Here is a 57671-nt window from a genome sequence, read left to right on the forward strand (position 1 = left end):
CAACGACATGATACAGGTTGGTATCGCGCAGAACGGCATTGGTGGCTTGGGTCAGGCCTGCACGGTCCCCGGTGGTCAGTGCGGCGATCATCGCACCAGGTTGGCCGGGAATGGTTTGCACGATCGCGCGGGCCAGATAGCTGCGCAGATGCGCCGCCCATTGGCCACCGCTGCGATGGGCCACCAACATCACCGGAACGCGGGCATAGCCAACTGCGCCCAATCGTTCAAAATAGGCGTATCGGCGAAAATCAAAAGCGCGCGGCGCTGCCGGCACCGGAGGGGGCATCAAATGCGCCGTTACCATCACACGTTGCCCCGGAACCAATGTCAGATGTGTCGGCTCGGTGTGCAAAGAAATCCGCACGCTATGCGGGCTGCGATCATTGCCAAGATCACCGATATGCAGCTGATCAAGCGTGACGCGCAACCGATCACTGCTGGAGCGATCCAGCTTTACCACACGCCCCTCTACCGGGCCATAATAACGATAGGTCAGGATCGGCGCGCTTAGGCGCTGTGCACGCCATTCGGTCAGCAAGACCCCGGTTGCGATTAACGCCAGCATCAGCGCGGGAAACCACCATTGCGGCGCGGCCTTCCATCGTATGATCACAGCGACCACAATGGCCGTGCATGCCACGCTCAGATCGCGCCATTGCGCGGCATGATCCATGCCAAACCATGCGGTGATACCGATGCCAAGCCCAACCGGCACCCATAATATTGCGTCGGACAGCGCGGCGAAACTGGCGCCCAGCGGGTCACCGATCAGGCCACGCCAGATGGGCCGGGCACGGGTTGGCGCGACAAAGACGTCATTTTCCTCATGCTGGCCGCTGACCATATGCACCCATCCCGGTTGCAGGACTTGTTCTTATCTGCGCAGATCCCTATTCATTCGCGCAACACTGTGACCCGGGAACCGTGACGCCAACATGGTTTCCAAATGATTAATTTGCGCATGCCCTGCCGCAGAAAGGCCACCCCATGAGCGACACTCAGATCGTTACCCGTTTTGCCCCTTCGCCCACCGGTTATCTTCACATCGGCGGGGCGCGCACGGCGCTGTTCAACTGGCTGTTTGCACGCGGCAATGGTGGGAAATTTTTACTGCGTATCGAAGATACTGACCGTGAACGGTCGACCGAGGCTGCGACAGCTGCGATTTTGAAAGGGCTAGACTGGCTGGGGCTGGATTTTGACGGTGAACCTGTCAGCCAATTTGCAGGGGCCGCCCGGCACCGCGAAGTGGCCGAAGAGATGTTGGAACGCGGTGCGGCGTATAAATGCTTTGCCACGCAGGACGAGATTCAGGCCTTCCGCGATGCAGCCAAGGCCGAGGGAAAATCAACCCTATATCGCAGCCCCTGGCGCGATGCCGATCCCAGCACCCATCCTGACGCGCCCTATGTGATCCGCGTCAAAGCCCCGCTGGAGGGCAAAACCGTGATTGAAGACGCGGTGCAAGGCAATGTCACCATCCGCAATGATCAGCTGGATGACATGATTTGTTTACGCTCCGATGGCACACCTACCTATATGCTGGCGGTTGTAGTGGATGACCATGATATGGGCGTTACGCATGTTATTCGGGGGGATGATCACCTGACCAATGCTGCGCGTCAGACGCTGGTATATTCTGCGATGGGCTGGGATATTCCTGTATTTGCACATATTCCGCTGATCCACGGCCCCGACGGGAAAAAACTGTCCAAACGTCACGGCGCGGTAGGGTTAGAAGAGTATCAGGCGATGGGCTATCCGGCGTCGGGGATGCGTAACTACCTGACTCGTCTGGGCTGGAGCCATGGTGACGATGAATTTTTCAGCGACGCACAGGCGAAAGAGTGGTTCAATTTGGCGGGAATCGGAAAATCCCCGGCACGACTCGATTTCAAGAAGCTTGCGAACATCTGTGGCCAACATATTTCTGTGACGCACGATGCTGCACTGCTTACACAAATTGAGGGATTTCTGGACGCCTCTGACCAGCCTACGCTGACGGACGCACAGAAAGCAGGCTTGGCGGCAGCGATGTATTGCGTAAAGGATCGTGCGAAGACCTTCGGAGAACTTATTGAAAAGGCACACTTCGTTATGGTTTCTCGGCCTATCGTTCCAGATGAGAAATCTGCGAAGTCGCTTGACCCGGTATACCGTGGTATTCTGAAAACATTGACGCCGCAGTTGCAAAATGCTAGCTGGACGCGAGACGAATTGGAGGCCATCGTAGCAAAAGTTGCCGCTGAGCATGACATGGGACTTGGCAAATTGGCCGGCCCGTTGCGCGCAGCGCTCGCCGGACGCTCTGTTAGCCCCAGCGTATTCGATATGATGCTTGTGCTTGGTCAAGATGAGACCGTAGCACGGTTACAAGATCAGGTGGCCTGAGGCCGGGCCACCTTTCCGGAATTAGTCCGGACACTAACGACCGGCTTGGCCCGGCCGGCATAAGGAAAGGGAACCCTATGGCTGAAAGAACAGCAACGCTGACTCTCGACGGCAAGACCTACGATCTACCGGTGCTTTCACCAAGCGCCGGGCCAGATGTGCTCGATATCCGCAAGCTATATGCGCAAGCAGATGTGTTCACCTATGACCCGGGGTTCACCTCCACCGCGTCCTGTGACAGTGCGATTACCTATATCGACGGTGGCAAGGGCGAATTGCTGTATCGCGGTTACCCCATCGACCAACTGGCCGATGAATCGCATTACTTGGAAGTTTGCTATTTGTTGATGAATGGCGAATTGCCAAACCGTCAGCAAATGGAAGACTTTGAATATCGTATCACGCGCCACACAATGGTGCATGAGCAGATGCTGAACTTCTTCCGCGGCTTCCGTCGTGACAGCCACCCGATGGCAACGATGGTGGGCGTTGTGGGCGGTCTGTCGGCGTTCTATCACGACAGCCTTGACATCAACGATCCATGGCAGCGTGAAGTCGCATCAATGCGCTTGATCGCGAAATTGCCGACGATTGCAGCGATGGCCTATAAATATTCGGTCGGCCAGCCGTTTGTCTATCCGCGCAATGACCTGGATTACGCGTCGAACTTCTTGCATATGTGCTTCGCCGTTCCGGCAGAGCCCTACCATGTGGAACCCGCGCTTGCGAAAGCGATGGACCGGATCTTTACGTTGCATGCCGATCACGAGCAAAACGCTTCGACATCGACTGTGCGTTTGGCGGGCTCGTCCGGGGCGAACCCATTCGCCTGTATCGCAGCCGGCATTGCCTGCCTGTGGGGCCCTGCGCATGGTGGTGCGAACCAAGCCTGCCTAGAAATGTTGCGTGAGATCGGCTCCGTGGATAAGATCCCGGAATATGTGGCACGCGCCAAGGACAAGAACGATCCGTTCCGTCTGATGGGCTTTGGCCACCGGGTCTACAAGAACTTTGACCCGCGCGCGAAGGTGATGAAGGAATCTGCCGACGAGGTTCTGGATCTGCTGGGCGTACAGGACAACCCATTGTTGCAGGTTGCCAAAGAGCTGGAAAGAATCGCGCTGGAAGATCCTTACTTCGTTGAGAAGAAGCTGTATCCGAATGTCGATTTCTATTCGGGCATCATCTTGGAAGCGATGGGCTTCCCGACCTCGATGTTTACGCCGATCTTTGCGCTGTCGCGCACCGTTGGGTGGATTTCGCAGTGGATGGAGATGATCGGAGATCCGCAAGGCAAAATCGGTCGTCCGCGTCAGCTGTATACCGGTTCGACCGCGCGTGATTATGTGCATGTCGATCAACGCTAAGATATAGCGTGACAGAATGTCGAATGGGCCGGACGCAGTTCCGGCCTTTTTCATGTGGGCAAGCTGGCAGGGGCCCTGCCCCCTTTGGGCTTTGCCCAAATTCCCCCGGGATATTTTTGGCAAGCTGAACCAGGTTCTGAGCGAGGCCGATAACAGCGCCAGCGGTGCATAGCGGCGCGTGCTTTGGCAGGCTATCTTTGGGAATGGATTTGCAAAGTTGGAAGCGGTGTCTGTGGGTGCTTGTCAGGCGATGATTGCTCTGCCAAACAGATGGCCATGAAACAGATTGATACGCACACCCCCTTGGCGCTTGTGACTGGCGCATCGCGTGGCCTTGGCGCCGCTATGGCTGAGGCGCTTGCGGCACAGGGCTGGCATGTTTTGGCGGTCGCGCGCACGGTTGGCGCGTTGGAAGAATTGGACGATCGGATCAAACAACACGGCGGCCAGGCCACATTGGCACCGTTGAACGTGACTGATCCGGCGCAGATGCAACATCTGGGCCAGTCGATTGCGTCACGTTGGGGCGGTGTTGGTCTATGGGTTCACACCGCAATCCATTCAGCGCCGCTGGCGCCTGCCGCGCATATTGCGCAAAAGGATATGGAGAGTTCCATCACCACCAATATGACCACGACGGCAATGATGATTCCGATGATGGAAGCACTGTTAAAGGCGCGCGGTGGTCGGGCGGTGTTTTTTGATGATCCGCGGGCGGGGCAAAAATTCTTTGGCAGCTATGGTGCCACGAAAGCCGGGCAGATGGCCTTGGTACGTTCCTGGGCGGCGGAAACCGCGAAGACCGGGCCAGAGGTGATTGTGGCCCAGCCTGAGCCGATGCCGACGGCACTGCGCGCAAGGTTTTTCCCGGGCGAGGATCGTGCCCCGCTATCTGATATCCGCACACAGGCCGCGCAGATCATTGAGGCGCATCGCTTATACCCATAAGCTAGGCACCAGTGCGAGACGATGTCATCCGTTGGGTTAAACCTATTGTAGGCGTCGCATACCTGCGTGAAAACCAATGAATTCAGGCCAAAAGCCCCGTTTCGGAGCTTTCTTTGGTTTACGTCGAAAAAAACTTCGGTGATAAAGGGAGGGTATTGGACAATGCCGATGTGCCCGTCGAAATTTTGAATATAGACGCAATAATTTTGCCGCAAAACAAGCAATAACAAGAGGTTAGCCAGCAAAATGCGCATTCTCATCACAAATGACGACGGGATCAACGCACCAGGGCTTGAGGTGCTTTTGCATATTGCGCAATCGCTGGCTGGGCCTGAGGGGGAAGTTTGGACCGTCGCGCCGGCGTTTGAACAATCGGGGGTGGGCCATTGTATCAGCTATGCACGCCCCTTTATGATCGCCAAGTTGGGTCCAAACCGCTATGCGGCGGAAGGTAGTCCGGCGGATTGCGTTTTGGCGGGCTTGTATGAGGTGTTGCAAGATACGCGGCCGGATCTGATATTATCTGGTGTCAACAGCGGGAATAATTCTGCAGAAAATGCATTATATTCTGGCACCTTAGGTGGCGCAATGGAAGCTGCACTGCAAGGGATCCCGGCCATCGGGTTAAGCCAGTTCAAAGGACCAAAGACCGCTGCCTTGGATGATCCTTTTGAGGCAGCGCGCGTGCACGGCCCTGATCTGGTTCGCAAGTTGTGGGAAAACGGGATTTGGGATGATGGCGCCTATCGGGTGTTTTATTCGATCAACTTTCCGCCGGTCGGCGCCGCCGATGTCAAAGGCACGAAAGTGGCCGCGCAAGGCTATCGCAGTGACAGTTTCTTTTCCGTCAGCCCCGCCAAAGCGCCAAATGGTCGCACCTTCCTTTGGGTGAAGGGCGGGCCGCAGCATACCCCTACACAGCCGGGCACAGATGCTGCGCTGAACCTTGAAGGTTATATTTCTGTGACGCCGATGCGGGCGGATTTAACGGCTTATGATGTTTTGGCCGATCTGGAGGCACGTCTGGCATGACCATGACCCCCGGCCCGGACGATCCCAGTGGCAGTGAAGCCGAGCGCAAGATGCGGTTCTTATTCCAGCTCCGCTCTAAGGGTGTGACGGATGACCGCGTTTTGCATGCGATGGAACGTATTGATCGCGGGCCGTTCGTGAAAGGGATTTTCGCCGCACGGGCCTATGACGATATGCCGCTGCCTATTGCCTGTGGGCAGACCATCTCTCAGCCGTCCATCGTCGCGATGATGACACAGGCCCTGGAGATCGGGCCGCGGGATACCGTGTTGGAGGTCGGCACAGGCTCTGGTTATCAGGCGGCGATTCTGGCAGTTTTGGCGCGGCGGGTCTACACGGTGGATCGCCATCGGCGCCTTGTCCGGGAGGCAGAGACGTTGTTTTCTCATTTGGATCTGCCCAATATCGTGGCATTGACAGGCGACGGATCATTTGGTCTGCCGGAACAGGCCCCGTTTGATAGAATTATCGTGACCGCCGCTGCCGAAGACCCCCCCGGCCCGCTATTGTCGCAGTTGAAACCGGGCGGTATCATGGTGTTGCCGGTCGGTCAGTCTGACACGGTGCAAAGCCTGATCCGCGTCCGGCGGCTGGAGACAGGGTTTGATTATGAAGAATTGCGCCCGGTGCGGTTCGTGCCGCTGGTCGAAGGACTGGCGACGGATTGACCGAATGCCCCAAATGTGGCGATGATGGTCACGCGACCTGATCCCGGCCCAACAGGTCCCCAAACGGACCGAGACGATGACAAGGACGATGAGCCGATGACCCCCCTTTCCCAGAACCGCAGCAGATTGCGCCCGATGCTGATTGCCGGAACGGCGTTGATCGCCCTGACGGCCTGTGATCCCAACGGAAATTTTGACCCCGACCTGCGTAAATTTGGCAAAAGCGGGTTTGACACGTCAGATGCGGCGCTGCAAGCCACTGCCAACCGCCCCAGTGCGGATGGGCGCGGCATCATTTCCTATCCGAATTATCAGGTTGTGGTGGCCCGCCGCGGCGACACCGCCGTCACTGTCGCGCAGCGCATCGGCATGGATAGCGGAGAGCTTGCGCGTTTTAACGCCGTGGAGCCAAACGCAGTGCTGAACGCGGGCGCTGTTCTGGCGTTGCCGGGTCGGGTTGCCGAACCTGCCGGGGCGTCAGGCAATGGATCAACCATAGACATTACCACACTGGCCTCGAATGCGCTGGATCGGGCGGATGCCACATCCCCGGGGGTGCAAACCGCGCCATTGGCGCCACAAGCCACCCGTCCCGCAGCCCCGGTTGCGGGTGCACCGACTGGGCCAGAGCCTGTGCGCCACAAAGTGGCGCGGGGGGAAACAGCCTATTCCATCGCCCGGTATTACAATGTCTCAGTGCGGTCTGTGGCGGAATGGAACGGCCTGCCGTCAGATATGAGCGTGCGAGAAGGCCAGTTCCTGATGATCCCAACTGCAGCCGGCGGGACACCCGCCGCCGCGCCAGCCTCCACCGGAACAGTGCCCGGTCAGGGCAGCCCGACGCCCACGCCGCCTTCTGCCGCGATGCCATTGCCGACCGAAACGACCTTGCCTGCCTCAGCGCCTGTCGATACCAGCCCGGCACCGGATCTTAGCAAATCGCGCAGCAAAGCGTCGGATACTACGCAGCTGCAAATGCCGGTAAATGGGGCGATCATCCGCCCCTATGTGAAGAAGAAAAACGACGGGATCGACATTGCCGCCGCGCCGGGCACAGCCGTGAAGGCCGCGGATGCGGGGACGGTGGCCGCGATCACCAAAGACACCGAACAGGTTCCGATCCTTGTGTTGCGCCATGACAATGGCCTTTTGACCGTCTATGCCAATATTGATGCGATCACCGTATCCAAAGGGGCCAGTGTCAGCCGTGGCCAAACCATCGCCAAAGTGCGCGCGGGTGATCCCGGCTATGTGCATTTTGAGGTCCGGCAAGGCTATGACAGCGTCGATCCGATGCCCTATCTGGAATAATCACCCCGCCACGGGCGGTGCCTTCTGACGGTGCCGTCCCTGATGTAGTTCTGTGCAATGATGCCGATGTTCATCATGAATTTCGGCCCATTGTCATTTCTGACCTCTATTTATCTAATGCCATCTGAAGAGTAGTCGCAGTTACGACGCGCTTGGCAGAAACGATTTTGACGGAGGCAGGAACAATGAGCAGTGCACAGAAAACGGCGCTTGTCACAGGTGGGTCCCGGGGGATCGGGGCCGCGATCAGCACGCGCTTGGCCGCTGATGGGTTTTCGGTCGTGGTCAATTATGCCGGCAACGCCCAAGCGGCCCAGAGCTTGGTCGACACGATCACCCAAAATGGCGGACAGGCCATCGCGGTGCAGGCCGATGTGGCGGATCCTGTGCAGGTCGCAGCCCTGTTTGAACAGGCACAGACAGCATTTGGCGTACCCAATGTTGTGGTGAACTCTGCCGGGGTCTTAAAGATGCAACCCGTGGCCGAAGTCGATGACGCCACATTCGATCAAATGGTGGCGGTGAATTTTAAAGGCACATTCAACACCCTACGCGAAGCCGCGCGGCAGATGCCAGATGGGGGGCGGATCATCAATCTGTCAACCTCGGTTGTGGGGGCTAAGCTGGAACGCTATGCGATTTACACAGCAACAAAAGCGGCGGTAGAATCCATGAGCGCGATCTTGGCGAAAGAGCTGCGCGGACGCAATATCACCGTGAACTCTGTTGCGCCCGGGCCAACAGGCACTGATCTGTTCTATGAGGGGAAATCGGATGAGTTTGTCGCCCAGCTTGCAAAAATGAACCCGCTGGAACGGATTGCCACACCTGAAGATATCGCCGGTGTTGTGTCCTTCTTGGCCGGGCCTGATGGCGGTTGGATCAATGCGCAAACGCTGCGTGCCAATGGCGGTATGGTTTGAAGACGGCCGCTTAACGCTCTAGCACAAGTTTGCCGCGGGTCAATTCGACCCGCGCAAACCGGGTCAGATAGTCCATCCCCAAAAGGGATCCGTTCATCTGCCCGCCATTGACCGTCGCGCGGACCTGCGTGTCATGGATCGGACCCAGATCCAATGTCTGCAACCGGATAGGCGCTGTGCGCACGGTGCCATTGGCCGTATTGGCCCGCCCCACATAGGCCAGCGCATCTGGATCAATTCCGGCACGGCGCGCGTCATCCTGACTTAGGACAATATTTGTGGCACCAGTATCTACGACAAATCGAATTGGCACGCCATTGACCCGTGCCGACAGGTAGAAATGCCCATCTGGGCCAAGGGGAGCCTCAATTCGGCCATCGCCCATCACCGCCTGCTGCGGCAAAAGCGACCCTTTGATATCATCCCATAATCCGGCAGCCGCAATCACGCCCATGAAAATCAAGCCCCAGATCGCCAGTTGCTGCAGCCGTTTTCCCAAGTTGCGAAAATCGAACAACAGCGCGCCGCCAATCGCCAGCAGCAATAGCACCAGATAAACCAAAGACCCGAATGTATCGCCCGACATGACCGCTCCCTATGACCGGGTTGATATGGGCAGCCCTGGCCGCAATGTCTAGCCCATCAAGCCAGAACCGCGCAGCCCATCCAACATGAATTGAATCGCCAATGCTGCCAGCAACATGCCCAACAAACGGGTCACAACCATGATGCCTGTCCGTCCTAGCAGCCGCTCAGTCGCGATGCCCAGAACGAACATACCCGCCACGCAGCCCAGAACCGCCACCATCACCAGATGGACCAGCGCAACATGCACCGCCCCACCATCATGGGCACCTGCCAGCAAGATCATAGAGGCCATCGCGCCCGGCCCCGCAATCAATGGTGTGGCCAACGGAAACACCGACGGATCGTCATGATCAGGATCGGAGATATGGTCCTCTCCCTGTCCCTCGCGGCGTTTGGTGCGCCGTTCAAACAGCATATCCAACGCAGTCAGAAACAGCATAACCCCACCCGCGATGCGAAACGCGGGCATGGAAATACCGATCCCCGACAAAAGCGCATCGCCAAACAACCCGAACAGCGTTAGCAACGCCCCGCCCACAACGATCGCCCGCGCGCCAATACGAACCCTTGCGCGGTTGCTCATTCCCTGCGTCATTGCCACGAACAAGGGGGCAAGGCCAATTGGATCAATCACCACAAACAATGTCACGAATGCAGTGATATATTCAGCAGGCAGCATCGGGTTTTCTCCTTGATCAATTTTTAGGCTGACACAGGCGCGCTTACTTTGCCAGCCTTGAACAGCGCCTATACGGCCCAAGACTGCGCCGTATAACGCGCTTACAGGCCAGGATGAACCGGGCAAAAGTACCGTGGAGGCCGCAATAGGCGCACAACCAAGACGTGAATGACCGCCTGTTTGGTCAAAAAACCGTGCCAGAGCGGCGATTGGGGCTTTGATTGCCGTCGTGAAATCCATAAATGTGTGTGTAACAAAGATTGCCCCGAGTACCGGGGTGCCCCCTTGGGAGACGAAAGATGCTTAATAATATCGGCCTTCCCGGCCTTCTTCTGATTGCAGTCGTCGTGCTGGTTCTGTTTGGCCGCGGCAAAATCTCCTCTTTGATGGGCGAAGTTGGCAAAGGTATCACCGCGTTCAAAAAGGGCGTGAAAGATAGCACGGAAGAAGTCGAAAACAGTGCCGATGACACGCGTTCGATCCCGGCTGAAGAGAAGAAAGACAAGGTCTGATCTGCGGATCTGTCTTGGCGGGGCCGATGTCCCGCATGCGGCCCGCTTTGGGATTACACCGTGATCTAAAACCGGGCCAAATACGTCTGCCGTCTCAAGAGGCTATGAATGTTTGATATTGGCTGGAGCGAGCTCCTGGTGATTGGCGTGGTTGCGCTGATTGTGGTGGGGCCCAAGGATCTGCCGGGCATGTTCCGCGCATTGGGACGGTTGACCGGCAAGGCGAAATCGATGGCGCGCGAATTCTCACGCGCGATGGAAGATGCCGCAGATCAGACCGGATTGGCCGAAACAGCCAAGGATCTGAAATCTGTGACCTCGAAGAAATCTTTGGGGCTGGACGCGTTGGAACGCGCCACCAATAAGTTTGAAAATTGGACACCAGAGATCGCAAAACCCGCCAGCGCCACCAAGGTTACGGCCCCTGCCCCGGTTGCACAGCCTGACCCCGATGCGCCCGCCCCAGCGACCACAACCAGCCCCGCACCGGCGGAGCCGTCGATCATGCCGCCGCCTTCCCCGCCCTCGGTACCAAGCCCATCTTTGGTGAACGCCGCGATGCCTTCATCCGAAGAGATGCCCACCGCGGGTGCCTCTGCCGAGGCAAAGCAGGCCATCAAACAGGCCAAAAAGACCGATAAACCCGCCAAGGGTAAGAAAGCGCTAACAAAGAAAGCCGCGAAGAAAACCGGCCCGAAAGGTGATCTATGAGCCACGAGGATGATGTGGACGATTCCGCAGCCCCGCTGATTGAACATCTGGCCGAGCTGCGCACACGGATCCTGTATTCGCTAGCCGCTTTTATCGTTGCGATGGTTTTGTGCTATGCGGTATGGAACCCGATCTTCAATTTTTTGACCCATCCGATCTGCGGCGCTTTGGCAGAGCGCGGGCAAAATTGCGGCTTGTATCTGATCAAACTGCAAGAAGGCTTTTTCGTCGCGATCAATATCTCTTTCTTAGGCGGGTTCGCATTGTCCTTTCCGGTGATCGCCTATCAAATGTGGCGGTTTGTGGCACCGGGGCTGTATCGGTCGGAGAAAAGCGCGTTTTTACCGTTCCTTGTCGCATCCCCTGTCATGTTCTTTTTGGGCGCGGCCTTCGCATATTACATCATTTTGCCGCTGGCGTTCCAATTCTTCCTGGGCTTTCAGCAAGGTGGGTTAGACGCTGAGACGGCAACCAATGAAATGGCTGCGATTGGCTTCCAAGGCTCGGTTCAGGAATATCTATCGCTGACGATCAAATTCGTTATGGCCTTTGGGATTTGTTTCCAACTGCCTGTGCTATTGTCGTTGATGGGTAAGGCCGGGCTGGTATCGGCTGCCGGGCTGGCCAATATGCGTAAATACGCCGTTGTTGCGATCTTGGTTGTGGCAGCGGTGGCCACGCCACCCGATGTGATTTCTCAGGCCATTTTGTTCGTTGTGGTCTATGGGCTGTATGAGGTCTCAATTTTTCTCGTCCGCCGGATCGAGAAAAACCGCGAGGCGCGCATGCGCGCCGATGGCACATGGGTCGATCTGGACGACGATGACGACGAGGCTGCCTCATGAGCGACGCATTGGAGCGGATTGCACAGGCGTTGGAGCGTCTGGCCCCGGCGCCGTTGCCTGCGCCCGATTTTTCAGGGGCGACCGCCTTTGCCTGGCGTACCGGGCCTGATCGTTTGGATCCGATTATGACGGTCGCGCATGTAGATCTGACGCTATTACTCGGGATCGACAGATCGCGCGACACGCTGATGGCCAATACGTTGCAATTTGCCAAAGGGGCTGCGGCCAATAACGCCTTGTTATGGGGCGCGCGCGGAATGGGGAAATCCAGCCTGGTGAAGGCGGCCCATGCTGCGGCCGTGCAGCAGGGATTGCCCTTGAAATTGATCGAGCTGTCACGCGATGATCTGCCCTCTGTTGGGCGTTTATTGAACCATCTGCGCGCCGCATCAAATATCCGCTTTGTGCTGTTTTGCGATGATCTGAGCTTCGATCACGATGATGCGCATTATAAATCGCTTAAAGCCGTGTTGGATGGTGGAATCGAAGGCCGGCCGGCGAATGTCATTTTATATGCCACATCGAACCGGCGTCATCTGATGCCGCGCGACATGATCGAAAATGAACAGTCCACCGCGATTTCTCCGGGTGAGGCGGTCGAAGAGAAAGTCTCTTTATCAGATCGCTTTGGCCTATGGCTTGGCTTTCATCCATGTTCACAAGATGACTATCTGGCAATGGTCCACGGTTATTGTGACGCCTATGGCTTGGACATCGACACTGCACAGCTGCGTGCCGAAGCGATCGAATGGCAGGCGACACGTGGATCGCGTTCTGGTCGCGTGGCATGGCAATTTTTCGTTGATCTTGCGAGCCGGCGCGGCCTTTCGCTGTAAACTGCACGAACGTGTTCTGTTGTTCGCCTGTTGAACATGGGGCGCCAAAGGAGGGGCTGTGCCCCGACCGCAGCCGCAGGGGCTCGATGCCCCTGAGGCTGCGATCCCCCCGGATATTTATAAGCAAGATGAAAGCTGCGGCCATTTCATCTTAAACTTGCGAATTTTGCATTTTGAATCGGGCGCAAAGGCTTTGCCTTCTGTAGTTGGGCGCGTAAATAGAAGGCCTAATGGAGGGCGCGTAATGGCCGATGATGCACTGGTGATTTTTACCCCGTCGGGCAAGCGTGGACGCGTTCCTGTTGGGACTTCGGTTCTGGCAGCCGCGCGCAAGCTCGGTGTCGATTTGGATTCGGTCTGTGGTGGACGCGGGATTTGTTCTAAATGTCAGATCGCACCCAGCTATGGAGAGTTTTCCAAACATGGGGTGCATGTCAGCCCGGATGCATTGACTGACCTAAATGCCGTTGAAGAACGCTATGATCGGGTCCGTGGTTTGAAGCCGGGGCGGCGTTTGGGATGTCAGGCCTGTGTACAAGGTGATGTGATTGTTGATGTGCCGCCGGAAAGCCAAGTGCATAAGCAGGTGATCCGCAAATCCGCCTCGGAGCGGGTGATGGTGATGGATCCTGCGGTTCGCGCCTATCTGGTGGATGTTGCAGAACCCGATATGCACGAGCCTTTGGGTGATTTTCAGCGCCTCGCTGCCGCGCTTGCCGCGCAATGGGATGTTCAGGGGCTACGGCCTGATCTGGCGGTTTTGGCCCGGTTGCAGCCGGCATTGCGCAAGGGAAATTGGCAGGTCACGGTTGCGGTTCATGATGCCGGTGACGGGGCGCGTTTGATCGCTGTTTGGCCCGGATTCCGTGATGCGCCCCTTTATGGAATTGCGATTGACCTTGGTTCAACCACAATTGCGGGGCATTTGGTGGCCCTGGATGACGGGCGTGTTTTAGCAAGTTCTGGCGTGATGAACCCGCAGATCCGCTTTGGCGAAGATTTGATGAGCCGCGTGTCATATGTCATGATGAATGCGGGCGGGGACCGCGAGATGACGGCCGCCGTACAAGAGGCTATGGGAGCATTAGCATCGGCGCTGGCGGAAGATGCAGGAATTGATCCGCAAGACATCATGGAAGCCACTATCGTGTGCAACCCGGTCATGCATCATTTGCTGTTGGGAATTGATCCGGTAGAGCTGGGACAGGCGCCGTTTGCCCTGGCGACATCTGACAGTTTGTCATTGCCGGCAAGTGATGCAGGGCTGGACACGATTGCGCCTGCAGGGCGGGTTTATATCTTACCGTTGATTGCGGGTCATGTTGGGGCGGATGCTGCGGCTGTCGCATTGTCCGAAGCCCCCGAGCGGCGCGATGATCTGTCACTGATTGTTGATGTTGGCACGAATGCCGAAATTTTGCTGGGCAATTCCAGCCGTGTGCTGGCCTGTTCGTCGCCCACCGGCCCGGCATTTGAGGGGGCACAGATTTCCTCGGGTCAGCGCGCAGCGCCCGGCGCGATTGAGCGCATTGAAATTGATCCGGTGACCAAAGCCCCCCGGTTCAAGATCATCGGCAATGCGCATTGGTCCAATGAGCCTGAATTTGGCACGCCGCTGATCACCGGCATTTGCGGGTCGGGTATCATCGAAGCCGTTGCTGAAATGCGGATGGCGGGAATTTGTGATGCCTCAGGGCTGATTGGGTCCGCACAGCAGGTCGGCACAGAGCGTTGCACCCCATCGGGACGCACCCATGAATATGTCATTTTTGATGCCACGCCAGAGGGACCGCGGATCACCGTCACGCAGGGCGATATTCGCGCAATCCAACTGGCGAAATCGGCGCTTTATGCCGGGGCGCGATTGCTGATGGATGAGATGGGTGTCGACACCGTTGACCGGGTTGTTTTGGCCGGTGCCTTTGGGGCGCATATCAGCGCCAAACATGCGATGGTATTGGGGATGATCCCGGATGTACCACTGGACTGCGTAATTTCGGCGGGCAATGCCGCCGGCACGGGGGCGCGGATGGCCCTATGTTCGGTCAAGGCACGGCGTCAAATTGAGGCACAGGTAAAGCGCATCGATAAAATTGAAACCGCGATTGAGCCGAAATTCCAAGAGCATTTCGTGGCCGCCAATGCCCTGCCCCATGCCACCGATCCTTTCACCGGGTTGCGCGAGATTGCGCCCTTGCCCGATGTCAGTTTCAACTCTGGTGGGGATGGTTCGGGCACAGGGCGCCGGCGCAAACGGCGCGGGGGCTAAGCGCGACATTTTGCGCCATTTTACCCCCAATCCCCCAATGCCGCTTGCCACAGGGTTATCGCGGCGCACACAGCCGTATCCGCGCGCAAAATACGCGGACCGAGGCTGATTGCGGTAACGTAATCCAAGCCGCGCAAGCGGTCGCGTTCTCCAGCAGAGAAGCCACCTTCTGGCCCGATAAGAATCGCCCAAGGGCCGGGGGGTAACTGCGCCAAGACCTGTGCCGGGCCAGCCAAAGCCTCATCACAAAATAAGATGCGCCGGGACGGGTCCCACCCCTCCAGCAATTTTGTAAGCGGCTGCATCTCTTCCACCGGGGGGACGAATGTGCCCAGACATTGTTCCCCCGCTTCCAGCGCATGCGCCTGCGCCCGGTCACGTTTGATCCGGCCTGAATTGGTGAAAGCTGTCTGCACTGGCAGTATCTTGGCGCACCCCAGCTCGGTCGCTTTTTCTACAATGAAATCAGTTCGTTCTTTTTTTATGGGTGCGAAGATCAACCACAGATCGGGCGGATCAAGCTGTGGTGCCGCCTGCCCTAAACAGCGCAGCGTGCCGCGTTTCTTTGCGGCCTCCACCACTTCGGCGGTCCATTCGCCATCGCGCCCGTTGAACAGGGCAACATGGGTGCCCTGCCCTTCGCGCATGACGCCGAAAAGATAATGGGCCTGACCGGGATCCAAGGGCACATCTTGCCCCTGCCCCAATGGGTGATCTACATAAAGACGTATCTTGGCGCGTTGCATGAGGCGGAATTTATGACCCAAAAGACCAAAACGCCAGAGGCAGATGGCAGCAATTCCACCGGAACTGTTTATGATGCATATCGTGGCAATTGGGTTGACCACCGTGCACCCGGCTGGGCGCGGCCCCTACTGCGCCTGTCGCGGGCCGATCGCCCGATTGGCACATGGCTGTTGTTGGTGCCCTGCTGGTGGGGGATTGCGCTGGCCGCCGCAGCCGATCAGCCACGCTGGTTCGATCTGTATCTGGCCTGCGCCTGTGCCGTTGGCGCGTTCTTGATGCGCGGCGCGGGCTGCACATGGAATGACATCACGGATCGAAAATTTGACGCAGCCGTGGCGCGCACCCGCTCGCGGCCGCTGCCTTCGGGGCAAATCACTGTGACAGGTGCAATGCTGTGGCTGATAGTTCAGTGTCTTATTTCCTTATGCATTCTGATCAGTTTCAACACACCAGCAATTGTCACCGGAATGGTGTCTTTGGTCCCGGTTGCGATCTATCCTTTTGCCAAACGCTTCACCTATTGGCCGCAGATCTTTTTGGGAATCGCGTTCAACTGGGGCGCTTTGGTGGGCTGGGTGGCGCATAGCGGCTCTTTTGGCTGGGCGCCTGCGCTTCTGTATATCTCGGGGCTGATTTGGACACTGTTTTACGACACGATCTACGCCCATCAGGATAAAGAGGACGACATTTTGATCGGCGTTAAATCCACTGCGCTAAAGCTAGGTGCGGATACGCCAAAATGGCTGGGCGGTTTTTTGGTGGTGTCGGTCGCATTGATGACGGCTGCGGTTTTGGTGGCGCTGTTGCCCCATGCTGATCCCCTGACATTGGTTTTGTGCCTATGCGGGCCTTGGGGGTTTGGCTGGCATATGCTGTGGCAATTGCGTCAACTGGACATTGACGATCCCGATATTTGCCTGAAATTGTTTCGCGGATCGAAAAATGCCGGGCTGATTGCTGCGCTGTTTTTCGCCGCTGGCGCAATCGTGTAATGGGCTTTGCGTTGCGCGTCCGGTTCCATCTGCTTATGCAATAGGCGATTCCGACCCAATGAAGAGACCCTGACCGCATGCGCACCAAGATCATGACCTCTGCCGCCTTTGTCTTTGCACTGGTCCTATCTGGCGTAATTGCAGGGGGGGCAGCCACCCTGATTGAGAAACGATCCAAATCCGAAGTGCGCGTGGCATTGGAAACCGCCAATTACGGCTGGGCACGGGTGGAAACAGACGGGTTGCAGGTGATCCTTGTCGGCACTGCCCCTTCAGAGGCAGAGCGATTCCGTGCCGTTGCCCTTGCGGGAACCATCGTTGAGGCGTCACGGGTGATCGATAATACCGATGTGGCAGCGACGAAGGCGCTGACCCCGCCCGAATTCTCATTGGAAATTCTGCGCAATGATGATGGAATTTCGTTGATCGGGCTGATCCCGGCGAGCACCGATCGCGAGGTGCTGCTTAGTGAGCTGTCCGATATGATCGGTGGCGATGCGCAGATTGCCGATATGTTGGAAACGGCAGATTATCCTGTGCCTGTAGGGTGGACCGAGGCCTATGGTTTTGCCGTGGACACGCTTGCGACATTGCCGCATTCAAAAATCTCGGTTGAGGCAGGACGGGTCAGCGTGGATGCCATCACGGCCTCTGCTGCGGATAAGGCGCGGGTGGAGACCGATCTGGCCCGACGCAAACCACGCACGCTGGCGCTGGAGTTCGATATTTCTGCGCCCCGCCCTGTGATCACGCCCTTTACGCTGCGGTTTTTGATAGATGATGACGGGGCCCGTTTTGACGCCTGCTCTGCTGATACAGAAACGGCGCGGAATAAAATTATCTCGGCCGCGCGGGCGGCTGGCGCGGGACGTTTGCGCGATTGCACCATCGGCATGGGCGTGCCATCGCCACAATGGGCGGAGGCGGCTGTAATGGGGATCAAGGCCCTGGGCGAATTGGGCGCCGGATCGATCACCTATTCCGATGCCGATATCGCGCTGATCGCGCCCCCCACAGTATCACAAAGCGATTTCGATCGGGTTGTAGGTGAGTTGGAATCCGATTTGCCGGATGTATTCTCGCTTAAATCCAAGCTGGAAACACCCGAGATTGCCTCCACTCAGGTAGCAGAATTCACCGCCCAGCTTGGCGCGGGAAAACTAAGCCTGCGCGGCCGGGTCACGGATGAATTGCAGCGTAGCACGGTGGAAAGCTATGCGCGGGCGCAATTCGGCACCGCAGCCGTTCGCGGCGCAATGCGTGTGGATGAAAATCTGCCCTCCAACTGGCCGGTGCGGGTTTTGGCGGGGCTTTCGGCGCTGGATCTTTTGAACGAAGGGGCACTGACCGTCCGGCCCGATCTTGTGTCGCTTAGCGGGATTTCAGGCAACCCGAAGGCCAGCGATGATATCGCCAGGCTGTTTGCCGACCGCCTGGGCGAAAGCGCGCAGTTTGATCTGTCCATTCGCTATGACAAGCGCCTTGATCCGATTTTGGGGCTGCCATCAGGTCGCGAATGTGTAGACCGTTTGAACGCGGTTCTGGCCAAGCAAAAAATCACATTTGAACCGGGATCATCCAAGATCGACACCGAAGGCACCCGCGCAATGGAGGCATTGGCGCAGGCGATGACCAATTGTGAAGACTACGCGATGGAATTGTCGGGCCATACTGATAGTCAAGGTGGCGAACAGATGAACCAGCAACTGTCGCAGCAACGCGCGGATTCTGTGCGCGTGGCCCTGTCGGATGCGGGCGTTTTGGTCAGCAATATCACCACCAAAGGTTATGGCGAGGCACAGCCGATCGCCGGAAATGATACAGAGGATGGGCGCGAGGCCAATCGACGCATCGAATTTGTGCTGTTGGATGAAGCCCCGGTCGCCGAAGCACAATCTGAATTGCCTGAAGCCACGGAAGAAGCCACCGCCGATATCGTCGCCGCCGCCACACAGGCCGAAGAGAGCGCGCAAACAGCGACCCAACCGCCCGCCGATCCCGCCGTAAGCGCAGCCCAAGATCCGGCAATTGACATTCCGGTGGGTGATGGCGATCAATCCCCGGGTCGCCCGCGCGCGCGGCCCGCAGGTTTGGGGCCAGACAATTGACCCATGACAAGGGCCGGGCCGCAATGGTTCGGCCTTGCACCAATTATGACGCAGGCATCAAGAAGGCAGGATAAGACCCGTGAACAGAACCGATTTTGTTATTGCAACCGCGATCATCCTTTTTATCGCCTTTTGTCTTGGATGGTTTGCAGCATGGTTGATCGGGCGTTTGACGCGTGTAAGCCAGGCAGACATCGGGGAGCTGGAACAGATGGCGCAGGCGCTTCATGATGCCGAAGAAGTCCGCGATCAGGCCATTGCCTATTACGAAGACCGTGAATCCCAATTGACCAATCAGGTGCAGCAAACCGAAGCGGAACTGGCTGCGACTATGGACGGGCTGCGCGATGCCCGCCACGAGGCCGAAGAGCTGCGCCGATATATCGACCGGATGAACAACGCCGAACAAAGCTGATTACGGCCAACGGCACCGCCGCAAACTGTGCCAAGACGTGGCCAAGAAAGAAATATGCCGTCATGTGAATTTTCATCAGGTTTCCCATGCGGACAGCTTGTCGTGCAGGGGCGAAGCCCCTAGATCCACCTTATGGATATTCAGCGTCTTCTCCCGTTTCGTAAAAAAGCCCCCCGTGTGGCAATCCTTCGGCTGCAAGGGGCGATTGGCATGTCGCGCCCCGGTTCGCCGGGCCTGTCCGATGCAGGCCTTGCGCCGCTGATCACGCGGGCGTTTTCCAAGGGCAAACCCACGGCTGTGGCGCTGTTGATCAATTCGCCCGGCGGCTCTCCGGTGCAAAGTGCGTTGATCGCGGGCCGTATCCGCCGCCTGGCAGAGGAAAAAAACATTCCGGTGCATGCTTTTGTTGAAGATGTGGCGGCGTCCGGCGGCTATTGGTTGGCCTGCGCGGCCGATGACATCTGGACGGACCCGACATCGGTGGTAGGCTCTATCGGTGTCATCTCATCAGGGTTTGGGCTTGATCAATTCATCGACAAGCACGGGATTGAGCGCCGGGTGCATACGGCCGGCGGTTCTAAAAGCTTTATGGATCCGTTTCGCGAACAAAAGCCCGAAGATATCGCCCGGTTGACCAAATTGCTGGATGACATTCATCTAAGCTTCAAGGACCATGTGACGGCACGGCGCGGTGATAAGCTGGCAACGGATCGCGATCTGTTCACCGGTGATATCTGGACAGGCCGACAGGCATTGGCCGAAAATACCGGCCTGATCGACGGGATCGCCCATGCGGTGCCGAAGCTTAAAGAACTGTATGGTGACAAGGTGCAATTCACTGTGCACACACAAAAAAAATCGCTGTTCCGCCGCTTTGGCGCGCAACTGGGCAGTAATTTGGGCGCACAGGTTGCCGGAACGGTTCTGGATGCCGCACAGGAGCGAGCCCTTTGGGCGCGTTACGGGCTGTAGGCCATGTTGCTAAAGATCATGTCGATCTTTTTGGTCGTAATGGCAGTGATGGCGATCTTTGGCAAGCTGCGCATGCCCCGCGTAGCATCTCCGCGATTTCTAAAACGGCGTGGGCGTTGCACGCACTGCCATCGCCCCAAAATCGGGTCTGGGCCGTGTCCGTGCAAGGAAATGAAGGGAAATTAAGTGCTTGTAGATGTTGCGTTGGTCGTCGCTGGTCTTGTGTTGCTGGTGATGGCGGGCGACTGGCTGGTCAAGGGGGCGGTGAACTTGTCCCTGCGCTTTGGGATCCCAGCGCTGGTCGTCAGCCTGACAGTTGTCGCCTTTGGCACTTCTGCGCCTGAAATGCTTGTTTCCGTGGCGGCGGTGTTGGACGGCGCCCCTGCCATCGCATTAGGCAATGTCATCGGGTCAAACACGGCCAATATTCTACTGGTCTTGGGTATTCCGGCGATCATTTCGGTCATTCATACGCATGAAACTGATACGCGCAGCGATTATATCCTGATGCTGGCGGCCTCGGTCTTGTTCATCATCATCTGCCTGCTTGGCCCGATCACATGGGTGCATGGTGTCGTCTTGCTGATTGCGCTGGCGCTGGTGATTACGAAACAGATCCGCCAAGCCATGGCCCATCGACGCGATCACACGGATGAACCTGAAGAGATCGAAGGGCTGGAAGACGGCATTTCCGGTAAAAAGATCGCCCTGTATCTGGCGCTTGGCCTGATTGGCCTGCCCATCGGCGCGAATTTTCTGGTCAGCGGCGCCTCCGACATCGCGCGCGCTTTCGGGATCTCTGAGGCCGTGATTGGCCTGACCTTGGTGGCAATTGGCACATCATTGCCCGAATTGGCGACAAGCGTGACAGCGGCGATGAAGGGGCGCGCAGATGTGGCCCTAGGCAATGTCATCGGGTCCAACATCTTTAACCTGCTGTGCATCATCGGGGTCGCTAGCCTGTTTGGCACGCTGCCGGTTCCGCCCGAGATGCTGCGGATTGACCTTTGGGTGATGTTGGGGGCATCTGTGTTGATTGCGCCTATGATTTTGAAACATAAGCCATTCACCCGCCCAATTGGCATTGGATTTGTGGCGATCTACCTTGCCTATATCACTGCCATTGTTGTCGTTTAAGGAGCATCCATGAAACGCGCATTGATCACCGGAGGGGCCAAGCGATTGGGCCGGGCGATGGCCCTGTATCTGGCAGGCCGTGGCTGTGACGTGGCGATCCATTACAATGGCTCGCAAGACGCCGCCGAAGACACTGCGGCACAGGCGCGTGCCCTAGGCGTGCGGACTGCCATCGTGCAGGCCGATTTGCTGGACGAAGATCAGGTCACGCAGCTTGTCGGACAGGCGGCCAATGCCTTGGGCGGGCCGATCGACATGCTGATCAACAATGCCTCGATCTTTGAAGCGGATGGGTTTGACGATGCCACAAGGACCAGTTGGGACCGGCATATGGAATCCAATCTGCGCGCACCTTTCGTATTGATCCAGCAGTTTGCCGCCCAGGCCCCACCGGCAGCCACGATAGAGGGCGAACCTATGGCGCGGGCATTGGTGATCAATATGATCGACCAGCGCGTGCTAAAACTGACACCAGAATTCCTCAGCTATACCTTGGCGAAATCCGCGCTGTGGACCCTGACGCGCACCGCGGCACAGGCCTTGGCCCCAGCCATCCGGGTCAATGGCATCGGCCCCGGCCCCACGATGCAAGGCGCACGGCAGTCAAGCGCGCAGTTCCAAACACAGCGCAGGGCGACCGTTTTGGAACGCGGCGCAAGCCCTGCCGAAATCTGTGCAGCCTTAGGATATTTCATCGACGCACCCGCGGTCACAGGGCAAATGATTTGTGTCGACGGCGGTCAACATCTTGCCTGGCAAACCCCCGATGTGATGGGCGTAGAGTGATCTGCACCGCCTGCGGACGCAAAGTTGTGCACCCCCGTCACAATCATGCCACAATTCATTTCAAATTCTCAATAAAATCAATGATTTACATTTCATAAATATTTTATTCTATAGATTTCAATGCATTAAACATTTTGCCTAAAAAATACGCAGACCAACGACATATCAATGTTACAAGGATAAAATGCACATTCAGATGAGTTTCCCACCGAGTTATCCACAGAAACGGTGGAAAGGTTTCGACTTGCGTTTGCCGAAAACGCGTTCGGCCAAAGCTGCAAGAATCTGAATGAGAGCAACTGTTAACAGGAATTTAGACCGTTAAGGTTTTGGTAACGAAATATGAGCGACGAGATCGAGCCAAACGAAACCACCCACAACCAAAAGTTGCGCGCCCATGCGCTGATTGCGGATTATGTTACCCGGCTTGATGGTTCCCCCGGCGTTTATCGGATGCTGAATGAATTGGGCGAGGTTCTTTACGTCGGCAAAGCGCGCAATCTAAAGGCGCGCGTGTCCAGTTATGCGCGCCAAAATGGCCATACCGCGCGGATTTCACGGATGATCCATGAAACCCGACGCATGATGTTTTTGACTACGCGCACCGAAACCGAAGCGCTGTTGTTGGAGCGCAATCTGATCAAACAGCTTAAGCCGCGCTATAACGTGCTGCTGCGCGATGACAAAAGCTTCCCAAATATTTTGATCCCGACCGACCATCCGTTCCCGATGATCACCAAACATCGTGGCGCCAGAAAACAAAAGGGCCATTACTTTGGCCCATTTGCCAGTGCGCGCGCGGCCTATCAAACGCTCAACCATCTGGAGCGGGTGTTTTTGCTGCGCAACTGTACCGATAGTCAATTCGCTGCCCGCACCCGCCCCTGTTTGCAATATCAGATCAAACGCTGTGCCGCGCCGTGCGTGGGTAAAATATCGGAAGATGATTACGCGCTGTTGGTGCAGGATGCGAAACGGTTTCTGGAGGGCAAAACGACCACCATCCAAAAAGAACTGGCCGAGCAGATGCAGATTGCCTCGGATGAGATGGAATTTGAACGTGCCGCCGCCCTGCGTGACCGGATCAAAGCCCTGACCAATGTCCAGCAATCGCAAGGGATCAACCCGCGCGGCGTATCAGAAGCGGATGTGATCGCACTGCATATGGATGGCGGCCAGGCCTGCGTGCAGGTGTTCTTCATCCGCGCCAATCAAAGCTGGGGCAACCATGATTTCTATCCCAAAACCGGTTTGGGCGCTGAAGAGCCGGAGGTGTTAGAGGCGTTCTTGGCGCAATTCTATGACAACCGGCCACCGCCCAAGCTGATTTTTCTGTCGCATGATATTGAGGACGAAGATCTGATGATCGACGCGCTATCCGCAAAAGCAGAGCGCAAGGTTGAGATCGCCGTTCCCAAACGCGGCGAAAAAGCTGATCTGGTAGAAAATGCGCATCGCAATGCCCGTGAAAGCCTGGGCCGCAAGATGTCAGAAACCCAGGCGCAGGCCCGTTTGTTGCAAGGTGTGCAACAGGCCTTTGACTTGGCTGCCCCCCCAAGCCGTATCGAAGTCTATGACAACTCCCATATTCAGGGGGCGCATGCCGTTGGGGGGATGATTGTCGCCGGGCCTGAAGGGTTCATCAAAAGCCAATATCGTAAGTTCAACATCAAAGACGGGTCGGTGACACCCGGCGATGACTTTGGCATGATGAAAGAGGTGTTGACCCGCCGCTTTCAGCGCCTGCTAAAAGAGGATCCCGAACGCAAGACCGACAGCTGGCCCGATCTTTTGCTGATCGATGGTGGTGCGGGGCAAGTTTCCGCGGTGCGCGAGATCATGGAAGAGCTGGGCGTAGGTGATGTGCCCATGGTCGGGGTTGCAAAAGGCGTTGATCGTGACCACGGTAAGGAAGAGTTTTACCGCACCGGCAAACCCGTCATGGCGCTGCCCCGGCAAGATCCAGTGCTATATTACATCCAACGGCTGCGCGATGAGGCGCATCGCTGGGCCATCGGTACACACCGTGCCAAACGAGCCAAAACCACCATGGCCAATCCTTTGGATGAAATCCCCGGCGTTGGCGCCAGCCGCAAACGCGCGTTGTTGCAGCATTTCGGCTCGGCCAAAGCTGTCAGCCGCGCCGGCCTTCCCGATTTGATGGAGGCGCCCGGAATTTCCGCTGCCATGGCCGAAACGGTGTATAATTTCTTCAATGATAAGGGATGAATGGTTTGCGGGGCTTGACGCAAGACGCCTTGCGCCGTAGCCGCGCATCATCATGACAAAACCGACCCCGCCCATTGGTGCCATAACGCCTGCATTGACCACCCCGGCCGATTTGATCGCCGCAGGGCTTGCCCAACCGGAGCAGGCCGCGATGTTGCAGCGCACCGCGCAGCTGTTTCGGATCCGCGTCACGTCGCAGATGCAATCCGCCCTTACCAATGCCCCAGATGATCCGGTGGCAGCGCAGTTCCTGCCCACCTCACAAGAGCTGACCGGCGACGGGCTAAGTGATCCAATCGGTGATAACGCCCATGCGCCGGTACCCGGGCTGACGCATCGCTATCCCGACCGGGTAATTTTGCATGTAACGAAAACCTGCGATGTGTATTGCCGATTTTGTTTTCGCCGTGAAACAGTTGGCGAGACAGGGCCACTTGCGCCACAGCAGCTTGACGCGGCGCTGGATTATATTGCCGCCACATCAACGATCCGCGAGGTGATCTTGACCGGTGGTGATCCGTTGACCTTGTCACTGCGCAGGCTGCACATGGTGTTGACACGGCTGGACGCCCTGAACCATGTGCAGATGGTCCGGTTTCACACCCGCGTGCCCGTTGTTGCCCCTGACCGGATCACGCCGGAGCTGGTTGAACTGCTCGCCAGCTTGCGCATGACCGCCTGGATGGTAATCCATACCAACCACGCGCAAGAGCTGACGCCACCTGCACGCAAGGCGCTGCGCCTTATGGCCGATGCCGGGATCCCATTGCTGTCGCAATCGGTCCTGTTGCGCAAAATCAATGACAGCCATGATGCGCTGCAAGACCTGTTCACCACCTTATCGGCGCTGCGGGTAAAACCCTATTACCTGCATCATTGCGATCTGGCACGCGGGGCGGGCCATTTCCGCACCACCATCGCAGCTGGGCGCGCGCTGATGCAGGGGCTGCGCGGGCCACTGCCCGGCCACTGCCTGCCGACATATGTTCTGGACATCCCCGGTGGCTTTGGCAAAGTGCCTGTTACAGCAGATCATTTTACGGAAATTAGTCCCGGACGATGGCGTGTCACAGACTGGCAAGGCGCTGCACATGATTATCTTGACCCCGAAGACTGACTTCCTTCTTTCCCTTCCTGATCGCCAAGGCTAGTTTGCGCATATGACATGGACCTTGCCCAATATTCTGACCGTTCTGCGGTTGATTGCGGCGCCCGGTGTGGCGCTTATGTTTTTGTATTTTTCCCGACCATGGGCGGATCTGTTTGCGTTGCTGTTATTCGTGCTGGCGGCGGTGACAGATTGGTTTGATGGCTATCTTGCCCGTGCATGGAAGCAAGAAAGCAAATTCGGCGCGATGCTGGACCCGATTGCCGATAAGGCAATGGTGGTGATCGCCTTGGTGATTTTGACCGGATATTCGGGCATGAATCCCTGGTTGATCCTGCCCGTTACAGTGATCTTGTTCCGCGAAGTATTTGTATCGGGCCTGCGGGAGTTTTTGGGCGCCGATGCGGGGCGGTTGAAGGTCACGAAACTGGCAAAGTGGAAGACCACAGCGCAGATGGTCGCAATTGCGATTTTGTTCTTGGGCACCGGGTTGGATTATATGCAAACCGGGCGGCCACCGCGGGCGGGTGAAGGAGAGTTGCCGGACGGGTTGACCCTTGCTGATCTGGCGACGCATCTGGGTGTGTTCTTGATCTGGGTGGCTGCGGTTTTGACCGCCATCACGGGTTGGGATTATTTCACCAAGGCATTACCATTTTTGCGGGGGCCCAAAAATGGCTAAGCTGGAACTGGTATATTTCGCATGGGTACGTGAGCGGATCGGGCGTGCACGCGAGAGCATTGAGACACAGGCCGCGACTCCGTTGCAACTGATCGAGGAATTATCCGCACGTGATGAGCGATATGGCGCGGCATTATCTGATGTCAGTGCCCTGCGGGTGGCAATTGACCAAGAGCTGGCTGATTTTGACACCAAATTGACGGGTGCACGCGAGGTGGCGTTTTTTCCACCAATGACCGGGGGCTGATCATGCGGATCTGCGTGCAATCCGAACCGTTTAATATTGCAAAAGAATTGCAGGGCTTTGGCGCAGGACGCGGCGATATTGGCGCGGTTGTCAGTTTCTCGGGTTTGGTGCGTGATGACAGTGGGCATCTGCAGATGCTTGAGGTCGAGCATTATCCCGGCATGACCGAAAAATCGCTTAGCTCTTGCGCACAAGAGGCTGTGACCCGTTGGGAGTTGGCCGATGTTTTGGTGATCCACCGTTTTGGGCGATTACAAGTTGGTGCGCCGATCATGATGGTGGCCACCGCTGCCCGTCATCGCAATGCGGCCTTTGAGGCCGCGGAGTTTTTGATGGATTATTTGAAATCGCGCGCACCATTCTGGAAACGTGAGATCACGGCCCAAGGCACGCAATGGGTTGCGGCAAAAGACAGTGATGAGGCGGCGCTGGCACGGTGGTAAGGCAGGGGGCGCTGCCCCCTTGGCCTGCGGCCAATTCCCCCGGGATATTTACAAGCAAGCTGAAAGCCGGCGTTACAAGTTGTCTTGGACATGAAAGCCCTGTGGGATGGTATCCGTGCCGGTTAAAATCAGGTCTGCCATCACATGGGCGATTTTCGGCGCCATCCCCAAGCCGATTTTGAAGCCGCCATTTACAATGAAGTGACCAGGGCGATCAGGCCATGGACCCAGCATCGGCGCGCGGGTTTTGGCGCGCGGGCGCACACCTGCCCATCGGTCAATCACCGGGGCGTCGCGTAAGGCGGGGCACAGGCTGCGGGCTTTTTCGATCACTAAGTCGAGTTGGAAATCGGTGGTGGTGGGATCATCATAATATCGTTCGGATGTTGAACCGATGGCCAGAGTTCCGTTTGAATGTGGGACGAAATGCAGCCCGTCTGTATAAAGTTGCGGCGCGAAAGGGGCATCGAATTTGAATACCGCAGACTGACCTTTGACGCCGTTTCCAACAGCAGTGTTGAAATCTGCACTGAGCTGCGCCAAGCCACGTGTGCCAGTGGCATGGATCACTGTTGTATACGCAGGAGACATGTCACGCCCGATCGAGATCGTGGCGCCCAGGGCGCGCAGCGCTAGCGCCAAAGCCTGACAAGCTGCGCGAGGGTTTATCCGGCCAGAGAGTGTGTCATGGATCATCCAACCGGTTGGACTGACGCAATCCAATACGGTGAAATCTGTCGCCGGTATCACCCGCCATTCAGCATTATCGCCCCAATATGTTGCAGCGCCCTGCGCACGGTCCCTGGCACGCGCGATCTGCGCCTGATCCGCCAGCGGTTGGATCCGTCCGATCCGCGCATAGCCTGAGTCTGCCCCGCCGATCTGTGCGACATCGGCCCAAAAAGCCCGTGCCATAAGCAGGCTTTCCAGTTGGAACTGTTTCTTTGGTTCCCACTGTTCAGGCACATGCGGGGCCAGCGCCCCAACCGTACCACCAGAAGATCCCGCGCCGATACCGCGATCATCAAGCACCTGCACGGTGACCCCGCGCCGTGCCAGTTCAAAGGCGCAGGACAATCCGAATATCCCGGCACCATATACTGTCACGGCCTGGGGTGCATAGCGGGTATGCCCGAGAGATCGGCTTGCCATTGGTCTTTCCTTTCGTCACTGTCGCGCCGCGCCATATCCATATCCATATCCGGCGTTTGCCAAAGGCCCTACCTTGCATGACACGTTCTGACCAGAGCCAAGCCGCGCTGGAGTGGCGCGATGCGGTTATTCCCATCTCCACCCGGTTTGATGACCCGTATTTTTCGCTGGCTGATGGGCTGGCAGAAACCCGGCATGTATTTTTGCACGGCAATGATTTGCCCGCACGTTTCGCGCCGAGCTTTCACATTGCCGAATTGGGATTCGGCACCGGTTTGAATCTTTTGGCCACGGTGATTGCCTGTCGTGACATACCGATCCGTTTTACCAGTTTTGAGGCTTATCCAATGACAGCGCAGGAGATCGCGCGGGCTCTAACCGCCTTTCCCGAGGCGCGAGCCGTGGCGGATCCGTTTTTGCACGCCTGGGAGGATGGGGCGCGGCAATTTCGCATTGGCGCAGTAGAGGTAGACGTGGTGATCGGGGATGCAAGAGAGACCCTGCCGCAATGGGGCGGCTGTGCCGATGCGTGGTTCCTAGACGGGTTTTCACCGGCCAAGAACCCCGAATTATGGTCGCCAGAGCTGATGGCGCAGGTGGGGCTGCATACCCGCGCCGGGGGCAGCTGTGCCACCTATACCGCGGCGGGCTTTGTGCGCCGCGGCCTGCAAGCCGCCGGATTCAGCGTGACGCGCATCGCAGGTCATGGCCATAAACGACATATGACGATCGCAAAAAAGGATGCCACATGAGCGAGCAAGACAACCGCAAAGGGGCTCTCATCATGATCGCCGTCACGGCAATTTTCGCCGCACAAGACGGAATTTCGCGGCATTTGGCCGAAAGCTACAATACCTATATGGTGGTGATGATCCGGTTCTGGTTCTTCGCCGTTTTTGCGATTTGGATGAGCAGCCGCACCAAAGGCGGTTTGGCCCGTGCCATCCGGGCCCATCACCCCTATTTGCAGCTGTTTCGCAGCGCGCTTTTGGTTCTTGAAATCTATGTGATGATTGCGGCCTTTGTTGCACTGGGCCTGATCGAGACACATGCGATTTTCATCGCCTATCCATTGTTGGTTGCAGCCCTGTCAGGACCTGTTTTGGGGGAAAAGGTCGGCTGGCGGCGCTGGACAGCGATTGGCATTGGCTTCATCGGCGTTCTGGTGATTTTGAAACCCGGTTTCGGAGTATTTTCCCCGGCATCGATCCTGGCCGTGACAGCGGCGCTGATGTTCTCGCTCTATGCGCTGTTGACGCGCAAGGTGGCCGATAAAGACAGTTCCGCGACATCGATGTTTTGGACCGGCACGGTGGGGGCGGTGATTTCGACCCTGGTGGGCATGTGGTTTTGGCAACCGATGGTCGGCGGCGATTGGGTTTGGATGGCGATCTTATGCCTGACGGCGGTGGCCGGGCATGGGTTGATGATCAAAGCCTATGAGATCGCAGAGGCCTCTGCCGTGCAGCCATTTTCCTATATGCAGCTGGTTTTCGGCGCCTTTGTGGGAATGACCTTCTTTGGCGATATCTTGCGGCCCAATGTGGCTGTGGGCGCGGTGATTGTCGTAGGCGCCGGGTTGTTCACCCTGTGGCGCCAGCGCCAGCGCAAGGTCAAGGTTGTTCCACGCCCCGCAATTCGTCCGTGAACCGGATCGTGGCACCGCCCAGCCGGGCGCGATAGATCGGCAGACTCTCTGCGACCCGCATCACATAGTTGCGGGTTTCGTCAAACGGGATCAGCTCCACCCAGTCGATCACATCGACGGTTGGGCTGCGCGGATCGCCCTGCTCTTCCATCCAGCGCCGTGACCGTCCAGGACCTGCATTATAGCCTGCAGCAACCAATACCGGAGAATTGCTGAAATCTTCGCGCAGGCCATTCAGATAGGCTGCACCCAGCCGCGCGTTATAAGCCGGATCGCCAAGCTTGGTCGGCTCATAGCTGACGCCCAGTTTGCTTGCCATCATCTTGGCCGTGCCGGGCATCAATTGCATCAACCCCTGCGCGCCGACATGGCTAGAAACAACCGGATCAAATTCACTTTCGCGCCGGGCAATGGCCAGGGTCAATTCCTCGGGCACGCCAAGATTGCGCAGATCGAACCTTGGGATCGGGAAATAGCCCGCGATCAGCACATCGCCGTTTTCTGCCGCCCGTTTGGCCAGACGCAACGCAACATGCGCATCCTCCCACTCCAATGCCAGATCCACCAGGCCGCTGATCTGATCGGCCGGCAATGTTTCCTCCAGATGCAGCAAGAACCGCTCAGCCAGGCCTCGATCGCCGGCAGCATTGAGCAATAGCGCAGCTTGGAAAACACTGTCAGAGGTGAAGCTGCCTGCACGCCAATCGCGCAGCGGTTCGGGCTGTGTGATCATCGGGTCCAGCGGCAGGCCAAGCCGTTCTGCAGATAGCAGCCCATAATAGGCGGTTTGATACTGTGCCCCTTGCGCCCAGGCGGCTTTGGCATCCGCCATACGTCCCATTGCCTCCAGCGCGCGGCCACGCCAATAGGCGGCACGCGCAGATGAAATCGGTGTCGATACAGCCGCAGCGACCGCGTCGAAATGCGCCAAAGCCTGCGGTGCAGCCCCCAGCTTCAATGCCGAAAACCCGGCCAGCCATTCCAATTCGGCATAATCGGCCCCTTGGGCGGCCATACGATGCTGCGCGGCCAGTTTATAGGCGCGGCGCGGATTGTCATGGCGCAGATCCCACCGCGCCATACGTTTGCGCACATCAGCCCAAAGCGCAGGATCACCCAGTTTTTCCGCACTGACCGACCATTCCAGCAACAGATCCGCCGCACCATCTTCATAGGATTCGCGCCAACGCCAAGTCGTGCGGTCCAGCGCTAAGCCATAGGATCCCATCATATGCTCTGGCACCGCTGCGATCAGCGCATCCACGCCATCAGCCCGCGATTGTAAAGCGATGCGCGCCTGTGCCACAGCCCGCGTTCCCGGGCTGACCAGATCAAGCATCCTACGCGCCTGTGTCAAATCTCCACGGTCCAGCATGGCCTGCATCCGCCCGCCGTGGTCGGCAGAGATCCAGTCGCCATACCGCGCAAGGAAATTTTCCTGATCTTCGGATGTCAGGGACAGGCTGCGCCAGGCACGCGCGGCGCTTTGGGCGGCTTGTGCTTGGCGGCCCAAAGCGACCTGTGCTCTTATAAGCGCCAATGCGCCTTGGCCGGTGCTGGCCGCATGTTGCGAAAAATAGGCCAGGATTTGCTGTGCGGAGGCACCGTCCAAATGGGCCTCTCCCTTGCGGCGCAACAGCTCCATCCCCGGCCAATCCGCGCGTCTGGTCGCGAAATCGGCATAGGCAGCAAAACTGCCCTGCCCTGCACGCAGCCGGTGCCATTCCACAAGATCAAACGCCAATGGGCCGGAGCTTCGCGCCGCATCCTCTGCGGCCTGCCATTGTCCTGCCTGCACCGCGCGCAGCGCAACCTGCAGTGATGGCTGCGCAACGATCGCCGCCGGATCGGCCATGTATAGGACCGCAGCCACCCCAAAGGGGGCGCAAAACCGGTTCACGGCAGTCATCAGGGAAAGTGAGCTGTCAGCCATTGCGCAAATGTATCCTTCTTGCGCCCTTCTCACCCAGTTTTACCTCATCACGCAATTCACAAGTTGGCAAGCTGGAAACACTGGCCTAATGTCCGCGCGATTTCAGCGGCGGCGAATCCGCCCATACCAACGACAATAAGGAGCGTGTCATGTTCAAAGGGTCTATTCCCGCACTCATCACGCCGTTTAAAGACGGCGAGCTGGATCTGGACACGCTGAAGAAACTTGTCGATTGGCATGTTGATCAGGGCAGCCACGGTCTGGTGCCGGTGGGCACAACGGGCGAATCGCCCACCCTTAGTCACAGCGAGCATAACACAGTGGTCGCCGAGGTGGTCAAAGCTGCCGCTGGGCGCATTCCCGTGATTGCCGGTGCGGGGTCCAACTACACCCGTGAAGGGATCGAACTGATCCAGCACGCGCAAGCAGCAGGCGCTGATGGTGCCTTGGTGGTGACGCCCTATTACAATAAACCTACACAAGCGGGCATGATCGCGCATTTCACCGCGATGCATGATGCCAGCGATCTGCCGATCATCATCTATAACATTCCTGGCCGCTCGGTCGTGGATATGTCGCCCGAAACGATGGGTGAACTCGCCAAGCTGCCCCGAATTGTTGGCGTCAAAGATGCTACAGGTGATCTGGCCCGTGTGGCCAAACAGCGTTTGACCTGCGGCACGGATTTCATCCAGATTTCTGGCGAAGATGCCACTGCCGTTGGCTTTAACGCGATGGGGGGTATTGGCTGTATTTCGGTCACGGCCAATGTTGCGCCCAAACTTTGCGCGGATTTGCAAAACGCGACGCTGGAAGGCGATATGGTCCGCGCGCTGGAGCTGCAAGACAAGCTGATGCCGCTGCATATTGCGGTGTTCTTGGAACCCGGCGTTTGTGGCGCGAAATACGCCATGTCGAAACTGGGCCTATGCTCGGATGAGGTCCGCTTGCCGCTGACACCGCTCAGCGATGCCACGAAAGCGCGGATTGATACGGCCCTGAAACTGGCAGACCTGCTGTAACGCATATTGCCATGTGGTATAAAAACGGCGGCTTGGATCATCCAAGCCGCCGTTTTTATATTTGGTCTGGGTGTCGCATAAGGGCGGCCTATCTTGCCCCTATGCGTGAATCGGTTTTCCCAAAACAGATCAGACCGTTTTTTTCAGCGCCTCGATCAGGTCCGTTTTTTCCCAGCTAAACCCACCATCATCTTCGGGTGCGCGCCCGAAATGGCCGTAGGCTGCGGTACGGGCATAGATCGGCCGGCACAGATCCAGATGAGTGCGGATGCCCAAGGGCGTCAGATCCATACATTGGGTGATCGCGCGTTCAATCTCTTGGTCCGATGCCTGCCCCGTGCCAAATGTGTCCGCATAGATCGACAAAGGCTTGGCGACACCAATCGCATAGCTTAACTGAATGACACATTTTTTCGCCAATCCTGCCGCCACAACGTTCTTCGCCAAATAGCGCGCCGCATAGGCCGCCGACCGGTCAACCTTGGTCGGGTCTTTGCCCGAAAACGCACCGCCACCATGCGGCGCGGCCCCACCATAGGTGTCGACGATGATCTTACGGCCGGTCAGACCAGCATCGCCATCAGGACCACCAATGACAAATGTGCCAGTGGGGTTCACCCACCATTCAGTATCTTCCGAAATCCAGCCCTGCGGCAGGGCCTCACGGATATAAGGTTCGACAATCGCGCGGATATCATCCGAACTTTGCGATTCATCAGCGTGCTGTGTGGACAACACGATAGAGGTCACTCCGACTGGCTTGCCATTTTCATAGCGCACCGACAGCTGCGATTTTGCATCGGGACGCAACGTCGGCTCTGCGCCGGATTTGCGCGCCTGCGCCAAGCTGCGCAAAATTGCATGGCTATAGTGGATCGGCGCCGGCATCAGCTCTGGTGTTTCATCGGTGGCAAAACCGAACATGATCCCCTGATCGCCCGCACCGTCCTTATCAACGCCTTGGCTGATATGGGCCGACTGCGCATGCAAATAGTTCGACACGTTGACTGTGTTCCAGTGGAACTTGTCTTGCTCATAGCCGATGTCGCGCACGCAATCGCGCACGATGCCATCAACTTTGCCCAGATATTCATCCAATTTGGATTTATCCGACAGGCCGACCTCACCACCGACGACGATTTGATTTGTTGTGGCAAAGGTCTCGCACGCGACCCGCGCGTTTGGCTCTTGGGCCAGGAATGTATCCAAGATCGCATCCGAAATGCGATCACAGACCTTGTCCGGGTGGCCTTCTGAAACCGACTCGGAGGTGAAAACGTAATTTTGACGTGTCATAGAAAGGTCTTGCTCCATTTGGGTATCCCCGCCACGTCAGGAAGCCGTTGTGACGGTTCGATGCGCGTTGCTAGCTGTCGGATTCGACAGGGTCAACGAAATAGCGCCCAAGGAATGAAAATCCGGCAAACAACAATAAAATCAGTGCGATTATCGGCCCATCCCCCATTCGCGTATAGGGTGTGGGCGCCCGTGACGGCGGAACAGTCACATCCAGATGGCCGATTTCGCCCAAACCAAGCTGGGCGATCACAGTGCCAGAGGCATCAATCATCGCAGTGATTCCCGTATTGGCCACCCGTGCGATCGGCAGACCGAATTCAATTGCGCGCATTCGCGTCAGGGAGAAATGCTGCCGTGGTCCAGATAAAGTTCCAAACCACGCATCATTGGTGACCTGCATGATCCAATCCGGGCGCGAGGGAGCACGGCGGATATCTTGGGGAAACACTGCCTCATAGCAAATCAGGGGTTGCACATGGCCCGCGCGCCCCAGATCAAGCACCGCTTCTGCCGCGCCGGGGGTATAACCATGTCCCTGCTGCGCCGCAAAAGCCGATACGCCAAACCGTGCCAAAACATCGCCAAACGGGATATATTCGCCAAAAGGCACCAGATGCACCTTATCGTAGGTTGGACCGATCCGCCCCTGAGCATCCATCACCGCAAGTGAATTGTAATACCGCGTGCCTACCGCGCGTTGAACTCCAAATGCCAGAGGCGTGCCTTTGGCGGCCTGCGCGATCATGTCCAACCCATCACCGGGCCATTCCAACAGGAACGGCACAGCGGTTTCGGGCCAGATGATCAGATCAGGCACCGGATCACCCGGTGCCACCGGCGCGGCGGTCAGGTCAAGATGGCGGCGAAAGAACATGGTCCGATATTGCGGCAACCATTTCAGCCGCTGCGCCGCATTGGGCTGTATCAGACGAAGATTGATTGGCACCTGACGCTGCAGCACGGGGCTGCGCAGCCAGTCACCCGGATCGGTCCACAGCCCCACCATAACCACTGCCATCCCGACGGCGCAGGCCTGTCCGGCGCGCCAGCGGATACAGGCCAAAGCCGCAGCACACAGCACTGTAATCAGGCCCAACCCCAATTGACCCATCACCGCAGCGGCTTGTGCAATCGGCGTATCAATCCAAATATGACCAAACAGAACCCAAGGGAAACCGGTGAACGCATAACTGCGCAGCACATCGCTGCATATCAAAGCCAAGGCGATGACGACCACACGCCACGGACCTACACCCAACCGATGGCCAATACCGCAGGCCAGCCCCCAAAACAGGCCAAACCCCGCGCCCATCAGCAAAAGCGCAAATGGGGCCATCCAGCCATAGACCTCTGGTTCAACGAAAAATGGCTCGGTGATCCAATACATCGTAACCAGCGTATGGCCAAATCCGGCGGCAAACCCTATCCAGCCCGCCGAAGGGGCACACGGTTGTCGCCCGGTCAGCCAAAGCAAAACGGCCAAGCCCGCAAGCGTGGCGGCCCAGATACCAACAGGGACCTGTCCCAGGCCCATGACGGCACCACAGGACACCGCCGCCAAAAGCAGCCGCCACGAGGGCCGCACCCCAGCGCGTAAGAAGACCGGCACTCGCACCTGTTACCCTTTGTTTGAAGCGCCCGGCCTATTCCGCCGGGGCCACCCCGGGAAGCCGCACGCGCAATCGTTTGATGCGGCGCGGATCTGCGTCAACGATCTCATACTCGACACCGTTTTCCGCGACAATCACCTCGCCACGGGCGGGCACACGTCCCGCCTGCATGAAGACCACACCGCCCAAAGAATCAATTTCTTGTTCTTCCTCCGCATCTGCCAGTGTCATGCCGATCTCTGCCTCAAATTCGGACAGCGGCGCACGGGCCAGAACGATCCATTGCCCCGGCTTTTCAAGCCGCCACAACCCGCCTTCGGCCTCGTCATGTTCGTCTTCGATTTCACCAATGACCTGTTCAATCAGGTCTTCCAGCGTCAACAGACCGTCAACCCCGCCATATTCATCAATCACCAAAGCCATATGGATCCGCTGCACCTGCATCTTTTGCAGCAACACCCCAATCGGCATGGATGGCGGCACATATAACAAGGGGCGCAAGATGGTCGACAGATCAAAACCGCCCTCTGGCGTTTTGCCAAACCCGTATTCCAGCGCCAGATCCTTTAGATGTACCAACCCAAGCGGCGTATCCAGTGTTTCGCGGAACACTGGCACACGGGAATACCCATGCTCACGAAACACTTCCACCAGCTCTTCGCGGGTGATGTCCCCTGGCACGGCGACGATTTCGACTTTGGGAATAGAGACATCCCCTACGCGCATACGCCGCAGGTTTCCCAAGCCGGGCAGACGCGCCTGATTTGGCGTCATCTCTTGGCGTGGTTCATCATCGTCTTCGCCATCGTTCTCATCACTGTCATTGGACGCACCTTGTCCAAATAAACGTGTAAAAAATCCCCGCGAGTGGGGCTCGATAGACTCTCCCGGCTCTTGTTCAACGGCCGGAGCGTTGGCGGATTGTCCTCCGTCAGCGACGTGTCCCATTAGTCCTTTCCAGTTACACCGCGACCTGCGGCATAGTCTTACATAGTATAGGGGTCTGAAATTCCCATCGTCCCAAGAATGGTGATTTCAATCCCTTCCATCAAGTCAGCATCGCGCGATCTTATGTGATCATATCCCAAAAGATGCAAAATTCCGTGAATCAGCAAATGTAAGACATGTGACTGTGGCGTTTTTGACTGCTCTTGCGCCTCTTGCATGCAGGTTTCATAGGCAATTGCCAAATCTCCCAGCGCGATTGTGTTAAAAATATCCGGCACGGGCACAGTCGGCGTTTCGCCATCTTCAGCAGCGCCGCGTTCTTGGGCAGGCCAGCTAAGAACATTGGTCGGGCGCGGTTTGTCACGAAATTCTGCGTTCAGATCGGCAATGGCGTCATCATCACAGGCCAGCACGCTTAGCTCACATAAATCTCCATCCAGCGCGAAATGCGCAGCTACGGCCGTTGCCGCGCGCTGCACCAAGCTGCTTAGCTGCAACCCGTTCCAACGGGGATCTTCGATATCAATATCAATCTGCATCCGCATCGCCTACGCGGTCAGAGGGTGGCAAACAAGACAAATCGCCCAGATCACAGCGGTGTTGAAATGGCGTCATATTCATAGACCCAGTCAAAGCGTGACATCAGTAAATTCGGCGCAAAACGCGACAGGCCGCGAAGGCCCAGATGGCCAACAGCCCGCTTGGCCCCAGACAGGTGATAATTGCGCGCATTCGCATTAGCTGCAGCGACGATTTTCGTTACGCGCGGCTCGCGCGCCGCTTGATAGGCCGCAAAAGCAGCCTGCGCTGTGCTGTGGCGTGACAATGCCTCGGTCAGCACCCAGGCATCTTCCAATGCCATCGCAGCGCCCTGCGCCAGAAAAGGCAGTGTCGGGTGGGCCGCATCGCCCAAAATGACTGCGCCTTGCCCGTGCCAATGTTTGGCGACACGGTGACGAAACAATCCCCATAGGCCCGGTTGATTCACCTGCGCCAACCAGTCTTGAACTTGCGGACAAAAATCCGCAAAGGCGGTGCGCAGATTGGCCGCGTCATCGGTCTTTGACCAACCTTCATCGACCCATTCATGGCGCTCTTGCACAGCGACGATATTCCGCCGCCCGCCGGGCAGAGGATAGCTGACCAAATGCTTGCCAGCCCCCATGAAAACCTGCGCGACGGGGCGTGCATCGGCAGGGGCAGTGATCACCGCCCGCCACGCCACCTGATGGGTGAAAAACGGGGCCACCCGCCCATTAAGCGCCAGCCGCACCTTTGACTGCAGCCCGTCCGCGCCGATTACGATGTCACTGTGCTGCACATGGCCCTGCCGCGTCACCAACCGGGGCGGGTGTTCGCCCAGCTTTAGATGTTCAACATCACGCAAAAGCCGGATTTGCACACCCGCATCACGCGCGCCCTGCGCCAAAATATCAATCAACGCAGCGCGATGAATGAAGCGATAGGCAGAATCGGGGCGCAACCGCCCCATGTCCAGCCGCGCCACCGCTTGTGCGGTTTCGCCATTCACCAGCTCAACCGCATCGGTGCGTAAACCCGCGTCTGCCAGCGCCTCAGCCAGCCCCAGCGCGTGCAGAACCCGCGCGGCATTGGGCGATATTTGGATCCCTGCGCCAACCTCCTGGATCGCCGCGGCACGTTCCAGGACCTCCACCTGCGCGCCCTTCAATGCGAGGGCCCGCGCCACGCAAAGCCCGCCAATTCCTGCCCCGACGATGGTAATCTTTTGACCCGACAGCATCCGCGCTCTCCCCTTCAGACATAGCAACACCGACACGTTCAAGTGCCGGTGCGTCCTTGTCCATGTGGTGAATTGACCACAAACCGCACCGCACCGCGCAGCGCAAGCGGACTGTGGTAAATTCAACCAACCACCGAACCCGTGCCCGTAATGACCAAGCGCACGGATGCCCCCCGATTAACGGGAATATCAATCGTCGCGATGCACTCGCTCACGGCGTTCGTGACGCTCTTGCGCCTCTAATGTCATCGTCGCAATGGGACGTGCATCCAACCGCCGCAAAGAGATCGGCTCGCCCGTCTTGTCGCAATAGCCATAATCGCCTTCGTCAATACGACGAATGGCGGCATCGATCTTGCCGACCAACTTGCGCTGACGGTCCCGCGTGCGCAATTCCAGTGCGCGATCGGTCTCTTCTGACGCGCGGTCCGCAATATCAGGAACGGCGCGTGCAGATTCGGACAGGCCCTCAAGCGTTTCAGCAGATTGCTCAAGCAGCTCATTTTTCCATGTCAAAAGCTTGCGGCGGAAATATTCAAGCTGCCGATCATTCATGAACGGCTCGTCCTCACCTGGGCGATAATCATCCGGAAGAAAAATTTCGGGTTTCATCACTGGCCTTTCTATGGTGCCTTACCCTTGTCGTCTGGAACACAAACCCTCCTCGGTTGCATTCCGTGGCGCTCGAATACCGTAACCACTTGGACTTGTCACCAGTATGTCTGCGCCCGCGATTAAGAATGCAGCAAAGATGAATATGCAGGCAAGGCCGAATGCATTTGCCACAAAAATAACCCACGAAAACGTGGGCGCCATGTCAGATGGACCGAATCTTGGAGAGAGAATTGGAATTTCACTCAACGGAAAGTTACATCGCACCGCCAGATTTGACGGTTGCGGTCAATGCAGCCGTCACTTTGCAGCGGCCGCTGTTGGTGAAGGGCGAACCCGGCACCGGCAAGACCGAGCTAGCGCGCCAAGTCGCCACCTCATTGGGTCTTCAGATGATCGAGTGGAACATCAAATCCACCACCCGCGCACAGCAAGGACTGTATGAATATGACGCCGTATCGCGGCTGCGTGACAGCCAGCTGGGCGATCCAAAGGTGGAAGACATCGGCAATTACATCCGCCGCGGAAAACTGTGGCAGGCCTTTGACAGTGACCAACGCGTGGTGCTGCTGATCGATGAAATCGACAAGGCAGACATCGAATTTCCCAATGATTTGCTGCAAGAGCTGGATCGGATGGAATTCCATGTCTATGAAACAGGCGAATTGGTGCGCACCAAGAAACGTCCTGTGGTGATCATCACATCGAACAACGAAAAAGAATTGCCAGACGCATTTTTACGCCGGTGTTTCTTTCACTATATCCGCTTTCCCGATGCCGACACGATGCGCCAGATCGTGGCCGCGCATTTCCCCAATCTGAAGCCCGCACTGCTGACAGAGGCGCTGACACAGTTCTATGATATTCGTGACACGCCAGGGTTGAAGAAAAAGCCCTCCACCTCGGAAGTATTGGATTGGTTGAAGCTGTTGCTGGCCGAAGATCTGTCGCCCGAAGACATGAAACGCGATGATCGCAGCCTGTTACCCAAGCTGCATGGTGCCTTGTTGAAAAACGAACAAGATGTGCATCTGTTTGAACGTCTGGCCTTTGCCGCGCGGCGTCAGCGCTAACATTTTACCCACTTATCTGGTGCCACCCGCCCTGCATGCGCTGTCTGGGCGGGGGAGTGGGCGGACATCACGGGTTGTGCACCATTGCATGCAGATAAATCTCTGAAATTGTTAATCAATAATATTTACTTCACGGAAATGTCAGCTATTTCTGGGAAAACAAATAAGCAAAGATTTCCCATGAGCCCATTTGACGATCACCCGCAGCGCTATGCTTTGGTCAATGAACTTCACGCGCGCCCCTATCCCAAAATCGGCGTTCCCGCGCATGTCGTTTATACAGCGGTCAAACAACAAGTTGATGCGGCCAACCGCGATCGCGCGTTGGATCTGGCGCATCTGAATGAATTGCTGCGCCGCAATGGTGCCACGCCCGCCAATGAGGGGGCGGCCCATTATACTGGCGACATTGGTCGGTCGACGTTGAAATGGGAAAGCCATACCGAATTCGTCACCTATCTGTCGCATACGCCCGGCGGATCTGAGCGGCCGTTTGATCCGGCGCAAACTGATGTATTTCCCGATGACTGGATCGCGCAGGCGCCGGGTAAACGCCTGTGCGCCGTGCATATCCGTATTCTACCCCTGCCCGAAGACCACATGGACATCGGGCCGATGCTTGATGATTGGTTCGTCGCAGAAAGTCTTGTGTGCACATGGGTATTGGAAGGCGCTGCCGTGATCGCCGGGGATTTCCGCATTGATGAGGCCGGACAGATGCGCTTTGCGCTGTTTGTGCGCCCAGGCACCGGGTCCGGACGCATTGGCCGTGTTGTTCAGCGTATTTGTGAAATTGAAACCTATCGTGCCATGTCGATGCTGGGCCTGCCAAAGGCCCGGGAACTGACCAAACGGCTGAATGCGCTCGACAGTGATCTATCTGAAATGGTCGGCCAACTGGGCGATGAATCGCAGCCCGCCGATCAGACATTAAACGCGCTTTTGGCGATCTCGGCAGAACTGGAGACATTGGCCGTAAAACATAGTTTCCGTTTTGGAGCCACCGGCGCCTATGAGGCGATCTTGCGCGACAGGGTCGCGGTTTTGCGCGAGACCCGGTTTGAAGGGCGCCAGAAGCTGGGCGAATTCATCCGCCGTCGCTACGATCCTGCGGTGCGCACCGTGCAATCTGCGGAACGACGCTTGTCGACGATGCTGACGCGCGCAGCCCGCGCGGGCGAGTTGCTGCGCACCCGGGTGGATGTCGAACGCTCGGCGCAAAATCAAAAGCTGCTGGAAAGCATGGACCGTCGCTCTGACCTGCAGTTGCGGTTGCAGCATACGGTCGAAGGGTTATCCGTTGTCGCGATCAGTTATTACGCCGTCAGCCTATGCGGCTATCTGACCTATCCGATTGCCAAGGAAATCGGCCTGTCCAAGGAAATGATGGTTGCCGGGCTGACGCCTTTGGTGATCGGCGGCGTTTGGCTGATGCTACGCCAAATCAAGCAAAAGATGGGCGGGCATTAGCGCCGTCGGCTCTGGCGTTCACTTGTATTTCCGAGTATTTTACTTGGGGATATTTAAGGGCCAGTCATGTCACTTACGCAAAGCTTCAGCACGAACGGGCAAATCATCACCGGCGCCGCCGCAGCACAGGCGCTGATCAAACTGCGGGGGCAGGATTACGGCTGTGAATTGACTGAAACGCCGGGTCGGTTGCAGCTGTCGCTTTGGGGGTGTCTGGTCACGCTGACACATGACGGCGGCGCGGCACTGGTGCAGCTGGCCGCGCCAGAGGATCGGTTGATCCGTATGGTGCAAGACAATCTGACAGAGCTGCTGTCTGCGCAGGATTTGGCGATCGCTTGGGACGATGTGGCAGCAGGCGCATTGGCGCCGGGCCTGTCGGTGATGCAGGTGGCGTGGGTGAACCGGATTTCTGCGGGGTTCTGGCGGGTGCGGGTGCGCGCGCAGCCTGGCACATTGCCAGATGCGGACCGTTTCGCGCGCGGCGGGCTGCATTTTCGTCTGCTGATCCCGGCCGATTCTTCTGCCCCTGTCTGGCCCCGGATCAATAAGAAAGGCCGCGTAGATTGGCCCGAGGGCAACGATGCGCCGCATCGTGCGGTCTACACCGTGTCGGCACAGGCCGAAGATTGGGTGGAGTTCGACATTTTCGACCATCCCGGCAGCCCAACCTGTGACTGGGTTCGGACCATGCCAATCGGGCAGCCAGTGGGCCTGTTGGGCCCGGGCGGCGGCTTTTGCCCCAGCGGCGCTGCGCTATATTTATTAGGTGATGAAACCGCCTTGCCCGCCATACGGCGCATCATGGAATTGGCGTCGGTGCCTGTGCATATTTGGGTGTCAGCCCCTGCCGAAGATCTGCCTGAAAACGCGACCTATAGTCCGGATTTGTTGCAAGATCTGGCCGGCATTCAGGCTGGCGAAGATGGCTTTGTTTGGTTTGCTGCACAAGCTGATCTGGCGAAGGCCGCACGCAAGATGCTGCTGGCGAAGGGCCTTGCCAAAACCCGTTTCATGGCGGCCGCATATTGGTAACGGGCCGCCATCATCGGCATGGTGTGACGCGGGCCCCACGCCCAAGGCGTATGGCCCGCTGGGACAATCCCAGTCAGGCGGCCAGCGCCGCATAAGCACCGGCCCGCGCGATCAAATCGGCATGGTTGCCGGTTTCCACAATCGCCCCGTGATCCATCACCACGATACGATCTGCATTGCGGATCGTGCCCAGACGATGCGCGATCACCAATGTGGTGCGCCCCTCAGACAGTGCCTCCAACGCGGATTGGATTTCCCGCTCGGTCTGGCTATCAAGTGCCGAGGTCGCCTCATCCAGAATAAGGATCGGCGGGTTTTTCAAGAAGGCACGCGCAATCGCAACCCGCTGTTTTTGCCCCCCCGAAAGGGTGACACCGCGTTCACCCACGATGGTATCAAGCCCGTGTGGCAATGCCTCGATCATCGTGGTCAGCTGGGCCTTGGCGGCGGCGTGCAAAATGTCATCCTCGGTTGCACCCAACCGACCATAGGCGATGTTTTCACGCAACGTGCCCCCAAACAAAAACACATCTTGACTGACCAAGCCGATTTGCGCGCGCAGGCTTTCTAACGTGATCGTGTCCAGCGGATGACCATCCACCGTGATCTTCCCCGATGTCGGCGTGTAAAACCGCGGCAAAAGCGCCAGCAGGGACGATTTCCCGGCCCCAGAGGCACCAACAAAGGCCACTGTCTCTCCGGCTGTCACATCCAGCGAAATGCCATGTAAGACGGGGCGACTGTCGTCATAGGCGAAATCGACCGCCTGAAACCGGATATCACCGCGCAGATTGGGGACGGGTTTCGCCTGCGGGCCATCACAGATCTCTGGCTCAATTTCCAGCAGATCCAGATAGCGGCGAAACCCTGCGATGCCTTTGGGATAGGTTTCGATCACAGCAGCGATCTTTTCCAACGGGCGAAAGAACACATTCACCAGCAGCAAAAAGCCCACGAACCCCCCGGTCGACAGCGACCCGTCCAATACAAACCCCGCTCCGGCAACCATCACCACGACCTGCACAAACCGCATGCCCATGTAATGCAGCGTCGTCGAGGTTGCCATGACCTTATAGGCCGATAGCTTAGTCTCGCGATATGCGGCATTGTCACGGGCAAACAGCCCTTCTTCATGGCGCTCATTTGCGAAAGCCTGCACCACGCGGATACCACCGATAGCCTCTTCCAGCCGAACGTTAAACGCGCCGATACGGCTGTAGATATCACGAAATGTCCGGGTCATGCGCCCGCCATAAACCGACACAACCGCCACCGACACAGGCACGATCAACACGGTGATCAGCGCCAAACCCGGATGGATCATCATCATCAACAACAAGGCCCCGACAAAGGTCATCACCGCGATGAACAGGTCTTCGGGTCCGTGGTGGGCGACCTCTCCGATGTCTTCCAGATCGCGGGTCACACGGGCGATCAGCTTGCCAGTGCGCGCGCGGTCATACCACCGCCAACTAAGCCGGGTCAGATGGCCAAAAGCACGGGCACGCATCTCAGTTTCGATATTGATGCCCAGCATGTGCCCCCAATAAATCACCACTGCCATCAACCCAGAATTGACAACATAGACCGCCAGCAACACCACAGCGGCTGCCACCGTCAGCCACCAATCACCTTGTGGTAGCAATCGATCGATAAAACCGGTGATCGCCAGTGGAAAGGCAAGCTCTAACAGACCGGACAGGACCGCCGATCCAAAATCAAGAAAAAACAAACGCTTATATGGTTTATAATAGGCTATAAACTGACGCAGCATAGATATGGTCCTTAGGCAATCGGATAGGTCAAAGGATGGGGATGGCCAGTCACAACCTGCATCGGCAGGCCATAAATCTGATGTAAAATAGGTGGGCGTAGCAGCTGTTCCATCGGCCCCTGAAAACACAGTTTTCCATGCGCCAGCGCGATTGCGTAATCACAAAAGCGCGCGGCCATATTCAAATCATGCATAACAATCACCGCTGATAATCCCTGTGTATGGCACATGGTTTGGACAAGGCCCAAGACCTCAACCTGATGGGCGACATCAAGCGCCGATGTCGGCTCATCCAGCAATAGCGTCCGTGCGCCTTGCGCCAGCATCATCGCGATCCAGCCGCGCTGACGTTCCCCCCCAGACAATGTCGACACATCGCGGTCGCGCAGCCCCGCCATACCGCACAGATCAATCGCGCGGTCGATGGCGGCGTGGTCGTCGCGCCCCAACCGGCCCAAAGCGCCACACCACGGATATCGCCCCAGTGCCACCAGCTCTTGCAGATACATCCCATCCGTGGATGGGGTAACCTGGGGCAGATAGGCCAATGACCGCGCAAGGTCACGCCCACGCCAATCTGGCAACGACCGCCCCTGATAGGATACCGTGCCACGGCTGGGCTGCGACTGACCCGACATTAACCGCATCACGGTCGATTTACCCGAACCATTTCGGCCCAAGAGCGCCGTAACACGGCCTTCGGGGACATCCACGCTTAGGCCATCGATCAACCTGCGTCCCGGCACGTCGAACTGCACAGATGACAAAGAAAACAGCGTCATAGCCCTCTCCTGCGGAGCAGCGCGATCATCAACCACGGCGCGCCAATCAAGGTTGCAAATAAGCCAAGCGGCAAATCATAAGGATAGGTCATGCTGCGCGCCCCCCATGCGGCGAGGACCATCAAGACCGCGCCCAAGATCCACGCCCCGGCAACGAAACTGCCCGCCCGGACAAGGCCAAGACTGCGCGCGATATGCGGTGCCATCAGACCGACAAAACTGACCGGCCCGACCAGAACACTCGCCGCCCCCGTGGCCAAACCTGCAAGTAAAATCAAACCGATGCGCAGGCGGGCGCCGCGCAGCCCCAGCCCCTGCGCAATTCCCGTGCCCAGTGGCAAAATCTCAAGCACACGCCGCGCCAATATCAACACGCCCAACACCAAAAGCGCCAAGGCACATAGCGCGACCGCACCCGTCTGTGTCACCCGTGCCGCACTGCCCGACAGCCATCCCAGCACCGTCCATGCGCGCGGATCCCCCGTTGCCGTCATCACCGCCAAAACCGCCGATGAAAACGCACCCACAGCCAATCCGGCCAACAGCACGCGTGCGGCCCCCAGATCGGCACGCGCCACGCAGATCAACAATACCGCCAGGGCACAGGCCGCGCCTACGCCCGCACCCAAAGCCAGCGCAATCGGCCCCGGCGCAGGCACAAGCCACACCACGGCCGCATAGCCCAATGAGGCACCGCCGGTGACGCCCAAGACCTCTGGCGCGGCCATCGGATTGGCCGTCAACCGCTGCAGCACGGCCCCTGCGCTGGCCAACAATGCACCCGAAGCACCCGCCGCAAGCAAGCCAATGGCGCGCAATGGCACAATCTGCGGCCAAAGCTGTGTCGGCAACATACCCCAGCCCAGCGGCACACGCCCCCAGACCAAGGTGATCGCCGCCAGCGCAACACCCGCGCAAATGAGCCAGAACACGCATAAATCCGCACGTTCGCGCCGATGCGGGGCGCTGTGGCTTTGCACAATTGCCGCACGGACCTTCGGTAGAAGCAACAGCATCAGTGGCCCGCCCAAAAGCCCCGTCATCGCCCCACTTGGCAAGGCCGGGCCACCCCCACGCGCCACCGCGATCAACGCCAGATCAATCACTCCCAGAAGCAGTGCACCGATACAGGCCCCCGCCAGCAAGATTTGCCCGGGACGGCGCGCCCCCAACCGGCGCGCCATCGCAGGCGCGGCAAGCCCGACAAAGCCCACCAGCCCCACCTCGGCCGACACCGAGGCCGACAGCCATACCGCCAAAAGCAGCACACCCGCACGCAGCCACGCTACCGGCACGCCAAGCGCCACGGCCGTTTGCGATCCCAACGCCATCACGGCAATCGGGCGTAACATCAACCGCGCCCCGATCGCACCACAGGCCAGCACCGCGCCCATGCGCCAGATGCCTGACCAATCCTCCCGGACCAGCGATCCACCGGTCCATAGAACCAACGATAACAGATAATGCCCCTGCGACAGCGTCACCGCAGTTGAAACTGCACCGGCCAAAAGCCCGATCAACATCCCCGCAATGGTCACACCGACAGGTGCAAACCCTTGCCGCGCCGCCAAAATCATCACGATCCCCGTGGTCAGCGCCGCGCCAGCAAAGGCCACAGGCCCACGTCCCCACAACAAAACATCGGGCATCAAGATCGTGGCGCAAACCAATGCCAATTGCGCTCCACCTGCCACGCCCAATGTGGTTGGGTCCGCCAATGGATTGCGCAAGACCGCCTGCATCAACGCGCCTGACAGGCCCAAAACGGCACCCACCAGTAATGCCAAAACCAATCGCGGCGCAAAACCAAAGGCAAATCGCAATTGATCCAGGCTTAGCTGTGCGGCCGGGGTCAGCGGGCGCGGCCAATCCGGTATTGGCACCATTGCCTGCGCCATCCACATCGCACCCAGGCACCATATCATCGCGCCCAAGCCAACATATCGCCATAAGGTCATTGAATGACCCCCGCCACCAATGCCCGCGCAAACCGTAACGCCGAGGCCATACCGCCATAGGGGTTAGACGGGGAAATCCATGTCACCTGCCCAGATGTCACCTGCGGCAAACGCGACCAGAATATATTCTGCGACAAACCTTTTGCGACGCTGGGCGGAACCTCTCCGACGACCAATAATCGTGCGGGGGCAAAATCAAGCAACCGGTCAATCGGCACCGGGGCGTTAAAGCCGAACTGCGTGTGTTCACGCCAGATATTGCGCAGACCCAAGCGGTCGACCACACCACCGTACAGGCTGTCTGCACCAAAAATCTGCACATGGCGTGCATCGCCAATCGTTACCACACAAACAGGCGTGGCAGCATAGGATGCGACCTGCGCGGCCAGCTGCGAAAACTCTGCCTCGGTCTGGGTGGCCAGGGCCTGATCTGCGTCCTGATCCCCGACAGCCCGCGCCAATGCTGTTTGCGCCGCACGCAGCCGCGGCAAAACCGCGGAGCCAGGCACAAAAAGATCGGGCACCAGAACCGGTGCAATTCGCCCCAACTGCGGCCCGATAAACCCATAGAAATTGGATGATAGCACCAGATCAGGTGCAAGCATTTGCAACGCCTCAAAATTGGGACCACCGCGCAGGCCCAGATCGGCGCAGCCCGGCGGCACAACACATGCTGTGGTTTTGCGAAACTGAATCAGTTCGGCTATGGCGACGGGCGCATGCCCCAGCGACAGCGCGGTTTCGGCCATCGCCCAATCCACCGCAACCAGCCGCCTTGACACGCCCGCGCGCACCGATCCCCCGACCATCAAGCCCAGTAAGCCGCTTGTCAAAGCGCGGCATAATCCACGCCGAGAGATCTGCGCCCGTCCCATTGTCAGAAATCGTATGTCAGGCTGGCAGCAACCGTGCGGCCATCGCCGTAATAGGTGCTTTGAAATCCAACAGCCGAAACATAGGCCTTATCTGTCAGATTGCTGATATTCAACCGCGCCGTGGCGCCCATCCAATCATAGCTGACGCCAAGATCGACCAATGTCACCGCATCCAGCGTCTGCGAATTGGCATTGTCCGCCCAACGTTCGCCAATATAGCGCAAACCACCACCCAGCGTCAGACCATCAAACATGCCCTGCGCGATATGATAAGATAACCAAAGGCTTGCACTGTGGTCCGGGGTATTGGACAGCGCATTGCCGGCATTTTCGCCCGAATCGATGCGGCTATCAGCATAGGAATAGGCACCGTGCAGCGTCCAGCCCTGTGCCAATTGCGCCACGCCTTCCAATTCCAGCCCGCGCACATTGGCCTGACCCACCTGCACCGTCTCCGACACGCCACCAATCATCACATTACTGTTGCGGTTCGTCTCAGTCAGATCATAGATCGCAGCACTGAAGAAGCCGTCAAAACCCGTGGGTTCATATTTCGCACCCAGCTCCCATTGTTTGCCTTTGGTGGGTTTCAGCAGCTTACCATTCAACGCGGTATCAGCCTGCGGCGCAAATGAGGTCGCATAGGACAGATAGGACGATACGCCACTGTCCCACACATAGCCCAGACCAACACGGCCCGTTGTTTCGCTATCATCGCGGTCCAGATCGGATGTGCTATAATTGGTCACATTCTGCCCGCGTTGGCGGTTCCAATCATGACGCAGCGCAAGCGATCCGCGCCAATTGCCCAACTCCAGCTCATCCAGAGCATACAGACCAACCTGCGTGACATCGACATTCTTATCTGCCGTATACCACGGCGCGCCGATCGTCACATTGCCATAGCTGGGGTTGGCATAGTCAATGCCACTGGCCGTCGACAACCCCGTAAGCGCCGATTCAGAGAACCGCCGCGCGTCCAGACCCAGCGTCAGGTTATGTTCTACCGCGCCGGTCTGCATCTGACCTTGCAAACGCGTATCTGTGGTCAGGGACCAAGTGTCCTCAGACTGCGTTAAATAGCTGCGCGGCACCATCGTGCCCGTGGGGGTGCCCACGCTAAGCGTGCCGTAATCCCAGGTGAATTTTGAAAAACGCGTGCTGTTGGTCACGCTCCAGCCATTGCCAAAATCATGATCAATGATCACGCCAATATTGGCCATGCTGCGGTCGCTGTCATCGGCGCTGGTGTCGGCAAAATAGAACCCGCGCAACGCATCATCGGGATATTCCCCGACAAAGCTGTTGGGCACGCCCGTTGGCGCTTTGGGTTCGTCTTTCTGATACGACCCCAGAACCTGAACCGTGGTGTTATCCGTGGGTTGATAGGTGGTCGCGATGCCCAGGTAGCCATGCGGATTGTCGAATTCTTCAACCTCCCCCTTGGTATTGGACAGCTTCCCGGTCAGGCGATAGGCGAATGTATCGGACACCACGCGATTGCCATCGGCAAAAACCGCAGCAGAGCCATTGTTGTCAAAGCTAGTGCCAATTTGCGTCGACGTATCCACCAAATTCGCGCGTTTTTGCACCAGATTAAGCACGCCTGCCGGCGAGGCCGCGCCAAACAGAACCGAGGCCGGCCCTTTCAGCAGCTCTGCGCGCTCAACCCCGTAAATTTCAAAGCTAGGCGCGCCATAATCGGGCCGGAAAGAACGCTGCAACCGCAGCCCATCCAGATAGACGTTATTTTGCAGATCATAGCCGCGCAGATAGAAACTATCGAAACGCGGATCATTACCATAGTTTTCGGTCACAACACCGGCGGTGTAACCCAATGCCTCGGCGATATTGCTCGCGCCCTGATCTTCAATCGCATCCCGCGTGATCACCGCGACAGAGCCTTGCTGTTCAAGGATCGGAGTGCCGGTTTTGGTGGCCGCGCTGGTCGTGGCAACATAGCCGGGGGTGGCAGCGGTTGGATCGGCTTGCCCTTCAACGACAATCGGCGCAAGCGCAATATCCTCTTGTGCATGAGCTGCACCGATTTGCAGCGCAAGCGCGCTGGCGCTCAGCAATAACAAAGGCAATTTTGAGGTTTGTGGCATGACAGCTCTCACAAGAAATTAGATCGATGGACGGATTTCCCGAGCGTTTAGATCAAGAATTCACTCACGTCTTGAACCAGACCACCGCACCTGCAACAATTTCACCGCATCCGCCGACGCCATTGTGAAGGCGGCTGACCAAACCGCGCCCGAAACATGCGCGACAAATGCGCCTGATCGGCAAAACCCGTGGCATAGGCAATATCGGCCAGATGCATCGATGGGTCGGTCATCAGATCGCGCGCTGCCTGTAGGCGCATCTGCGCGACATATCGTAGGGGCGTTTCGTCAAAGCTGGTTTTGAATGCGCGCGCGAACCAACTTTCCGACAGGCCGACAGCCTGCGCCATCTGCGCAACCGTGATCGGCTGCCCCAAATGCAAATGCAAAAATTCGATCAATGCTGCACGATGGGACGCGGTCAGCCCGCCCTTTGGCAGATCACCGCCTTGCGCATCCGCCTTCGGGCCCAGCACGTCGCCCAACAATGCGGTCAATAAGCCGTCCAGCATCAGATCAGTGCGGGAGGGGGCTTCAACCTCGGCTGCGGCCATTCGCGCCAAGGTCAAAAGCTGTGACCGCTCCGCAATAAGATGGGTGTCATGGCTGGCCGTCGACAGTTGGGACAACCGCTGCCCCAATGCGCCGCGTTCCAAATGGAAATCAATATGGCTTAGGGTTGCGGGGCGGTCCAGTCGGCTCCACAATGGCACACCTGCCGGGATGAATAGCGCACGCGGGCGCTCCAACCGTGCCTGATCTGTCTTGACTTGAAGCTGAGGCGGTTCCGCATCTAAAAAGACCACCAATCGCGGATCGGGAGAGACATAAAACCCGCCGCCCCCCTGTTCGCCGGCGACATGCCAGACATCGGCCACAACCCCTGTCAGCCGCCGGAATGCCAGCGGTTGCAACGTCCGAAAACGCGACACTTCGGCCCGCATCTGCGGACGAAATGATGGTGTGGTATACGCGAAGGCCATAGCGCGGTCTTTCAAATATAAGCGGATCGCCAATACCTGACTAAAAAGATAAGAAAATTCAACTCGTCTAATTCGATAGGTGTGCGACCTGCGTCACACCCCATACAGGGCCGCAATCGCGACGGCAGCTACCTCCCTGAAATCTCAGGCCACTTTGGCGCGTGATGCCTGCGCACTGTCAATCTGAAAGATCGCCACTTCAGCCACCAAAGAAGACGTTTCACTGCGCAATGTCGCAATCGCTGCATTGGTTTCTTCGAACATGGCAGCATTTTGCTGTGTGCTGCGGTCCAATTCATTCGTGGCTTTAGCTATTTCGCTGATGCCGACCTCGGTCTCTTTGGCAGCATTTGCGATCTGTTCGATCCGTTCAAATACTTTGCGAATGCCGCTGACGATCTCGGACAAGGCGGTGCCTGAAGCATTGACCATCCCGACGCCGCGGCCAACGTTTTCGCCCGATGTCGTAATCATCTCTGAGATTTCGCGCGATGCCTCTGACGAGCGCTGCGCTAAAGCCCGCACTTCGGATGCCACAACGGCAAAGCCCCGCCCCGCCTCGCCTGCGCGGGCGGCTTCAACCCCCGCGTTCAATGCCAGAAGATTGGTTTGAAAGGCAATGTCGTCGATGACTTGTAATACCCGCTCAATACGTTCCGACGAGGCCTGAATGGCCTCCATCGCGGTGATGGCGTCTTGCACCACCTGATGACCATGTTCGGCGCATTGCGTGATATCTTTGACCGTCACGCGGGCCTCACCACTGGAATTGGACACCGATGCCACGCTGCCCGACATCTGCTCCAAGGCTGATGCAGTCTGTTCCAACATGGCCGCATTCTGTTCGGATCTGCGGGCAAGGTCACCGGCAGCATCGCCGATCTCTCCGGTAGAGTTTTCGATCATTTGCGCCGATTGGTTAATCCCGTTCACCGCCCGTGCCAAAGCTTCACTGGCCCGATTGGCCGCATGGCACATTTCTGCAAAGATCCCATCGAATTCATCTGATAGGCGATAGGTCAAATCGCCGTCAGCCAGATGTTGCAACCCCCGCTGCACCGCAGACAATGCTTGATCGGTCGTATCACTGATCTGGTTCATGCCTTGGCAAATATCCGCAAAGACACCGATTTTCCCTGCCATATTGATGCGGTGAGTGAAATCACCACGCGCGCAGCTGGCGACGACACGATTGATTTCACCGATGACCGCCAATTCCGCCTGTCGCGCCTTTCTTTCCTCTTCGGTCACGCGCGCCTGCTGCGCGGCCCGCTCGTCGCGCAAGGCCTGTTTGCGATCTGCGTCTTCTTGCATACGCCGCATCTTATCTGCCGCCGCTTTGGCCTCTTGTTCTTGTGCGACAAGGATACTGGCGCGGAAATGCTCTAACGCAGTGCTGACATCAAGCATCTCTTGCAATGAGGAATTTGGAATAACGACATCCAACTGACCGCCCGACATTTTATCGGCCGCCATGATCACCCCGCGTACATCATGTGACACGCGCTGGATTGCGCGGCGCCCCAGTATCAATGTTACAAACAACCCGGCTACAGACACAAACGCCGCCAACAGCACCAAATTGCGCGCCCCGGCACGAATGGCATTGGCGCGAGCGATAATATGGTCCGCCAGGCGGTTTTCCATCTGTTTCATCTGCGTGATGCGTTCTGAAGCGGCGGCGAAAAATTCCGGACCCGTAACACCCTCCAGTGACCCGGTTTGCGGAAAGGCCAAAGCCACATCGCGCATAGTCTGCAATGTCTTGGTGGCCTCTGCATTGTCAATCTGCGCCAGCCAGCCCAGCTGTTCGTCATCGGCATATCTGCGGAAAAAGGTAAACCCAAGCTCTTGCTGCGCAATCAATTTATCAAGCACCATTAACCGCGCCACATCAAAGCCACCAACAGCAAACCCGCCCGACCCGACCGCGCGTTCGATGCCAGCACGTTCCTTCGCCGCCAAAAAGGATGAAAACCCCGAAACAGCCGATGCGATCTCGGCCTGGGCGCTTTGGGCGCCAATATTTCCAATGATGCTCAACGCTTGCGCGTTCAATCCGGTGTAATATTCAACCGCATCCTTTGGCGAAATCGTTTGCGCATCTACTTGTATACGCAAGGCCGGGCGGCGCGACAAATCCTGCTGCATCTGAGCCAGGACCGTACCGACCTTATCGCTGATATCGCGCTGGGCGGTGGTGTCGAGCACCGTGCGAAGCTGTGCGCTGCGCTCATCGGTTTTGTCACGCTGTGCCGCCAGCTCTGGCCCGAATTGTGCCCCCCTGGAGTTTAAAAACAAGCTGGTCGCGCCGCGTTCGCGCTGTTGTTCATGTACCAGATTGCTAAGCGCGGCCACGACAACCATTTGCCGCGACACCCGCGACGCATCCGACCATATACGCCAGTTTTCAACGATCAGCATACCGCCTGTGATCATAATGACCCCCAACGGGATCGCCAGCACCGCCCAGATTGTGGCCCCAAGGCTCCGGGATTTCACAGCCGTCATTCACATATCCAATTTTGTGATCCGCTTTCACATTGGCCTACACCCATTCGGGTTAACGCAACCTGTGCATTTTTTTGCGAGCGACACCAGCAACCTTGGATTGAAAAATATTCCTATTAAATTGCAATGGGTAAGATATTGATGACGGGCCAATTTGGCCCGCCAAATACTGCGTAAAATTGAAACAAAACCCCGACTCGTGGCCTATTTCGGGAAGGCCATCGGCCAAGGGCGCATTTTGGGCCGCAGCTGTTCATACAGCTTAGCGACCTGCAATACGCCCAGATCATCAAACCGACGACCTGCAATCTGCAAGCCCATTGGCACGCCATTGCTGTCATATCCGCAGCAAACCGTGACGGCGGGTTGCTCGCTTAGGTTATAGGGTAAGGTGAAGCCGATCTGATCCATCGCGCGGTTCACATCATTAGTTACATAACCCCATTGCGCCGGAAAGCTGGTATTGGCGGCCACCGGCGATATCATGAAATCATAGCTATGGGTGGCTGCAACTGTGCGCGCGCGGATCTCAAGCGAGGCGGTGTAATCGGCAAAGCCTTGCATGGCAGTCCACTCCCGTGCCGGGGCGACCCATTCCATGAACAATGGCAGGACTTTTTCGCGCTGATCAGGCCGAAGTGCCGCGACATCTTGGGCGCCACGAATACGCCAAAAACGATCCAGCGCGTGCAATAGCTCATCGCTCATCCATGGGTCGACATATTCAACAACCGCCCCGGCGGCTTCGAACAATTTCGCGGCGGCTTGCACCGGGGCGATCACCTGCGGATCAAGATCCATACCGCAGCCTGCGTCCAACTGCAGCCCAATCACCTTGCCCGTCAGATCAATGTCCAAATCCGTCCATTGGATTGCATTGGCCGGCAGGTTCATATGGTCGCGCCCTGTCGGGTCTGGGCGCGACAACACACCCATCATCATCGCGCAATCCGCTACCGTGCGGGTCATCGGCCCCGCCGCGCGCCCCATATAGGGCGGTGCAATCGGCACTCGGCCAAGCGACGGCTTCAATCCCACAAGCCCGTTCCATGCCGCCGGGAACCTGACGGAACCGCCGATATCGGTGCCCACATGCAGCGGCCCGTAGCCCGCCGCACCGCCCGCCCCTGCCCCCGCGCTGGAGCCGCCGGGGTTCATCGCCGTATTCCACGCGTTGCGTGTCAGCGGGTGAAAAGAGGATAGACCCGACGACATCGCACCATATTCAGGCATGGTGGTTTTCGCGGTAATGATCGCCCCAGCCTCCCGCAGGCGCGCAGCCGGTGGCCCATCTTCTGTGGCCGGCACCAGATCCGTCGCGGCCGTTCCCAAAGGCACTGGCGTGCCTTTGGTGGCGATATTTTCCTTAATCGTCGCCGGCACACCATCCATACAGATCCCGCCTTGCGCAATTTGCGTGCCTTTCAGCCAGCGCGCCTCTGACTGTTGCGCCGCGGCAAGCGCCGCTTCGGGGTCAAACGCATAGGTCGCGTGCAGCGTAGGTTCGCCCCGCTCAATCTGGGCGATGACCGCCTGCGTTACCTCTACCGGGGACAAGTCCTTTGCCCGATAGGCCGCCACCAGTTGCGTCGCCGAGAGTTCATGCAAAGCCGTCATGCGATATCCTTCCAAATAAGCGGGCTAGGCCGGTTGTTCACGCACGACACAGGGCCAATCAGACTGAGTCGCCACGCATCGTATGTATTGATTAATGATACAGTTATAGTGTATGATGATCATTGAAATTCATCAAACGATCTGCACAACCCATAATCAACTGCCCAGCCTCAACAGCCAATTTCCGCTATGACCGCTGAATTTTCAGGCAAAGCGTGAACGCCAAAGGACCGAAATTTGAGCAATTATTTTGATCGCCACGCCCTGTCACAGCCCGACCCTGATGCCGCCCCTGATCCGCTGTTCGTGCGTGCTGCCGCCCGCGCAATGCAGGTGATGTCGGCCTTTCATGATGTCGACCGCCCGCTTAGCCTGGGCGATATTGCTGCGATCACCGGGCTGGACCGGTCCACCACACAGCGAATTGTGCATACGCTGCGAAAGCTGGGATATATCAAACGCGACCGACATGACCGCGGATTTGTGCCCGGTGTCCGGCTGTATGATCACATTTTTGACGCGATGCGTATGGACCCTTTGATCCAGGCTGCAGTGCCCTTGTTATTGGATCTGCGCAGCCGGGTAGAAGAGCGAGTTGATCTGTCCCTTGTCGATGATACACGCTTGATTTACGCGACACGCCTACAGCCTAAGCGTGAAGTTTTGCACGCAATGTTGGTTGGCCTGAGCGTGCCGATGTCATGCACCTCATCTGGTTGGGCCGTGTTGGCGCATCTGCCCGAAGACGATGCCCGTGACATCTTGCGCCGGTCGGAAAAACGCGCCTTCACCGCGAAGACTTTGCTAGAAGAGGACGCGATTATGGAGCGCGTCGCCCAAGCCCGCTCGCAAGGTTATATCATCGCCACTGAACAGCTGCTTCCGGGTGAAATTGGCATCGCCGCCGCCGTTGTTAATGCGCAGGGCACCCCCGTGGGGGCGGTGACCATCACTGCGATCCTTTCCGATTGGACAGAGACGAATTTTGAACACGCGATGGGTCCCGCGCTGATGCAGACCGTGCGTGCGTTGAGCCGGCGCTAAGGAAGACTTGCCCCAAGGGAACCCTCTTGCGCCTCTGGTTTGACCGCTAATATGCAAAAATATTACCCACTTTGTAAACATGTCGACAATTTGGCGGGTTTCGCTTTTACTCTGCCACGCCACAGACAAGGCTGATGCCAGAACCTTGCACAAGACAAGGCCGTAAACATTCCAACAGATGCACCGACAGAGAGGATGCCTGATGACAGCTATTTGGAAGGGTTTGACCGTAGCTACGGCCCTTAGCCTAAGCACCGCCCTGCCCGCCCTTGCCGAGACGACGATCACCGCCGTGATGCACTCGGGACTGCGGGTGATCGACCCTGTGATCACCACCGCGCATATCACCCGCGACAATGCCTTTATGGTGTTTGACACGCTGGTCGCGCTGAATTCTGATTTCGAAGTCACGCCGCAGATGGCCGATTTTGAACTGTCCGACGATGGGCTGACCTATACATTCACGCTGCGCGACGGGTTGAAATGGCATGACGGCGGCGATGTGACCCCGGCCGATTGCATCGCGTCGATAAAACGTTGGATGCAGCGCGACGGCGGCGGGCAGATGATTGCCGATAAAATGCAAAGCCTAGAGGCAACCGGACCAAACAGCTTTGCGCTGACCTTAACAGAGCCGTTCCCCTATACGTTGGAAGCAATGGCCAAAGTTTCGTCATTGGCCCTGTTTATGATGCCAGAGCGTTTGGCAAATACCCCAGCAGATCAGGCGATTACCGAGCTGGTGGGCTCTGGCCCATTTAAATTCATGGCGGATGAATTTCAGCCCGGTGTGAAGGTCGTGTATGAGAAATTTGACGATTATGTTCCTTCTGACGGGCCGCAAAGCTGGTTCTCGGGTGCCAAGGTGGTCAATGTGGATCGTGTGGAATGGGTCACGATGCCGGATGCACAAACCACAATCAACGCGCTGATGAATGGCGAGATCGACTTTATGGAAGCCGTCCCGGTCGATCTGCTACCTATTTTGGATGGTATGCCAGATATCGACAATGCGGTTTTATCACCGCTTGGTTCGGTGGCGGTTGGTCGGATGAATTTCAAATACCCGCCCTTTGATGACATCAAAGTCCGCCAAGCCGCGCTGGCCGCAATGAGCCAGATCGACACATTGACTGCCCTGATCGGCAACCCGGACTATTTCAAGGTCTGCGGGGCGATTTTCGGCTGCGACACGCCGCTGGAATTTGCCGATGGATCTGAGGATCTGACCGCAGGCGGCAATGTGGATAAAGCCAAGGCGCTGTTGGCCGAAAGCAGCTATGACGGCACGCCAATCGTGTTGATGCAGCCCACCGATGTGGTGACACTGACTGCGCAACCGATCGTGGCGGCACAAAAGCTGCGCGAGGCCGGATTTGAGGTCGATATGCAGCCGATGGATTGGCAGACGCTGGTCACCCGCCGCGCGAGCCAGGCCGATCCTGCAGAAGGTGGGTGGAACATGTTTTTCACCAACTGGATCGTGCCCGAAGTGTCGAACCCACT

51 protein-coding genes and 1 riboswitch (2 of these 52 only partly in view) are annotated in these 57671 nt (G+C 57.6%); of the genes, 31 read left to right on the forward strand and 20 right to left on the reverse strand.

The genetic code is table 11. From position 1 onward, the window contains the following. Positions 1 to 847 carry the beginning of a ComEC/Rec2 family competence protein gene (locus tag BFP70_RS04455; protein ID WP_066010173.1) on the reverse strand. It extends 1241 nt beyond the left edge of the window, so only the first 847 of its 2088 coding nucleotides appear in the window; it begins with the start codon at positions 845 to 847; its stop codon lies off the left edge, out of view. A 143-nt stretch (positions 848 to 990) separates the two neighbouring features. On the opposite strand from BFP70_RS04455, the gene gltX reads away from it, so the two are divergent. The 7 genes from gltX to BFP70_RS04490 all read left to right on the forward strand — a co-directional run bounded on the left by gltX (position 991) and on the right by BFP70_RS04490 (position 8643). Next, positions 991 to 2394, forward strand: coding sequence for a glutamate--tRNA ligase (gltX, locus tag BFP70_RS04460; RefSeq protein WP_066010174.1), 1404 nt, complete (start codon positions 991 to 993; stop codon positions 2392 to 2394). 77 nt (positions 2395 to 2471) lie between these two features. Continuing rightward, positions 2472 to 3761 carry a citrate synthase gene (gltA, locus tag BFP70_RS04465; RefSeq protein WP_066010175.1) on the forward strand — a complete coding sequence of 430 codons (1290 nt, stop codon included), beginning with the start codon at positions 2472 to 2474 and terminating at the stop codon, positions 3759 to 3761. 276 nt (positions 3762 to 4037) lie between these two features. Then, complete coding sequence (locus BFP70_RS04470) at positions 4038 to 4709, forward strand: SDR family oxidoreductase (RefSeq protein WP_066010255.1); 672 nt, start codon at positions 4038 to 4040, stop codon at positions 4707 to 4709. 246 nt (positions 4710 to 4955) lie between these two features. After that, a complete protein-coding gene (gene surE / locus BFP70_RS04475) occupies positions 4956 to 5741 on the forward strand; it encodes a 5'/3'-nucleotidase SurE (RefSeq protein WP_066010176.1) in 786 nt (261 codons plus the stop codon). A 2-nt stretch (positions 5742 to 5743) separates the two neighbouring features. Beyond that, entirely contained in the window at positions 5744 to 6409 is a 666-nt protein-coding gene (locus BFP70_RS04480; protein ID WP_066010256.1) for a protein-L-isoaspartate(D-aspartate) O-methyltransferase, read from the forward strand. Between the two features lie 96 nt (positions 6410 to 6505). Further along, positions 6506 to 7720: a peptidoglycan DD-metalloendopeptidase family protein gene (locus BFP70_RS04485; RefSeq protein ID WP_083217358.1), complete on the forward strand. Its 1215-nt coding sequence runs from the start codon at positions 6506 to 6508 to the stop codon at positions 7718 to 7720. Positions 7721 to 7905: 185 nt separating this feature from the next. Beyond that, positions 7906 to 8643, forward strand: a complete 738-nt coding sequence (locus tag BFP70_RS04490; RefSeq protein ID WP_066010177.1) for an SDR family oxidoreductase — start codon at positions 7906 to 7908, stop codon at positions 8641 to 8643. Between the two features lie 10 nt (positions 8644 to 8653). Here the strand turns inward: BFP70_RS04490 and BFP70_RS04495 are convergent, their stop codons facing one another. Beyond that, on the reverse strand, positions 8654 to 9229 hold the full coding sequence (locus BFP70_RS04495) for a TIGR02281 family clan AA aspartic protease (protein WP_066010178.1): 576 nt from the start codon (positions 9227 to 9229) through the stop codon (positions 8654 to 8656). 48 nt (positions 9230 to 9277) lie between these two features. Further along, positions 9278 to 9910, reverse strand: a complete 633-nt coding sequence (locus BFP70_RS04500) for a MarC family protein (protein ID WP_066010258.1) — start codon at positions 9908 to 9910, stop codon at positions 9278 to 9280. A gap of 299 nt (positions 9911 to 10209) precedes the next feature. On the opposite strand from BFP70_RS04500, the gene tatA reads away from it, so the two are divergent. The 5 genes from tatA to BFP70_RS04525 all read left to right on the forward strand — a co-directional run bounded on the left by tatA (position 10210) and on the right by BFP70_RS04525 (position 15083). Then, the gene (tatA, locus tag BFP70_RS04505) at positions 10210 to 10422 is read left to right on the forward strand and encodes a twin-arginine translocase TatA/TatE family subunit (protein WP_066010179.1); all 213 of its coding nucleotides are present in this window, start codon (positions 10210 to 10212) and stop codon (positions 10420 to 10422) included. Between the two features lie 108 nt (positions 10423 to 10530). Further along, positions 10531 to 11133 carry a Sec-independent protein translocase protein TatB gene (tatB, locus tag BFP70_RS21210; RefSeq protein WP_066010180.1) on the forward strand — a complete coding sequence of 201 codons (603 nt, stop codon included), beginning with the start codon at positions 10531 to 10533 and terminating at the stop codon, positions 11131 to 11133. Next, positions 11130 to 11978: a twin-arginine translocase subunit TatC gene (gene tatC, locus BFP70_RS04515; RefSeq protein ID WP_066010181.1), complete on the forward strand. Its 849-nt coding sequence runs from the start codon at positions 11130 to 11132 to the stop codon at positions 11976 to 11978. Before tatB ends, tatC begins: the two co-directional genes overlap by 4 nt. Then, the gene (locus tag BFP70_RS04520; protein ID WP_066010182.1) at positions 11975 to 12814 is read left to right on the forward strand and encodes an ATP-binding protein; all 840 of its coding nucleotides are present in this window, start codon (positions 11975 to 11977) and stop codon (positions 12812 to 12814) included. The genes tatC and BFP70_RS04520 overlap by 4 nt, the downstream gene beginning before the upstream one ends. A 244-nt stretch (positions 12815 to 13058) precedes the next feature. After that, the gene (locus BFP70_RS04525; RefSeq protein ID WP_066010183.1) at positions 13059 to 15083 is read left to right on the forward strand and encodes an ASKHA domain-containing protein; all 2025 of its coding nucleotides are present in this window, start codon (positions 13059 to 13061) and stop codon (positions 15081 to 15083) included. Positions 15084 to 15103: 20 nt separating this feature from the next. Here BFP70_RS04525 and BFP70_RS04530 read toward each other — a convergent pair whose 3' ends face one another. Next, positions 15104 to 15829: a 16S rRNA (uracil(1498)-N(3))-methyltransferase gene (locus tag BFP70_RS04530; protein WP_066010184.1), complete on the reverse strand. Its 726-nt coding sequence runs from the start codon at positions 15827 to 15829 to the stop codon at positions 15104 to 15106. 12 nt (positions 15830 to 15841) lie between these two features. Here BFP70_RS04530 and ubiA point away from each other — a divergent pair, with 12 nt between their 5' ends. The 11 genes from ubiA to BFP70_RS04590 all read left to right on the forward strand — a co-directional run bounded on the left by ubiA (position 15842) and on the right by BFP70_RS04590 (position 26949). Then, positions 15842 to 16822 (forward strand): 4-hydroxybenzoate octaprenyltransferase, encoded by a 981-nt coding sequence (gene ubiA, locus BFP70_RS04535; RefSeq protein ID WP_066010185.1) that lies wholly within the window; start codon positions 15842 to 15844, stop codon positions 16820 to 16822. A gap of 77 nt (positions 16823 to 16899) precedes the next feature. Further along, positions 16900 to 18930: an OmpA family protein gene (locus tag BFP70_RS04540; RefSeq protein WP_066010186.1), complete on the forward strand. Its 2031-nt coding sequence runs from the start codon at positions 16900 to 16902 to the stop codon at positions 18928 to 18930. Positions 18931 to 19009: 79 nt separating this feature from the next. Then, a complete protein-coding gene (locus tag BFP70_RS04545; protein ID WP_066010187.1) occupies positions 19010 to 19345 on the forward strand; it encodes a hypothetical protein in 336 nt (111 codons plus the stop codon). A gap of 132 nt (positions 19346 to 19477) precedes the next feature. Further along, a complete protein-coding gene (locus tag BFP70_RS04550; RefSeq protein WP_176715492.1) occupies positions 19478 to 20317 on the forward strand; it encodes a S49 family peptidase in 840 nt (279 codons plus the stop codon). Between the two features lie 186 nt (positions 20318 to 20503). Beyond that, positions 20504 to 21454, forward strand: a complete 951-nt coding sequence (locus BFP70_RS04560; protein WP_083217352.1) for a calcium/sodium antiporter — start codon at positions 20504 to 20506, stop codon at positions 21452 to 21454. A 9-nt stretch (positions 21455 to 21463) separates the two neighbouring features. Then, positions 21464 to 22240: an SDR family oxidoreductase gene (locus BFP70_RS04565; RefSeq protein WP_066010189.1), complete on the forward strand. Its 777-nt coding sequence runs from the start codon at positions 21464 to 21466 to the stop codon at positions 22238 to 22240. Positions 22241 to 22594: 354 nt separating this feature from the next. Next, positions 22595 to 24469 (forward strand): excinuclease ABC subunit UvrC, encoded by a 1875-nt coding sequence (gene uvrC, locus BFP70_RS04570; RefSeq protein ID WP_369820184.1) that lies wholly within the window; start codon positions 22595 to 22597, stop codon positions 24467 to 24469. A 52-nt stretch (positions 24470 to 24521) separates the two neighbouring features. Then, positions 24522 to 25586 carry a lysine-2,3-aminomutase-like protein gene (locus tag BFP70_RS04575; RefSeq protein WP_066010191.1) on the forward strand — a complete coding sequence of 355 codons (1065 nt, stop codon included), beginning with the start codon at positions 24522 to 24524 and terminating at the stop codon, positions 25584 to 25586. A 43-nt stretch (positions 25587 to 25629) separates the two neighbouring features. Beyond that, positions 25630 to 26259: a CDP-diacylglycerol--glycerol-3-phosphate 3-phosphatidyltransferase gene (gene pgsA / locus BFP70_RS04580; RefSeq protein ID WP_066010192.1), complete on the forward strand. Its 630-nt coding sequence runs from the start codon at positions 25630 to 25632 to the stop codon at positions 26257 to 26259. 1 nt (position 26260) lies between these two features. Beyond that, positions 26261 to 26506 (forward strand): molybdopterin converting factor subunit 1, encoded by a 246-nt coding sequence (gene moaD, locus BFP70_RS04585; RefSeq protein WP_066010261.1) that lies wholly within the window; start codon positions 26261 to 26263, stop codon positions 26504 to 26506. Positions 26507 to 26508: 2 nt separating this feature from the next. Further along, positions 26509 to 26949, forward strand: a complete 441-nt coding sequence (locus BFP70_RS04590; protein ID WP_066010193.1) for a molybdenum cofactor biosynthesis protein MoaE — start codon at positions 26509 to 26511, stop codon at positions 26947 to 26949. Between the two features lie 72 nt (positions 26950 to 27021). On the opposite strand, the gene BFP70_RS04595 is transcribed toward BFP70_RS04590, so the two are convergent. Continuing rightward, entirely contained in the window at positions 27022 to 28101 is a 1080-nt protein-coding gene (locus BFP70_RS04595) for an FAD-binding oxidoreductase (RefSeq protein ID WP_066010194.1), read from the reverse strand. A gap of 77 nt (positions 28102 to 28178) precedes the next feature. Between BFP70_RS04595 and mnmD the strand changes: the two genes are divergently transcribed. Both mnmD and BFP70_RS04605 read left to right on the forward strand, forming a co-directional pair. After that, on the forward strand, positions 28179 to 28853 hold the full coding sequence (gene mnmD / locus BFP70_RS04600) for a tRNA (5-methylaminomethyl-2-thiouridine)(34)-methyltransferase MnmD (protein ID WP_066010195.1): 675 nt from the start codon (positions 28179 to 28181) through the stop codon (positions 28851 to 28853). After that, positions 28850 to 29749, forward strand: coding sequence for a DMT family transporter (locus BFP70_RS04605; RefSeq protein ID WP_066010196.1), 900 nt, complete (start codon positions 28850 to 28852; stop codon positions 29747 to 29749). The genes mnmD and BFP70_RS04605 overlap by 4 nt, the downstream gene beginning before the upstream one ends. On the opposite strand, the gene BFP70_RS04610 is transcribed toward BFP70_RS04605, so the two are convergent. Then, complete coding sequence (locus tag BFP70_RS04610) at positions 29715 to 31682, reverse strand: lytic transglycosylase domain-containing protein (protein WP_255356588.1); 1968 nt, start codon at positions 31680 to 31682, stop codon at positions 29715 to 29717. The two genes, BFP70_RS04605 and BFP70_RS04610, sit on opposite strands and share 35 nt — an antisense overlap. Positions 31683 to 31831: 149 nt before the next feature. On the opposite strand from BFP70_RS04610, the gene dapA reads away from it, so the two are divergent. Then, positions 31832 to 32704, forward strand: a complete 873-nt coding sequence (gene dapA, locus BFP70_RS04615) for a 4-hydroxy-tetrahydrodipicolinate synthase (protein ID WP_066010197.1) — start codon at positions 31832 to 31834, stop codon at positions 32702 to 32704. A gap of 129 nt (positions 32705 to 32833) precedes the next feature. Here the strand turns inward: dapA and metK are convergent, their stop codons facing one another. The 6 genes from metK to dksA all read right to left on the reverse strand — a co-directional run bounded on the left by metK (position 32834) and on the right by dksA (position 38935). Continuing rightward, complete coding sequence (gene metK, locus BFP70_RS04620; RefSeq protein ID WP_066010198.1) at positions 32834 to 34000, reverse strand: methionine adenosyltransferase; 1167 nt, start codon at positions 33998 to 34000, stop codon at positions 32834 to 32836. A gap of 10 nt (positions 34001 to 34010) precedes the next feature. Beyond that, positions 34011 to 34059: riboswitch (SAM-SAH riboswitch) on the reverse strand. 11 nt (positions 34060 to 34070) lie between these two features. Then, positions 34071 to 35618 carry an apolipoprotein N-acyltransferase gene (gene lnt / locus BFP70_RS04625; protein ID WP_066010199.1) on the reverse strand — a complete coding sequence of 516 codons (1548 nt, stop codon included), beginning with the start codon at positions 35616 to 35618 and terminating at the stop codon, positions 34071 to 34073. A gap of 28 nt (positions 35619 to 35646) precedes the next feature. After that, positions 35647 to 36561, reverse strand: coding sequence for a hemolysin family protein (locus BFP70_RS04630; RefSeq protein ID WP_066010200.1), 915 nt, complete (start codon positions 36559 to 36561; stop codon positions 35647 to 35649). Between the two features lie 38 nt (positions 36562 to 36599). Then, on the reverse strand, positions 36600 to 37100 hold the full coding sequence (gene ybeY, locus BFP70_RS04635) for an rRNA maturation RNase YbeY (RefSeq protein WP_066010201.1): 501 nt from the start codon (positions 37098 to 37100) through the stop codon (positions 36600 to 36602). Between the two features lie 50 nt (positions 37101 to 37150). Then, positions 37151 to 38323: an FAD-dependent monooxygenase gene (locus BFP70_RS04640; RefSeq protein WP_066010202.1), complete on the reverse strand. Its 1173-nt coding sequence runs from the start codon at positions 38321 to 38323 to the stop codon at positions 37151 to 37153. Positions 38324 to 38512: 189 nt separating this feature from the next. Further along, on the reverse strand, positions 38513 to 38935 hold the full coding sequence (dksA, locus tag BFP70_RS04645) for an RNA polymerase-binding protein DksA (protein ID WP_066010203.1): 423 nt from the start codon (positions 38933 to 38935) through the stop codon (positions 38513 to 38515). Between the two features lie 233 nt (positions 38936 to 39168). On the opposite strand from dksA, the gene BFP70_RS04650 reads away from it, so the two are divergent. The 3 genes from BFP70_RS04650 (at position 39169) to BFP70_RS04660 (ending at position 42513) form a co-directional block, all read left to right on the forward strand. Then, a complete protein-coding gene (locus BFP70_RS04650; protein ID WP_066010204.1) occupies positions 39169 to 40008 on the forward strand; it encodes a MoxR family ATPase in 840 nt (279 codons plus the stop codon). A 180-nt stretch (positions 40009 to 40188) separates the two neighbouring features. After that, entirely contained in the window at positions 40189 to 41478 is a 1290-nt protein-coding gene (locus BFP70_RS04655) for a DUF3422 family protein (RefSeq protein WP_066010205.1), read from the forward strand. Between the two features lie 66 nt (positions 41479 to 41544). Next, positions 41545 to 42513 (forward strand): siderophore-interacting protein, encoded by a 969-nt coding sequence (locus BFP70_RS04660; RefSeq protein ID WP_066010206.1) that lies wholly within the window; start codon positions 41545 to 41547, stop codon positions 42511 to 42513. 73 nt (positions 42514 to 42586) lie between these two features. On the opposite strand, the gene BFP70_RS04665 is transcribed toward BFP70_RS04660, so the two are convergent. From BFP70_RS04665 to BFP70_RS04700, 8 genes are all read right to left on the reverse strand, one after another. Then, positions 42587 to 44287, reverse strand: coding sequence for an ABC transporter ATP-binding protein (locus tag BFP70_RS04665; protein ID WP_066010207.1), 1701 nt, complete (start codon positions 44285 to 44287; stop codon positions 42587 to 42589). An 11-nt stretch (positions 44288 to 44298) separates the two neighbouring features. Beyond that, entirely contained in the window at positions 44299 to 45069 is a 771-nt protein-coding gene (locus tag BFP70_RS04670) for an ABC transporter ATP-binding protein (protein WP_066010208.1), read from the reverse strand. After that, on the reverse strand, positions 45066 to 47027 hold the full coding sequence (gene fhuB, locus BFP70_RS04675) for a Fe(3+)-hydroxamate ABC transporter permease FhuB (protein WP_066010209.1): 1962 nt from the start codon (positions 47025 to 47027) through the stop codon (positions 45066 to 45068). Before fhuB ends, BFP70_RS04670 begins: the two co-directional genes overlap by 4 nt. Next, positions 47024 to 47836, reverse strand: a complete 813-nt coding sequence (locus BFP70_RS04680) for an ABC transporter substrate-binding protein (protein ID WP_066010263.1) — start codon at positions 47834 to 47836, stop codon at positions 47024 to 47026. The genes fhuB and BFP70_RS04680 overlap by 4 nt, the downstream gene beginning before the upstream one ends. Before the next feature lie 68 nt (positions 47837 to 47904). After that, the gene (locus BFP70_RS04685) at positions 47905 to 50010 is read right to left on the reverse strand and encodes a TonB-dependent siderophore receptor (protein WP_066010210.1); all 2106 of its coding nucleotides are present in this window, start codon (positions 50008 to 50010) and stop codon (positions 47905 to 47907) included. 101 nt (positions 50011 to 50111) lie between these two features. Next, entirely contained in the window at positions 50112 to 50993 is an 882-nt protein-coding gene (locus tag BFP70_RS04690; RefSeq protein WP_083217353.1) for an AraC family transcriptional regulator, read from the reverse strand. A gap of 144 nt (positions 50994 to 51137) precedes the next feature. Next, positions 51138 to 53504: a methyl-accepting chemotaxis protein gene (locus tag BFP70_RS04695; protein ID WP_066010211.1), complete on the reverse strand. Its 2367-nt coding sequence runs from the start codon at positions 53502 to 53504 to the stop codon at positions 51138 to 51140. A 204-nt stretch (positions 53505 to 53708) separates the two neighbouring features. After that, complete coding sequence (locus BFP70_RS04700) at positions 53709 to 55121, reverse strand: amidase (RefSeq protein WP_066010212.1); 1413 nt, start codon at positions 55119 to 55121, stop codon at positions 53709 to 53711. Between the two features lie 237 nt (positions 55122 to 55358). On the opposite strand from BFP70_RS04700, the gene BFP70_RS04705 reads away from it, so the two are divergent. Both BFP70_RS04705 and BFP70_RS04710 read left to right on the forward strand, forming a co-directional pair. Beyond that, positions 55359 to 56165, forward strand: coding sequence for an IclR family transcriptional regulator (locus tag BFP70_RS04705; RefSeq protein WP_218059649.1), 807 nt, complete (start codon positions 55359 to 55361; stop codon positions 56163 to 56165). A 202-nt stretch (positions 56166 to 56367) separates the two neighbouring features. Then, positions 56368 to 57671: the 5' portion of an ABC transporter substrate-binding protein gene (locus tag BFP70_RS04710; RefSeq protein WP_066010213.1), read on the forward strand. It continues 280 nt past the right edge of the window; 1304 of the gene's 1584 nt are visible here — the first part of the coding sequence; its start codon is at positions 56368 to 56370; its stop codon lies off the right edge, out of view.

This window comes from Thioclava sp. SK-1, from assembly GCF_001705665.1.
In the GTDB taxonomy this organism is placed as follows: Bacteria; Pseudomonadota; Alphaproteobacteria; order Rhodobacterales; family Rhodobacteraceae; genus Thioclava.

What these genes read in the sequence shown, in the direction of transcription:
- gltX (WP_066010174.1), top strand. Translation starts at nt 991, where the DNA reads ATGAGCGACACTCAGATCGTTACCCGTTTTGCCCCTTCGCCCACCGGT.
- gltA (WP_066010175.1), top strand. Translation starts at nt 2,472, where the DNA reads ATGGCTGAAAGAACAGCAACGCTGACTCTCGACGGCAAGACCTACGAT.
- BFP70_RS04470 (WP_066010255.1), top strand. Translation starts at nt 4,038, where the DNA reads ATGAAACAGATTGATACGCACACCCCCTTGGCGCTTGTGACTGGCGCA.
- surE (WP_066010176.1), top strand. Translation starts at nt 4,956, where the DNA reads ATGCGCATTCTCATCACAAATGACGACGGGATCAACGCACCAGGGCTT.
- BFP70_RS04480 (WP_066010256.1), top strand. Translation starts at nt 5,744, where the DNA reads ATGACCCCCGGCCCGGACGATCCCAGTGGCAGTGAAGCCGAGCGCAAG.
- BFP70_RS04485 (WP_083217358.1), top strand. Translation starts at nt 6,506, where the DNA reads ATGACCCCCCTTTCCCAGAACCGCAGCAGATTGCGCCCGATGCTGATT.
- BFP70_RS04490 (WP_066010177.1), top strand. Translation starts at nt 7,906, where the DNA reads ATGAGCAGTGCACAGAAAACGGCGCTTGTCACAGGTGGGTCCCGGGGG.
- BFP70_RS04495 (WP_066010178.1), bottom strand. Translation starts at nt 9,229, where the DNA reads ATGTCGGGCGATACATTCGGGTCTTTGGTTTATCTGGTGCTATTGCTG.
- BFP70_RS04500 (WP_066010258.1), bottom strand. Translation starts at nt 9,910, where the DNA reads ATGCTGCCTGCTGAATATATCACTGCATTCGTGACATTGTTTGTGGTG.
- tatA (WP_066010179.1), top strand. Translation starts at nt 10,210, where the DNA reads ATGCTTAATAATATCGGCCTTCCCGGCCTTCTTCTGATTGCAGTCGTC.
- tatB (WP_066010180.1), top strand. Translation starts at nt 10,531, where the DNA reads ATGTTTGATATTGGCTGGAGCGAGCTCCTGGTGATTGGCGTGGTTGCG.
- tatC (WP_066010181.1), top strand. Translation starts at nt 11,130, where the DNA reads ATGAGCCACGAGGATGATGTGGACGATTCCGCAGCCCCGCTGATTGAA.
- BFP70_RS04520 (WP_066010182.1), top strand. Translation starts at nt 11,975, where the DNA reads ATGAGCGACGCATTGGAGCGGATTGCACAGGCGTTGGAGCGTCTGGCC.
- BFP70_RS04525 (WP_066010183.1), top strand. Translation starts at nt 13,059, where the DNA reads ATGGCCGATGATGCACTGGTGATTTTTACCCCGTCGGGCAAGCGTGGA.
- BFP70_RS04530 (WP_066010184.1), bottom strand. Translation starts at nt 15,829, where the DNA reads ATGCAACGCGCCAAGATACGTCTTTATGTAGATCACCCATTGGGGCAG.
- ubiA (WP_066010185.1), top strand. Translation starts at nt 15,842, where the DNA reads ATGACCCAAAAGACCAAAACGCCAGAGGCAGATGGCAGCAATTCCACC.
- BFP70_RS04540 (WP_066010186.1), top strand. Translation starts at nt 16,900, where the DNA reads ATGCGCACCAAGATCATGACCTCTGCCGCCTTTGTCTTTGCACTGGTC.
- BFP70_RS04550 (WP_176715492.1), top strand. Translation starts at nt 19,478, where the DNA reads ATGGATATTCAGCGTCTTCTCCCGTTTCGTAAAAAAGCCCCCCGTGTG.
- BFP70_RS04565 (WP_066010189.1), top strand. Translation starts at nt 21,464, where the DNA reads ATGAAACGCGCATTGATCACCGGAGGGGCCAAGCGATTGGGCCGGGCG.
- BFP70_RS04575 (WP_066010191.1), top strand. Translation starts at nt 24,522, where the DNA reads ATGACAAAACCGACCCCGCCCATTGGTGCCATAACGCCTGCATTGACC.
- pgsA (WP_066010192.1), top strand. Translation starts at nt 25,630, where the DNA reads ATGACATGGACCTTGCCCAATATTCTGACCGTTCTGCGGTTGATTGCG.
- BFP70_RS04590 (WP_066010193.1), top strand. Translation starts at nt 26,509, where the DNA reads ATGCGGATCTGCGTGCAATCCGAACCGTTTAATATTGCAAAAGAATTG.
- BFP70_RS04595 (WP_066010194.1), bottom strand. Translation starts at nt 28,101, where the DNA reads ATGGCAAGCCGATCTCTCGGGCATACCCGCTATGCACCCCAGGCCGTG.
- mnmD (WP_066010195.1), top strand. Translation starts at nt 28,179, where the DNA reads ATGACACGTTCTGACCAGAGCCAAGCCGCGCTGGAGTGGCGCGATGCG.
- BFP70_RS04605 (WP_066010196.1), top strand. Translation starts at nt 28,850, where the DNA reads ATGAGCGAGCAAGACAACCGCAAAGGGGCTCTCATCATGATCGCCGTC.
- BFP70_RS04610 (WP_255356588.1), bottom strand. Translation starts at nt 31,682, where the DNA reads ATGGCTGACAGCTCACTTTCCCTGATGACTGCCGTGAACCGGTTTTGC.
- dapA (WP_066010197.1), top strand. Translation starts at nt 31,832, where the DNA reads ATGTTCAAAGGGTCTATTCCCGCACTCATCACGCCGTTTAAAGACGGC.
- metK (WP_066010198.1), bottom strand. Translation starts at nt 34,000, where the DNA reads ATGACACGTCAAAATTACGTTTTCACCTCCGAGTCGGTTTCAGAAGGC.
- BFP70_RS04630 (WP_066010200.1), bottom strand. Translation starts at nt 36,561, where the DNA reads ATGGGACACGTCGCTGACGGAGGACAATCCGCCAACGCTCCGGCCGTT.
- ybeY (WP_066010201.1), bottom strand. Translation starts at nt 37,100, where the DNA reads ATGCAGATTGATATTGATATCGAAGATCCCCGTTGGAACGGGTTGCAG.
- BFP70_RS04640 (WP_066010202.1), bottom strand. Translation starts at nt 38,323, where the DNA reads ATGCTGTCGGGTCAAAAGATTACCATCGTCGGGGCAGGAATTGGCGGG.
- dksA (WP_066010203.1), bottom strand. Translation starts at nt 38,935, where the DNA reads ATGAAACCCGAAATTTTTCTTCCGGATGATTATCGCCCAGGTGAGGAC.
- BFP70_RS04655 (WP_066010205.1), top strand. Translation starts at nt 40,189, where the DNA reads ATGAGCCCATTTGACGATCACCCGCAGCGCTATGCTTTGGTCAATGAA.
- BFP70_RS04660 (WP_066010206.1), top strand. Translation starts at nt 41,545, where the DNA reads ATGTCACTTACGCAAAGCTTCAGCACGAACGGGCAAATCATCACCGGC.
- BFP70_RS04665 (WP_066010207.1), bottom strand. Translation starts at nt 44,287, where the DNA reads ATGCTGCGTCAGTTTATAGCCTATTATAAACCATATAAGCGTTTGTTT.
- BFP70_RS04670 (WP_066010208.1), bottom strand. Translation starts at nt 45,069, where the DNA reads ATGACGCTGTTTTCTTTGTCATCTGTGCAGTTCGACGTGCCGGGACGC.
- fhuB (WP_066010209.1), bottom strand. Translation starts at nt 47,027, where the DNA reads ATGACCTTATGGCGATATGTTGGCTTGGGCGCGATGATATGGTGCCTG.
- BFP70_RS04680 (WP_066010263.1), bottom strand. Translation starts at nt 47,836, where the DNA reads ATGGTCGGGGGATCGGTGCGCGCGGGCGTGTCAAGGCGGCTGGTTGCG.
- BFP70_RS04685 (WP_066010210.1), bottom strand. Translation starts at nt 50,010, where the DNA reads ATGCCACAAACCTCAAAATTGCCTTTGTTATTGCTGAGCGCCAGCGCG.
- BFP70_RS04690 (WP_083217353.1), bottom strand. Translation starts at nt 50,993, where the DNA reads ATGGCCTTCGCGTATACCACACCATCATTTCGTCCGCAGATGCGGGCC.
- BFP70_RS04695 (WP_066010211.1), bottom strand. Translation starts at nt 53,504, where the DNA reads ATGACGGCTGTGAAATCCCGGAGCCTTGGGGCCACAATCTGGGCGGTG.
- BFP70_RS04700 (WP_066010212.1), bottom strand. Translation starts at nt 55,121, where the DNA reads ATGACGGCTTTGCATGAACTCTCGGCGACGCAACTGGTGGCGGCCTAT.